The sequence below is a fragment of the Streptomyces huasconensis genome (assembly GCF_021028635.1).
Taxonomy (GTDB): domain Bacteria; phylum Actinomycetota; class Actinomycetes; order Streptomycetales; family Streptomycetaceae; genus Streptomyces; species Streptomyces huasconensis.
Genome location: NZ_CP086119.1, coordinates 4648138 through 4704648 on the forward strand (window position 1 = coordinate 4648138; position 56511 = coordinate 4704648).

At 70.9% G+C, this 56511-nt stretch carries 55 protein-coding genes and 1 pseudogene (2 of these 56 cut by a window edge); 31 read left to right on the top strand and 25 right to left on the bottom strand.

The features are described 5' to 3' along the window. The 6 genes from J2N69_RS21225 to J2N69_RS21250 all read left to right on the top strand — a co-directional run. A protein-coding gene (locus J2N69_RS21225; RefSeq protein WP_230902186.1) for a polysaccharide deacetylase family protein crosses the window boundary here: on the top strand, nt 1–822 show its 3' portion. 408 nt of this gene lie to the left of the window's left edge; only the last 822 of its 1230 coding nucleotides appear in the window; its start codon lies beyond the left edge, outside the window; the stop codon is at nt 820–822. Nucleotides 823–888: 66 nt separating this feature from the next. Further along, on the top strand, nt 889–1536 hold the full coding sequence (locus J2N69_RS21230) for a TlpA family protein disulfide reductase (RefSeq protein WP_230902187.1): 648 nt from the start codon (nt 889–891) through the stop codon (nt 1534–1536). After that, entirely contained in the window at nt 1533–2300 is a 768-nt protein-coding gene (locus J2N69_RS21235) for a cytochrome c biogenesis CcdA family protein (protein WP_230902188.1), read from the top strand. The genes J2N69_RS21230 and J2N69_RS21235 overlap by 4 nt, the downstream gene beginning before the upstream one ends. Before the next feature lie 3 nt (nt 2301–2303). Beyond that, entirely contained in the window at nt 2304–4028 is a 1725-nt protein-coding gene (gene resB / locus J2N69_RS21240; protein WP_230902189.1) for a cytochrome c biogenesis protein ResB, read from the top strand. Next, a complete protein-coding gene (gene ccsB, locus J2N69_RS21245; protein WP_230902190.1) occupies nt 4025–5116 on the top strand; it encodes a c-type cytochrome biogenesis protein CcsB in 1092 nt (363 codons plus the stop codon). Before resB ends, ccsB begins: the two co-directional genes overlap by 4 nt. A 58-nt stretch (nt 5117–5174) precedes the next feature. Then, on the top strand, nt 5175–5681 hold the full coding sequence (locus tag J2N69_RS21250) for an SRPBCC domain-containing protein (RefSeq protein ID WP_230902191.1): 507 nt from the start codon (nt 5175–5177) through the stop codon (nt 5679–5681). Between the two features lie 80 nt (nt 5682–5761). On the opposite strand, the gene J2N69_RS21255 is transcribed toward J2N69_RS21250, so the two are convergent. Then, on the bottom strand, nt 5762–6085 hold the full coding sequence (locus tag J2N69_RS21255; protein WP_230902192.1) for a PLDc N-terminal domain-containing protein: 324 nt from the start codon (nt 6083–6085) through the stop codon (nt 5762–5764). A 90-nt stretch (nt 6086–6175) separates the two neighbouring features. On the opposite strand from J2N69_RS21255, the gene J2N69_RS21260 reads away from it, so the two are divergent. From J2N69_RS21260 to J2N69_RS21270, 3 genes are read left to right on the top strand one after another with little or no spacing between them, the layout of a single operon-like run. Continuing rightward, nucleotides 6176–7627, top strand: a complete 1452-nt coding sequence (locus J2N69_RS21260; RefSeq protein WP_230902193.1) for a menaquinone biosynthesis decarboxylase — start codon at nt 6176–6178, stop codon at nt 7625–7627. After that, nucleotides 7624–8529, top strand: coding sequence for a menaquinone biosynthesis prenyltransferase MqnP (gene mqnP / locus J2N69_RS21265; RefSeq protein WP_230902194.1), 906 nt, complete (start codon nt 7624–7626; stop codon nt 8527–8529). The genes J2N69_RS21260 and mqnP overlap by 4 nt, the downstream gene beginning before the upstream one ends. Before the next feature lie 7 nt (nt 8530–8536). Then, the gene (locus J2N69_RS21270; protein WP_230902195.1) at nt 8537–9238 is read left to right on the top strand and encodes a UbiX family flavin prenyltransferase; all 702 of its coding nucleotides are present in this window, start codon (nt 8537–8539) and stop codon (nt 9236–9238) included. 82 nt (nt 9239–9320) lie between these two features. On the opposite strand, the gene J2N69_RS36410 is transcribed toward J2N69_RS21270, so the two are convergent. Next, on the bottom strand, nt 9321–9446 hold the full coding sequence (locus tag J2N69_RS36410; protein ID WP_269075620.1) for a hypothetical protein: 126 nt from the start codon (nt 9444–9446) through the stop codon (nt 9321–9323). Nucleotides 9447–9579: 133 nt separating this feature from the next. Between J2N69_RS36410 and J2N69_RS21275 the strand changes: the two genes are divergently transcribed. The 7 genes from J2N69_RS21275 to J2N69_RS21305 all read left to right on the top strand — a co-directional run bounded on the left by J2N69_RS21275 (nt 9580) and on the right by J2N69_RS21305 (nt 16836). After that, the gene (locus tag J2N69_RS21275; protein WP_127911923.1) at nt 9580–10035 is read left to right on the top strand and encodes an Lrp/AsnC family transcriptional regulator; all 456 of its coding nucleotides are present in this window, start codon (nt 9580–9582) and stop codon (nt 10033–10035) included. 69 nt (nt 10036–10104) lie between these two features. Next, nucleotides 10105–11268 carry an aminofutalosine synthase MqnE gene (mqnE, locus tag J2N69_RS21280; protein ID WP_127911924.1) on the top strand — a complete coding sequence of 388 codons (1164 nt, stop codon included), beginning with the start codon at nt 10105–10107 and terminating at the stop codon, nt 11266–11268. A gap of 110 nt (nt 11269–11378) precedes the next feature. Beyond that, nucleotides 11379–11903, top strand: coding sequence for a GNAT family N-acetyltransferase (locus tag J2N69_RS21285; RefSeq protein WP_230902196.1), 525 nt, complete (start codon nt 11379–11381; stop codon nt 11901–11903). A gap of 104 nt (nt 11904–12007) precedes the next feature. Continuing rightward, nucleotides 12008–12301, top strand: a complete 294-nt coding sequence (locus J2N69_RS21290; protein ID WP_127911926.1) for a DUF4229 domain-containing protein — start codon at nt 12008–12010, stop codon at nt 12299–12301. A gap of 393 nt (nt 12302–12694) precedes the next feature. Then, nucleotides 12695–14071: a dicarboxylate/amino acid:cation symporter gene (locus J2N69_RS21295; protein WP_230902197.1), complete on the top strand. Its 1377-nt coding sequence runs from the start codon at nt 12695–12697 to the stop codon at nt 14069–14071. 213 nt (nt 14072–14284) lie between these two features. Next, nucleotides 14285–14905: a TetR/AcrR family transcriptional regulator gene (locus J2N69_RS21300; RefSeq protein WP_230904807.1), complete on the top strand. Its 621-nt coding sequence runs from the start codon at nt 14285–14287 to the stop codon at nt 14903–14905. A gap of 398 nt (nt 14906–15303) precedes the next feature. Further along, on the top strand, nt 15304–16836 hold the full coding sequence (locus J2N69_RS21305) for an alpha/beta hydrolase (RefSeq protein ID WP_330166825.1): 1533 nt from the start codon (nt 15304–15306) through the stop codon (nt 16834–16836). On the opposite strand, the gene J2N69_RS21310 is transcribed toward J2N69_RS21305, so the two are convergent. After that, on the bottom strand, nt 16837–17736 hold the full coding sequence (locus J2N69_RS21310; protein WP_230902199.1) for a helix-turn-helix transcriptional regulator: 900 nt from the start codon (nt 17734–17736) through the stop codon (nt 16837–16839). A gap of 231 nt (nt 17737–17967) precedes the next feature. Here J2N69_RS21310 and J2N69_RS21315 point away from each other — a divergent pair, with 231 nt between their 5' ends. After that, the gene (locus J2N69_RS21315) at nt 17968–19377 is read left to right on the top strand and encodes an MFS transporter (RefSeq protein WP_230902200.1); all 1410 of its coding nucleotides are present in this window, start codon (nt 17968–17970) and stop codon (nt 19375–19377) included. Nucleotides 19378–19388: 11 nt separating this feature from the next. On the opposite strand, the gene J2N69_RS21320 is transcribed toward J2N69_RS21315, so the two are convergent. The 4 genes and pseudogenes from J2N69_RS21320 to J2N69_RS21335 all read right to left on the bottom strand — a co-directional run. Next, the gene (locus tag J2N69_RS21320) at nt 19389–20285 is read right to left on the bottom strand and encodes an aminoglycoside phosphotransferase family protein (protein WP_230902201.1); all 897 of its coding nucleotides are present in this window, start codon (nt 20283–20285) and stop codon (nt 19389–19391) included. A gap of 1 nt (nt 20286) precedes the next feature. Next, the gene (locus J2N69_RS21325; RefSeq protein WP_230902202.1) at nt 20287–20568 is read right to left on the bottom strand and encodes a DUF397 domain-containing protein; all 282 of its coding nucleotides are present in this window, start codon (nt 20566–20568) and stop codon (nt 20287–20289) included. A 19-nt stretch (nt 20569–20587) separates the two neighbouring features. Continuing rightward, the gene (locus tag J2N69_RS21330; protein ID WP_230902203.1) at nt 20588–20839 is read right to left on the bottom strand and encodes a DUF397 domain-containing protein; all 252 of its coding nucleotides are present in this window, start codon (nt 20837–20839) and stop codon (nt 20588–20590) included. Beyond that, nucleotides 20836–20988, bottom strand: a pseudogene (locus J2N69_RS21335) (transcriptional regulator); the annotation flags it as partial. The gene J2N69_RS21330 and the pseudogene J2N69_RS21335, both read right to left, overlap by 4 nt. A gap of 266 nt (nt 20989–21254) precedes the next feature. On the opposite strand from J2N69_RS21335, the gene J2N69_RS21340 reads away from it, so the two are divergent. Both J2N69_RS21340 and J2N69_RS21345 read left to right on the top strand, forming a co-directional pair. Beyond that, nucleotides 21255–21680, top strand: coding sequence for an ATP-binding protein (locus J2N69_RS21340; RefSeq protein WP_230902204.1), 426 nt, complete (start codon nt 21255–21257; stop codon nt 21678–21680). A 130-nt stretch (nt 21681–21810) separates the two neighbouring features. Beyond that, complete coding sequence (locus J2N69_RS21345) at nt 21811–22908, top strand: methyltransferase (RefSeq protein WP_230904808.1); 1098 nt, start codon at nt 21811–21813, stop codon at nt 22906–22908. On the opposite strand, the gene J2N69_RS21350 is transcribed toward J2N69_RS21345, so the two are convergent. From J2N69_RS21350 to J2N69_RS21365, 4 genes are all read right to left on the bottom strand, one after another. Then, nucleotides 22872–23342, bottom strand: coding sequence for an MSMEG_6728 family protein (locus J2N69_RS21350; protein ID WP_230902205.1), 471 nt, complete (start codon nt 23340–23342; stop codon nt 22872–22874). The two genes, J2N69_RS21345 and J2N69_RS21350, sit on opposite strands and share 37 nt — an antisense overlap. A gap of 53 nt (nt 23343–23395) precedes the next feature. Beyond that, a complete protein-coding gene (locus J2N69_RS21355) occupies nt 23396–24370 on the bottom strand; it encodes a molybdopterin-dependent oxidoreductase (RefSeq protein ID WP_230902206.1) in 975 nt (324 codons plus the stop codon). Nucleotides 24371–24619: 249 nt separating this feature from the next. Continuing rightward, on the bottom strand, nt 24620–25780 hold the full coding sequence (locus tag J2N69_RS21360; protein ID WP_230902207.1) for a lipase family protein: 1161 nt from the start codon (nt 25778–25780) through the stop codon (nt 24620–24622). A 96-nt stretch (nt 25781–25876) separates the two neighbouring features. Then, entirely contained in the window at nt 25877–26902 is a 1026-nt protein-coding gene (locus tag J2N69_RS21365) for an AraC family transcriptional regulator (RefSeq protein WP_230902208.1), read from the bottom strand. A gap of 99 nt (nt 26903–27001) precedes the next feature. On the opposite strand from J2N69_RS21365, the gene J2N69_RS21370 reads away from it, so the two are divergent. After that, a complete protein-coding gene (locus tag J2N69_RS21370) occupies nt 27002–28801 on the top strand; it encodes an AMP-dependent synthetase/ligase (protein WP_230902209.1) in 1800 nt (599 codons plus the stop codon). Here the strand turns inward: J2N69_RS21370 and J2N69_RS21375 are convergent. Together J2N69_RS21375 and J2N69_RS21380 are read right to left on the bottom strand one after the other, a co-directional pair. Next, entirely contained in the window at nt 28798–29112 is a 315-nt protein-coding gene (locus J2N69_RS21375; RefSeq protein ID WP_230902210.1) for an AzlD domain-containing protein, read from the bottom strand. The two genes, J2N69_RS21370 and J2N69_RS21375, sit on opposite strands and share 4 nt — an antisense overlap. Beyond that, nucleotides 29109–29879: an AzlC family ABC transporter permease gene (locus tag J2N69_RS21380; RefSeq protein ID WP_230902211.1), complete on the bottom strand. Its 771-nt coding sequence runs from the start codon at nt 29877–29879 to the stop codon at nt 29109–29111. The genes J2N69_RS21375 and J2N69_RS21380 overlap by 4 nt, the downstream gene beginning before the upstream one ends. A 148-nt stretch (nt 29880–30027) precedes the next feature. On the opposite strand from J2N69_RS21380, the gene J2N69_RS21385 reads away from it, so the two are divergent. Continuing rightward, nucleotides 30028–30591 carry a helix-turn-helix domain-containing protein gene (locus J2N69_RS21385; RefSeq protein WP_230902212.1) on the top strand — a complete coding sequence of 188 codons (564 nt, stop codon included), beginning with the start codon at nt 30028–30030 and terminating at the stop codon, nt 30589–30591. Between the two features lie 127 nt (nt 30592–30718). Here J2N69_RS21385 and J2N69_RS21390 read toward each other — a convergent pair whose 3' ends face one another. Next, entirely contained in the window at nt 30719–30922 is a 204-nt protein-coding gene (locus J2N69_RS21390) for a cold-shock protein (RefSeq protein WP_018528239.1), read from the bottom strand. A 289-nt stretch (nt 30923–31211) separates the two neighbouring features. Here J2N69_RS21390 and J2N69_RS21395 point away from each other — a divergent pair, with 289 nt between their 5' ends. Then, nucleotides 31212–32114, top strand: coding sequence for a menaquinone biosynthetic enzyme MqnA/MqnD family protein (locus tag J2N69_RS21395; RefSeq protein WP_408056764.1), 903 nt, complete (start codon nt 31212–31214; stop codon nt 32112–32114). 433 nt (nt 32115–32547) lie between these two features. Next, nucleotides 32548–34134: a serine/threonine-protein kinase gene (locus J2N69_RS21400; protein WP_230902213.1), complete on the top strand. Its 1587-nt coding sequence runs from the start codon at nt 32548–32550 to the stop codon at nt 34132–34134. A gap of 16 nt (nt 34135–34150) precedes the next feature. Here J2N69_RS21400 and J2N69_RS21405 read toward each other — a convergent pair whose 3' ends face one another. Beyond that, nucleotides 34151–38953 carry an FtsK/SpoIIIE domain-containing protein gene (locus J2N69_RS21405; RefSeq protein ID WP_230902214.1) on the bottom strand — a complete coding sequence of 1601 codons (4803 nt, stop codon included), beginning with the start codon at nt 38951–38953 and terminating at the stop codon, nt 34151–34153. Nucleotides 38954–39212: 259 nt separating this feature from the next. Here J2N69_RS21405 and J2N69_RS21410 point away from each other — a divergent pair, with 259 nt between their 5' ends. Next, nucleotides 39213–39512: a WXG100 family type VII secretion target gene (locus tag J2N69_RS21410; protein ID WP_127910200.1), complete on the top strand. Its 300-nt coding sequence runs from the start codon at nt 39213–39215 to the stop codon at nt 39510–39512. Between the two features lie 94 nt (nt 39513–39606). Here J2N69_RS21410 and J2N69_RS21415 read toward each other — a convergent pair whose 3' ends face one another. The 8 genes from J2N69_RS21415 to J2N69_RS21450 form a co-directional block, all read right to left on the bottom strand. Continuing rightward, nucleotides 39607–40209 carry a hypothetical protein gene (locus J2N69_RS21415; RefSeq protein WP_230902215.1) on the bottom strand — a complete coding sequence of 201 codons (603 nt, stop codon included), beginning with the start codon at nt 40207–40209 and terminating at the stop codon, nt 39607–39609. Continuing rightward, nucleotides 40206–40904, bottom strand: coding sequence for a hypothetical protein (locus J2N69_RS21420; protein WP_230902216.1), 699 nt, complete (start codon nt 40902–40904; stop codon nt 40206–40208). The genes J2N69_RS21415 and J2N69_RS21420 overlap by 4 nt, the downstream gene beginning before the upstream one ends. After that, nucleotides 40904–41482, bottom strand: a complete 579-nt coding sequence (locus J2N69_RS21425) for a hypothetical protein (protein ID WP_230902217.1) — start codon at nt 41480–41482, stop codon at nt 40904–40906. Before J2N69_RS21425 ends, J2N69_RS21420 begins: the two co-directional genes overlap by 1 nt. 35 nt (nt 41483–41517) lie before the next feature. Then, nucleotides 41518–42744 carry a hypothetical protein gene (locus J2N69_RS21430; RefSeq protein WP_408056765.1) on the bottom strand — a complete coding sequence of 409 codons (1227 nt, stop codon included), beginning with the start codon at nt 42742–42744 and terminating at the stop codon, nt 41518–41520. Continuing rightward, the gene (locus J2N69_RS21435; RefSeq protein WP_230902219.1) at nt 42741–43052 is read right to left on the bottom strand and encodes a type VII secretion target; all 312 of its coding nucleotides are present in this window, start codon (nt 43050–43052) and stop codon (nt 42741–42743) included. The genes J2N69_RS21430 and J2N69_RS21435 overlap by 4 nt, the downstream gene beginning before the upstream one ends. A gap of 166 nt (nt 43053–43218) precedes the next feature. Beyond that, nucleotides 43219–44307, bottom strand: coding sequence for a hypothetical protein (locus tag J2N69_RS21440; RefSeq protein ID WP_230902220.1), 1089 nt, complete (start codon nt 44305–44307; stop codon nt 43219–43221). Next, nucleotides 44304–44975, bottom strand: coding sequence for a hypothetical protein (locus J2N69_RS21445; protein WP_230902221.1), 672 nt, complete (start codon nt 44973–44975; stop codon nt 44304–44306). The genes J2N69_RS21440 and J2N69_RS21445 overlap by 4 nt, the downstream gene beginning before the upstream one ends. Nucleotides 44976–45322: 347 nt before the next feature. Beyond that, nucleotides 45323–46087, bottom strand: coding sequence for a hypothetical protein (locus tag J2N69_RS21450; RefSeq protein ID WP_230902222.1), 765 nt, complete (start codon nt 46085–46087; stop codon nt 45323–45325). Nucleotides 46088–46294: 207 nt separating this feature from the next. Here J2N69_RS21450 and J2N69_RS21455 point away from each other — a divergent pair, with 207 nt between their 5' ends. From J2N69_RS21455 to J2N69_RS21470, 4 genes are all read left to right on the top strand, one after another. Then, entirely contained in the window at nt 46295–46849 is a 555-nt protein-coding gene (locus J2N69_RS21455; RefSeq protein WP_230902223.1) for a DinB family protein, read from the top strand. A 96-nt stretch (nt 46850–46945) separates the two neighbouring features. Further along, complete coding sequence (locus J2N69_RS21460) at nt 46946–47587, top strand: hypothetical protein (RefSeq protein ID WP_230902224.1); 642 nt, start codon at nt 46946–46948, stop codon at nt 47585–47587. 155 nt (nt 47588–47742) lie between these two features. Continuing rightward, complete coding sequence (locus tag J2N69_RS21465) at nt 47743–52320, top strand: DUF6531 domain-containing protein (RefSeq protein WP_230902225.1); 4578 nt, start codon at nt 47743–47745, stop codon at nt 52318–52320. A gap of 2 nt (nt 52321–52322) precedes the next feature. Next, the gene (locus J2N69_RS21470) at nt 52323–52766 is read left to right on the top strand and encodes an SUKH-3 domain-containing protein (RefSeq protein ID WP_230902226.1); all 444 of its coding nucleotides are present in this window, start codon (nt 52323–52325) and stop codon (nt 52764–52766) included. Nucleotides 52767–52850: 84 nt separating this feature from the next. On the opposite strand, the gene J2N69_RS21475 is transcribed toward J2N69_RS21470, so the two are convergent. Both J2N69_RS21475 and J2N69_RS21480 read right to left on the bottom strand, forming a co-directional pair. After that, nucleotides 52851–53726: a S1 family peptidase gene (locus tag J2N69_RS21475; RefSeq protein ID WP_230902227.1), complete on the bottom strand. Its 876-nt coding sequence runs from the start codon at nt 53724–53726 to the stop codon at nt 52851–52853. A gap of 215 nt (nt 53727–53941) precedes the next feature. Further along, nucleotides 53942–54184 (bottom strand): hypothetical protein, encoded by a 243-nt coding sequence (locus tag J2N69_RS21480; protein ID WP_230902228.1) that lies wholly within the window; start codon nt 54182–54184, stop codon nt 53942–53944. Nucleotides 54185–54665: 481 nt separating this feature from the next. On the opposite strand from J2N69_RS21480, the gene J2N69_RS21485 reads away from it, so the two are divergent. The 3 genes in view from J2N69_RS21485 to J2N69_RS21495 are tightly spaced (at most 17 nt apart) and all read left to right on the top strand, a layout consistent with a single transcriptional unit that may run on beyond the window. Continuing rightward, the gene (locus J2N69_RS21485; RefSeq protein ID WP_230902229.1) at nt 54666–55394 is read left to right on the top strand and encodes a hypothetical protein; all 729 of its coding nucleotides are present in this window, start codon (nt 54666–54668) and stop codon (nt 55392–55394) included. 17 nt (nt 55395–55411) lie between these two features. Continuing rightward, nucleotides 55412–56269, top strand: a complete 858-nt coding sequence (locus tag J2N69_RS21490; protein WP_230902230.1) for a hypothetical protein — start codon at nt 55412–55414, stop codon at nt 56267–56269. After that, nucleotides 56266–56511 carry the beginning of a CpaF family protein gene (locus J2N69_RS21495; RefSeq protein ID WP_230902231.1) on the top strand. It continues 1065 nt past the right edge of the window, so the window shows 246 of its 1311 coding nt (coding positions 1–246); its start codon is at nt 56266–56268; the stop codon falls past the right edge of the window. The genes J2N69_RS21490 and J2N69_RS21495 overlap by 4 nt, the downstream gene beginning before the upstream one ends.

Genomic DNA, 56511 nt, shown 5'->3' on the forward strand with positions numbered 1-56511 from the left:
AACCCGGTCGGCGCCTCCGACATCGGTTATCTCACCGACGGTCACATCAAGGACACGCTGAAGTACGTGCGCCAGGCATGGCTTGAGGGCCATGAAATCGGCACCCACTTCAACGGGCACTTCTGCGGGGGTTCCGGTTCGGTCGCCAACTGGACGTCCGCGCAATGGCAGGACGAGATCGACCAGGCCAAGTCCTTCGTGAAGAAGTGGCGTACGAACACCGGCTGGAGCGATCTGCCGCCGCTGCCCTTCGACTACGACAAGGAACTCGTCGGCGGCCGCACGCCCTGTCTGCTCGGCCAGGACAACCTGCTGCCGACCGCCAAGAAGCTCGGCTGGCGCTACGACGCCTCCTCGCCCGGCGGCCGCCAGCGCTGGCCCCAGAAGAAGATGGGCGTCTGGGACCTGCCGCTCCAGGGAATCCCCTTCCCCGGCCACTCCTTCGAGGTCCTGTCGATGGACTACAACATCCTCGCCAACCAGTCGCAGAACTCCACGAAGGCTCCGCCCCACAACTACCCGGGCTGGCGCAAGCAGGCCACGGACGCCTACATAGCCGGCTTCAAGCGGGCCTATGAGACCAACCGCGCGCCGTTCTTCATCGGCAACCACTTCGAGGAGTGGAACGGCGGCATCTACATGGACGCCGTCGAAGAGGCCCTGAAGCACATCGCCGGCAAGAAGGACGTACGCCTCGTCTCCTTCCGGCAGTTCGTCGACTGGCTCGACGTGCAGGACCCGAAGGTCCTGGGGCAGCTCCAGGGCCTTGAGGTCGGCCAGGCGCCCGCAGGCGGTTGGAAGGGGCTCGGAAAGGCCGCCTGAAATGGGACTTTCCGCAACCGCGGGGGGTGCGGAAGATCCCCGAAACAGACATGCGAAACTTTTCACATGAGTGCCGCCTGCCGCGCCCCCCACAGCACGAACCGCAGCCGTAGCCGCCGCCGAGCCGGTCGAGGCCGAGCCGCCCTGCTGGCCGCGGGGGCCGCGGTCGGAGCGCTGACGCTCGCGGCGTGCGGCTCCGGCGGCACCTCGGGCGGCGGCGGCAACACCAACTTCGTCGCCGGGACCGACGGCATCGCCACCGCCGCGAAGGCGGACCGCAAGCCGCTCCCCGAGCTGGACGGCGAGACCCTCGACGGCAAGGACCTGAACCTCACCAAGGCGTACAAGGGCAAGGTCCTCGTCATCAACGTCTGGGGCTCCTGGTGCGCGCCGTGCCGGGCCGAGGCGCCGAACTTCGTGAAGGTCGCCAAGGAGACGAAGGCCAAGGGCGTCGAGTTCGTCGGCATCAACACCAGGGACCCCCAGCGCGGCCCGGCGATCGCCTTCGAGAAGGCGCACGAGGTGCCCTACCCGAGCGTGTACGACCCGACGGGCAAGCTGATGCTGCGCTTCCCCCAGGGCTCGCTCAACCCGAACGCCATCCCCTCCACTCTCGTCGTCGACCGCGACGGGAAGATCGCGGCCCGCACCCAGCAGCCCCTCAATGAGGCGCGGCTGCGGAAGATGATCGACCCCGTGGTGGCGGAGAAATGATGCTCACCCTCGCGGCCGTCACCGGCACGAACCAGACCGTCATGAGCGGGGCGCTGCTGCTCGCGATCCCGATCGCCGTGCTCGGCGGGCTCGTCTCCTTCTTCTCGCCGTGCGTCCTGCCGCTCGTCCCCGGTTATCTGTCGTACGTCACCGGCGTCAGCGGCCAGGATCTCGGCGAGGCGCGGCGCGGCCGGATGGCGGCCGGCGCCTCGCTCTTCGTGGCCGGCTTCACCGTGGTCTTCGTCTCCGTCACCGTCTTCTTCGGGGCGGTGGGACACACGCTCAAGACACACCAGAGCACCATCAACACCGTGCTCGGCGTGGTGATGATCGCGCTCGGGCTCTTCTTCATGGGACTCATGCCCTGGCTCACCCAGCGCGAGTTCCGCTTCCACAAGCGCCCGGCCGTCGGACTCGCCGGCGCCCCCATCGTCGGCGCGCTCTTCGCCGTCGGCTGGACGCCGTGCGTCGGCCCGACCCTCGCCTCCGTCATAACGCTCTCGGCCGACAGCGGCAACCCGCAGCGCGGCGCGCTCCTGGGCGTCGCGTACAGCCTCGGGCTCGGCATCCCGTTCATCCTCGCGGCCGTCGCCTTCCGCAAGGCACTCGGCGCCTTCGGCTGGGTGAAGCGGCACTACGCGTGGGTGATGCGCATCGGCGGCATCATGATGATCGCGACCGGCCTGCTGCTCGTCACCGGAGTGTGGGACAGCATGGTGCAGCAGATGCAGGTCTGGACAAGCAGTTACTCCGTGGGGATCTGATCCATGAGCAAGACCGAAGCCCCCGAGCAGCGAGACGACCTCGGTGCCGCGGGCGAGCAGCTTTCGACGGCCCCCCAGGAGGACGCGCCGAACCTCCCCTCCCTCGGCGTCATCGGCTGGCTGCGCTGGTTCTGGCGGCAGCTCACCTCGATGCGGGTCGCGCTGATCCTGCTCCTGCTGCTCTCGCTCGGCGCGATCCCGGGCTCGCTGATCCCGCAGAGCAATGTGGACGAGCTGAAGGTCCAGGACTTCATGGACCGGCACACCACGCTCGGGCCGCTCTACGACAAGCTCCAGCTCTTCGACGTCTACAGCTCGGTGTGGTTCTCCGCGATCTACATCCTGCTGTTCGTCTCCCTCATCGGCTGCATCGTGCCCCGCACCTGGCAGTTCGTCGGCCAGCTGCGCGGCCGCCCGCCGGGCGCCCCCAGGAAGCTGACGCGGCTGCCCGCCTACACGACGTGGCGCACCGCCGCCGAGCCCGAGCAGGTCCACGAGGCCGCGCTCGCGCTGCTCAAGCGGCGCCGCTTCCGCGCGCACACCGCCGCCGGTTCGGTCGCCGCCGAGAAGGGCTATCTGCGCGAGGCCGGGAACCTGATCTTCCACATCGCGCTGATCGTGATGCTGATCGCCTTCGCCGCCGGACAGCTCCTCAAGTCCGAGGGCGGCAAGCTGGTCATGGAGGGCGACGGCTTCTCCAACACGCTCTCCCAGTACGACGACTTCAAGTCCGGCAGCCTCTTCGACACCGACGACCTGGCGCCGTTCCACTTCACGCTCGACGACTTCAAGGGCACGTACGAGAAGAGCGGCCCCAACCGCGGCACGCCCCGCACCTACCGGGCGGACGTCACCTACACCGAGGGCGCCGACGGCCCCGAGAAGAAGAAGTCCATCGAGGTCAACAAGCCGCTGGAGGTCGACGGCTCGAAGGTCTACCTCATCGGCCACGGCTACGCCCCCAAGGTCACCGTCCGCGACCCCAGGGGCAAGGTGATCTACGAGGCCGCCGTGCCGCTGCTGCCCATCGACCAGAACGGCACCGCGACCGGCGCCATCAAGGTCCTGGACGGCTACAAGAACAAGAGCGGCGTGAAGGAGCAGCTGGGCTTCAACGCCTTCTTCGTGCCGACCTTCGCGGGCGAGGGCAAGGGGCAGATGTTCTCGCAGTTCCCCGCCCCCGACTTCCCGGTGCTCGCGCTCTCCGCGTACCACGGCAGCCTGGGCGTCGACTCCGGTGTCCCGCAGAACGTGTACCAGCTCGACACCCGGAAGATGAAGAAGTTCAAGGACTCCCAGGGCGAGCTGTTCAAGAAGCGGCTGCTGCCCGGTGAGACCATGAAGCTGCCGAACGGCGCGGGTTCGATCACCTTCGAGAAGGACCTCAAGGAGTGGGCGACCTTCCAGATCTCGCAGGAGCCCGGCTCCGTGTGGGCGCTGGCCGGGGCTCTCGCCGCGATCGCGGGCCTCGCCGGCTCGCTGTTCATCCAGCGCCGCCGCGTGTGGGTGCGGGCGGTCCGGGGCGCCGACGGCGTCACGGTCGTGGAGATGGCAGGGCTCGGCCGCAGCGAGTCCGCGAAGCTCCCCGAGGAACTGTCCGACCTCGCCGCCCACCTGCACGAGAAGGCGCCGAGTGCGCCCGACCCCGACCCGGACGCCCACGCCGTCTCCGCCTCCGCGTCCGACTCCGAGCCCGACGCCGTACCTGCCGAAGGGGCTGAGAAGTGAATCTCGCCACCACCCTGGCCGCCGAACCCAACGAGGACCTCGCGCACATCAGCAATGTGCTGATCTACTCCGCGATGGCCGTCTACCTCCTGGCCTTCTTCGCGCACATGGCGGAGTGGCTCTTCGGCAGCCGCAGCAAGGTCGCCCGCACCGCCGCCGCGCTCACCGCGGGCACGGCCGAGGCCGCTGCGCCCGCCGTGACCGCCCGGGCCAAGGGCGGCACCGCCACCCTGGAGCGCCCGAAGGTCGTCACGCGGTCCGTCACCGGCGCCCGGGACGTGCCCGACGGGCCCGGCGCGGCGGCCGGGGACGAGAAGGGCGACCTGTACGGCCGCATCGCGGTCTCCCTCACCGTGCTGGCGTTCCTGCTGGAGTTCGGCGGTGTCCTCACCCGCGCTCTGTCGGTGCAGCGGGCGCCGTGGGGCAACATGTACGAGTTCAGCATCACCTTCTCCACCGTCGCCGTCGGCGTGTACCTGGTGCTGATGGCGCTGAAGAAGAACATCGCCTGGCTCGGCCTGCCCCTGGTGACGACGATCCTGCTCGACCTCGGGCTCGCCGTCACCGTCCTGTACACCTCCAGCGACCAGCTGGTCCCGGCCCTGCACTCGTACTGGCTGTGGATCCACGTCTCCACGGCGATCTTCTGCGGCGCGGTCTTCTACGTCGGCTTCGTCGCGACGATGCTCTACCTCTTCCGCGACAGCTACGAGACGAAGCTCCAGAACGGCGGGAAGCCCGGCAGGTTCGCCACGTCCGTGATGGAGCGGCTGCCCGCCGCCGCCTCTCTGGACAAGTTCTCGTACCGCCTGAACGCCGCGATCTTCCCGCTGTGGACGTTCACGATCATCGCGGGCGCGATCTGGGCGGGCGACGCCTGGGGCCGCTACTGGGGCTGGGACCCCAAGGAGGTCTGGTCCTTCATCACCTGGGTCGCCTACGCCGGCTACCTCCACGCCCGCGCGACGGCCGGCTGGAAGGGCCGCAAGGCCGCCTACCTCGCGCTGATCGCCTTCGGCTGCTGGCTGTTCAACTACTACGGCGTCAACATCTTCGTCACCGGCAAGCACTCGTACGCCGGGGTCTGACCCCGCCGTACGCGCCGCCAAGGGTGCGGAACGACCCGTCGCGCGCCAGGCTGGTGTCATGACCGAGACGATCGGGCAGGGCACCAGCCGGACCGAGGGCACCACCCAGCACCTCCATTACGAGCTGCGCCTTCCCCACCCTGTGGACAACGTCTGGGCGGCGGTCGCCACCCCCGAGGGACTGCCGGGGTGGTTGGCCGCCGCCGACGTGTTCGAGCCCCGGCTCGGCGGAGCCGTCACGCTGCGCTGGCTCAACGGCGAGCCGGACGCCGTGCACTCCGGGCACATCACCGCCTGGGACCCGGACGTCGTCGCCGAGTACACCATCGACCTGCACGGCCGCTGCCGCTTCCACCTCGAACCGGGGGCCGGACACTCGGGCACCACGCTGCGCTTCACCAACGAGTTCGACGGCGACGACGCGCTGCGGCTCGACTGCCTCGCCGGGTGGCACCAGCACTTCGAGTTCCTGGTGGAGGCGCTCGCCGGCCGCCCCAAGGACTGGTCGACGTGGAACCTCGACCGCTGGCGGCAGTTGCGCGAGACCTACGCCGCCACGGACTGACTCCGGGGCTCACTCATCCCCGGCCCACACCGCGATCGCGTTCAGCCGGCGCCTCCCATCGTGCCCATCCGGGGCGGTGGTCAGGCCTTCCGCCGCCTGTCGTCGTCGGGGCCCTCGTCGGGGTCCTCGTCCCTGAGGGACTTCAGGAACTCCGGGTTGTCGTCGGGCGCCACCCAGTGCGTCCGGCCCCGGCCTCCGCCGCCGGAGGCCCCGGGCGCGCGGCGCACCTTGCCGGTGGCGAACCAGGCGATCGGGCCGAGCAGCACCTCGCCGAAGAGGAGCACGATGATGACCCACACCACCTTGGGCAGGTGCTTGACGTCCTTCTCCGGAGTGTTCAGGACATCGATGAAGGCGTAGATCCACACCGCCAGGACCAGCAGGAACGGCAGATACCTGAGCATGGTGGCGCGATCCCCCAAGAGGCGACGGCGAGAGGCGTGCGAGCCCCCCGGTGACGGGGCCAGGGTAACCGGTGCCGGATACTGGAACGCATGGCTTACGACGATCTTCGCTCCCTGCTCCGCGCACTGGAGCGCGAGGGCGATCTCAAGCGCATCAAGGCCGAGGTCGACCCGTACCTGGAGGTCGGTGAGATCGTCGACCGGGTGCAGAAGGCCGGCGGCCCCGCGCTCCTCTTCGAGAACGTCAAGGGCTCGGCGATGCCCCTGGCGATGAACGTTTACGGGACGGACCGCCGCCTGCTGAAGGCGCTCGGCCTGAAGTCGTACGGCGAGATCAGCGAGAAGATCGGCGGCCTCCTCAAGCCGGAGCTGCCGCACGGCTTCGTCGGGGTGCGCGAGGCGTTCGGCAAGCTCGGCGCGATGACGCACGTACCGCCGAAGAAGGTCAAGGAGGCCCCCGTCCAGGAGACCGTCCTCACCGGCGACGACGTGGACCTGGAGCGGCTGCCCGCGCTCTTCACCTGGCCCGAGGACGGCGGCTCGTTCTTCAACCTCGGCCTGACCCACACCAAGGACCCGGACACCGGGGTGCGCAACCTCGGCCTGTACCGCCTCCAGCGCCACGACAAGCGCACCATCGGCATGCACTGGCAGATCCACAAGGACAGCCGCAACCACTACCAGGTGGCCGCCCGCCGGGGCGAGAAGCTGCCCGTCGCGATCGCCTTCGGCTGCCCGCCGGCCGTCACGTACGCCTCGACGGCGCCGCTCCCCGGTGACATGGACGAGTACATGCTGGCCGGGTTCATCCAGGGCCGGCGCGTGGAGATGGTCGACTGCAAGACGGTCCCGCTCCAGGTGCCCGCGCACGCCGAGGTCGTCATCGAGGGCTGGCTGGAGCCCGGCGAGATGCTGCCCGAGGGCCCCTTCGGCGACCACACCGGCTTCTACACGCCGCAGGAACCGTTCCCCGCACTGACGATCGACTGCGTGACGATGCGCAGGCGTCCGCTGCTCCAGTCAATCGTGGTCGGCCGCCCGCCGACGGAGGACGGCCCGCTCGGCCGCGCCACCGAGCGCTTCTTCCTGCCGCTGCTCAAGGTGATCGTCCCGGACATCGTCGACTACCACCTGCCGGAGTCGGGCGGCTTCCACAACTGCGCGATCGTCTCGATCGACAAGAAGTACCCGAAGCACGCGCAGAAGGTCATGCACGCCATCTGGGGCGCGCACATGATGTCGCTGACGAAGCTGATCGTGGTCGTGGACAAGGACTGCGACGTCCACGATTTGCACGAGGTGTCCTGGCGGGCCCTCGGCAACACCGACTACGCCCGCGACCTCACCGTCGTCGAAGGCCCCGTCGACCACCTCGACCACGCGTCCTATCAGCAGTTCTGGGGCGGCAAGGCGGGCATCGACGCCACGCGCAAGCTGCCCGAGGAGGGGTACACGCGCGACGGCGGCTGGCCGGAGATGGTCGTCTCCGACCCGGAGACCGCCTCGAAGGTGGACCGTCGCTGGAAGGAGTACGGACTGTGACCTCGGCCTCCGCCGCGCTCCCGCGGCAGCCGGGCAGGACCAAGGCGTTCCTGCGGCTCGTCATGATCGAGCACTCGGTCTTCGCGCTGCCCTTCGCCTACATCGCCGCGCTGACCGCGATGTTCCAGGTCGACGAGAACATCCACTGGGTGCGGCTGCTCCTGGTCACCGTCTGCATGGTGGGCCTGCGGACCTTCGCCATGGCGGCGAACCGGATCATCGACCGCGAGATCGACGCCCGCAACCCGCGCACCGCCCACCGCGAACTGGTCACCGGCGTCGTGTCGGTGAAGTCCGCGTGGACGGGCGCGCTGATCGCGCTCGCCGTCTTCCTCGGCGCCGCCGCCCTGCTGAACCCGCTCTGTCTGGCGCTCGCGCCCGTCGCGGTGATCCCCATGGTGGTCTATCCCTACGGCAAGCGGTTCACGAACTTCCCGCAGGCCATCCTCGGCCTCGCCCAGGCGATGGGGCCGGTCGGCGCGTGGATCGCCGTCACCGGCGAGTGGTCCTGGCAGGCCGTCATCCTCGGGCTCGCGGTCGGCGTCTGGATCGGCGGCTTCGACCTGATCTACGCCTGCCAGGACGTGGAGACGGACCGCGAGGTCGGCGTGAAGTCGGTGCCCGCGCGGTTCGGCATCCCGGCCGCCATTTGGGGCGCGCGCGGCTGCCACCTGGTGACCACGGCGCTCCTGGTCTGGTACGCCGCCGACACCGGGGCGGGGATCTTCTTCTGGCTCGGCCTCGCGGTCGTGGCGGGCGCTTTCGTGTACGAGCACTCGATCGTGAGGCCGCGTGACCTGTCCCGCCTGAACCGGGCCTTCTTCCAGGTGAACGGCTTCATCGGGATCGCCCTGTTCGCGTGCGCGCTGCTCGATCTGCTGGTACGCGGGCTCACCGTGTGAAATCCCCATGGGTAGGCTTCGCAGCGTGAACCCAGGAGATACGGAGCGTAGGCCTTGGATCGTGGGGGTGTCGGGTGCCTCCGGGACCCCCTACGCCGCCGCCGTGCTGCGCGCGCTGCTCGCGGCCGGACAGAGCGTGGACCTCGTCGTCTCGCGGGCCTCGCGGCTGACGCTGCTCGACGAGACGGGCATCTCGTTCCGGGACGCGCACTGGCAGGAGGATCTGCGGCAGTGGCTCGCGCGGGGCGCGGACGGCAAGCCGGACACCTTCGACGTGCCGCCACAGGCCCTGGCCGACGTGCGGTACTGGGCGGCCGGTGATCTGGCGGCGGGCCCGTCCTCGGGGTCGTACGCGTCGCGGGGCATGCTGATCGTGCCGGCGTCGACGGCGTGTGTGGCGGGGGTGGCGCTCGGTCTCTCGAAGGACCTGCTCCAGCGGTCGGCGAGCGTGACGCTCAAGGAGGGCCGCCGGCTGGTGGTCTGCGTACGCGAGACGCCGCTGAACGGCCAGACGCTGAAGCACCTGGTGAGCCTGGACGAGGCGGGCGCGATCGTGCTGCCCGCCTCTCCGGCGTTCTACGCGGGGGCGACGCACATCCAGGATCTGGTGGACTTCGTCGCCGGGCGGGTGCTGGACGCGGCGGATGTGCCGCACAGCCTGTACCGCCGGTGGAAAGGGGAGCTGGGGGGCGCTTCCGGTGGCCGGTGAGCGCCCCGAAGGGGCGCGGGGAACGGCGCGAGCAACCAAGACGAACCCGCAGTCGGCACCGATCCCCACCCCCGCGGCGGGACTACCGCTTCTTGGCGCCCCGCAGCTTCCGGGTCACCTTCCGCGGCGCCGCGACATGCGCACGCGAGCGGTTGGCCAGGTCCTGAAGCTCGCGCATACGGGCGTAGGCCATCTCGATCGAGTACACGGGTGACTCACTCCTGAAGGATCGTCGTTGATCTGCTGAGATTGAGAAAGATTCGCAGGGTGTAAGCCCTGTTGCGCCTTAGATTCTACACATAGACTCGCGGTATCGCTGAATAATGAAAGGCATCGCACCTATGGACGCCGTGGACAGGCAGCTCATCCAGGCCCTGCGGGAGAACGGACGCGCCTCGTACGCCGAACTGGGGCGGCTCGTCGGCCTCTCCGGGCCCAGCGTCACGGACCGGATCAACCGCCTGGAGGCGGCCGGTGTCATCACGGGGTACCGCGCCACGGTCGACTCGGCCTCGCTCGGCCTCGGCGTCACCGCCCTCATCGGCATCTCGCTCTCCGACGCCGCCGACCACGAGGACGTGGCACGGCGCCTGAAGGACCTGCACGAGATCGAGGACTGCTGGTTCATCGCGGGCGACGACTCGTACATGCTCAAGGTCAGGGCGAGCGACGTGGACGGCCTGGAGAAGACGATCCGCAGGCTGAGCGGCACCCGGGGGGTCTCCCGGACGCGTACGACGATCGTGCTCTCCACCAAGTGGGAGAACCGGGTCGGGGAGCTGCCCGAGGAGGAGTGAGGTCCGGGGCGTACCGTTGGCGCAGGTTTGTCGTAGGTCGTAGGTCGCTGGAGAGGTAAGGGCGAGGGCATGGACGCAGGTCTCAAGCGCGAGCTGGAGCAGAAGGTCCGGGACGGCGAGCGGCTGTCCCGCGAGGACGGCATCGCGCTCTACGAGTCGGACGACCTCGCCTGGCTCGGCGGCCTGGCCCACGAGGTGCGCACCCGCAAGAACGGCGACGTCGTGCACTTCAACGTCAACCGCCACCTCAACATGACGAACGTGTGCACCGCCTCGTGCGCGTACTGCTCCTTCCAGCGCAAGCCGGGCGAGAAGGACGCGTACACGATGCGCATCGAGGAGGCCGTCCGCCTCGCCAAGGCGATGGAGGGCGAGAACCTCACCGAGCTGCACATCGTCAACGGCCTGCATCCGAACCTGCCGTGGCGCTACTACCCGCGTTCGCTGAGCGAGCTGAAGAAGGCGCTCCCGAACGTCTCCCTGAAGGCTTTCACCGCCACGGAGATCCACCACTTCGAGACGATCTCGGGTCTCTCGGCCTCGGAGATCCTCGACGAGCTGATCGAGGCCGGTCTGGAGTCGCTGACCGGCGGCGGCGCGGAGATCTTCGACTGGGAGGTGCGGCAGCACATCGTCGACCACCGCACCCACTGGGAGGACTGGTCGCGCATCCACCGCCTCGCGCACGAGAAGGGTCTGAAGACCCCGTGCACGATGCTGTACGGCCACATCGAGGAGCCGCGCCACCGCGTGGACCACGTGCTTCGCCTGCGCGAGCTGCAGGACGAGACGAACGGCTTCCAGGTCTTCATCCCGCTGCGCTACCAGCACGACTTCGTGGACATGAAGGACGGCAAGGTCAGGAACCGCCTCCAGGCGCGCACCACCATGGCGTCCGGCGCCGAGGCCCTGAAGACCTTCGCGGTCTCGCGCCTCCTCTTCGACAACGTCCCGCACGTCAAGGTCTTCTGGGTCATGCACGGCCTGCACACCACGCAGCTCGCGCTCCAGCACGGCGCCGACGACATGGACGGTTCCGTCGTCGAGTACAAGATCACGCACGACGCCGACAACTTCGGCACGCCGAACAAGCTGACCCGCGAGGACCTGCTCGAACTGATCCGCGAGGCCGGCTTCCGCCCGGTCGAGCGGAACACGCGCTACGAGGCGATCCGCGAGTACGAGGGCCCCGACCCGCTGCTGCGCGAGACGCCCCAGGCGATGCGGCTCTGACGACGCCCCGCCCGTCCTCCGTCGTGAGCGTCGAGCCCCGGCCCATCAGGGCCGGGGCTCGATCGCGTTCTCCCTGGCGGCGAGGGGTGCGTAATGGCTAACCTCGCCCAATGACTCTTACCTTCACGCTGGACCCGGAGATCGATCCCGCCCTGCGCGACGGGGTGCTCGCCCTGTGGGCCGACGTCACCAACGCCGGCGGAGCCGTCGGCTTCCTGCCGCCCGTGACCGCCGACGACATACGCCCCGAGTGGCTGGGGCGCCTGACCGAGCTGAGCGAGGGCCGCACCCGGCTCCTGGTCGGCCACGACGAGGACGGCGCCGTCGCCGCGACCGCCTTCCTCACCCACAACCGGCACCGCCTCATGAAGCACTGGATCTGGCTGTACGTGGTGATGGTCCACCCCCGCCACCAGGGCAAGGGGTACGGACGCGACCTGCTGGCCGCCGCCGAGGCCGCCGCCCGCACCTTCGAGGGCGTCGAGGCGATCCGGCTCACCTGCCGGGGCGGCACCGGCGTCGACCGCTTCTACGCCTCCTGCGGATACAAGGAGGTCGGGCGGGTCCCCGACGCGATCCGGGTCGCGCCCGGCGACGACCGGGAGGAGATCGTGATGCTGCTGCCGCTGCATTAACCCCCTCCGGAGCGGCACCCCCTTGCCGGTCACGGCCCCTTCCATGCTTCACTGGAGAGGCTCGTCCAGCTCGGGCCCATTTCGGAACGGAAGAGTGGATTGACATGCTCCGCTACACGCTGATGCGCCTCGGAATCTTCGTGGGCTGCTTCCTGGTCGTCTGGGGCCTCGTCTACTCCGGGATGCTGCCGCGCGGCCTCGGTGACTCCAACCTGCTGTGGGTCCTGCTGCTCGCGCTGGTCGTCTCGGCGCCCATCAGCTTCGTCGTGCTGCGCAAGGAGCGCGACCGCGCCTCGGCGGACGTCGTCGCGCGCGTGGACCGCGCCAAGGCCAGCCTGGACGCCAACCGCACCCAGGAGGACACCGCGGACGACCTGGCGCGTGCCCAGCGGTCGTAACCTCCGTCACACTCTCCTCGGACCCCGGTCCGGAGCGGCACGCTCCGGACCGGGGTTCCGTGCGTTCCGGGGGCTCGGACGGCGCCGCGGTCCGGCCCTTACCTCAAACAAGACCTTTGATGTTCTCAAAGCGCGAGTGTTAACGTGTTCGACATGAAGACAGCAGCAGCGCACCACCACGCCATGAGCGTCCCGCTCGTGGCGCGCCTGCATGTCGACCTCTGCCGCTGCATGTCCGCGGCCTGTCACGTCTGAACCGTGACCCCCGATGCAGTGGCGCCACCGGCGCAAGCACCGGCTCCACTGGAGCTGCGCACTCCTTGCTGTCGCGGTCGCCGCTCCCGTATGTCCCCTCCCTGACTTTCCCCTGCTTTTCCCCACCGGAGTGTGTCCGTGTCCGCGAATTCCGCGACGCCCGCCGAGAAGGCCGGCCAGACCGAGAAGCCCGATTCGGGCTCCCGGATACCCAATTTCCTCAAGATCCCCTTCTGGGCGCAGATCCTCATCGGTCTGGTCCTCGGTGTCGTACTCGGCTGGATCGCCCGCAGTTACGACGTCTCCTGGCTCGTCACCACCCTGGACAAGGTGGGCGGCACCTTCGTCGGGCTGCTGAAGCTGGCGGTGGCCCCGCTCGTCTTCTTCGCGATCCTGGTGTCGATCACCAACCTGCGGAAGGTCAACAACGCCGCCCGCCTGGCCACCCGCACCCTGATGTGGTTCATGATCACCTCGCTGATCGCGGTGGCCATCGGCCTCACCATCGGCCTGCTGACCAACCCGGGCTCCGGCACCGGCCTCACCCCCAAGGACGGCAAGGTCCCCGAGCACGCGGGCTCCTGGCTCGACTTCCTCACCGGGATCATCCCGACGGACGTCATCACGCCGTTCACCGATCTCAACGTCCTCCAGATCGTCTTCATGGCCGCCGTCGCCGGTGTCGCCGTACTGAAGATCGGTGACAAGGCCCAGCCGATCCTGGAGCTGAGCGAGTCCGTCCTCGCGCTCCTCCAGAAGGCCCTGTGGTGGGTCATCAAGCTCTCCCCGATCGGCACCGTCGGCCTCATCGGCTTCGCCATCGCGGACTACGGCTGGAACCTCATCAGCAAGTACGCGACGTTCACCGCGGACATCTACATCGGCTGCGCCCTGGTGCTGTTCGGCGTCTACCCGCTGCTGCTGGCCCTCGTCGCCAAGGTCAACCCCGTCCAGTTCTTCAAGGGCGCCTGGCCCGCGATCCAGCTGGCCTTCGTCTCCCGCTCCTCCGTCGGCACCATGCCGGTCACCCAGAAGGTCACCGAGCGGCTCGGCGTCCCGAAGGAGTACGCGTCCTTCGCGGTGCCCTTCGGCGCCACGACGAAGATGGACGGCTGCGCCGCGATCTACCCGGCGATCGCCGCGATCTTCGTCGCGCAGATCTTCGACGTGCAGCTCGGCGTCAAGGAGTACCTGCTCATCGCCTTCGTCTCGGTGGTGGGTTCGGCGGCGACGGCCGGTCTGACCGGCGCGACCGTCATGCTGACGCTGACCCTGTCGACGCTGGGGCTGCCGATGGAGGGTGTCGGCCTGCTGATGGCCATCGACCCCATCGTCGACATGATGCGCACCGCCACCAACGTGGCCGGGCAGGCGCTGGTGCCGGTGATCGTCGCCGCCCGCGAGAAGATCCTCGACCGGGAGGCGTACGAGAATGCCTCGGCGTCGCCGCTCGATGACTTCGACGCCGTCGAGGACACGGTGCCGGGGCGGTCCACGGTGCCCGCGGCCGCCTGAGCGGCGCGGGCGCGACCGCGCCGCCAACGAGAGATCCCTGACCCGGAGTTGATCCGGGGCAGGGATTTTCCGTGTCCGGGGTCCGGTGTCCTGGAGCGGCCGGTGGTCCGGTAATCGTGGGGTCCTCTCCGGTGACCGTACGCTGACCCGTGAACGGGCGGCGAGCGGGAGAAGGCGGGGGCCGGGGTGGGCGAGAAGCGGCGGCAGAAGCGGATGCCGCGGGCCGTGCGCGAGCAGCAGATGCTGGACGCGGCGGTGCGGATCTTCGGGCAGCGGGGGTACCGGGCCGCGTCCATGGACGACATCGCGGAGCTGGCGGGGGTCTCGAAGCCGCTGGTGTATTTGTATCTGAACTCCAAGGAGGAGTTGTTCGGCGCGTGCATCCGGCGGGAGGCCGCCGCGCTCGTCGACGCCGTGCGGGACGGGGTGGGCGCGGCCGGGGGAGACTCCGCCGACCGGCAGCTGTGGGCCGGGCTGCGGGCGTTCTTCGGGCACACCGCGGAGCGGCCCGACGGGTGGGCGGTGCTGCACGGGCAGGCGCGTACGCAGGGGGAGCCGTTCGCGGCGGAGGTCGCCGCGATGCGGGCGGAGGTCGTGGCCTTCGTGACGTCGCTGGTCGTGGCGGCGGCGCGGGAGGCCCATGGGGACCCTTCGCTGCCGGAGCGGGAGGTGGCGGGGCTCGCGCAGGCGTTGGTGGGGGCGGCGGAGTCGATGGCGGACTGGGCCAATGCCGATGCGTCGGTGTCCGCCAAGGAGGCGGCCGCCACGTTGATGAACTTCGCCTGGGTGGGGCTTGGGGGGATGCTGGAGGGGCGGGGGTGGGGCTCGGCTTAGGCCTGTCCCCCGGCCCGACCTGGCCTGGCCCGGTCCGTGCCCGCCGTTTCGTACGGGCGCCTCGGGTTCGCTGTGGGGCGGGGCCCCGGGGGTATGTCCGTGCTCGCCATCTTGGCCTTGGACCCTGGGTGCTCATCGGCTGGGGATGCACCACCACTGTGCTCCGCGCGCACATACCCCCGTGTCCCCTCGCGTGCCGGTGCGGCTGCGGGTGGGTGGGGCTTGTGTCCCCTCCTCGCGTGCGATTGCGGCTGCGGGTGGGGGGTGTGTCCTCTTGGGTGTGATTGCGGCTGTGGGGGGGCGTGAGAGGCGGAGGGGCGGGAGGGACCTTAGGGTGGGGCGAGGGGGAGACCCCTGGGAGGTTGGTTGCCGTGCGGGGAAAAGTCGCCGGTATAGCCGTGCTGGCCGTTGTGGGAGCGGGTGTGCCGGGCCTGGTGTCCGGTGCCGCCGGTGACCGGAGCGGGTCGCCCGACCTGTCGCGCTACTACACGCAGAAGATCAAATGGGCCGCCTGCGAGGGCGAGACCGAGGCCCTGGCGGAAGCCACCGGACACGCCAAGGACGTGCGGTGCGGGAAGGTGCGCGTACCCATCGACTACGCCGACCCCCGTGGCGGCGATGTCGAGGTCGCCATGATCCGGATGAAGTCCAGTGCGAGCGGTGAGCCGCGCGGGTCGTTGCTGTTGAACTTCGGCGGGCCCGGTGGGCCCGGTGTCTCCGCGCTCGCCGGGTCGCAGAAGGAGTTCGGATTCCTCAGCAAGGGCTACGACATCGTCTCCTTCGACCCGCGCGGGGTGGGCCAGTCCGACCCCGTCAGCTGCGGCGACCTGGGCACCGACCCCCTGGACAGCGGTCTCGGCGACCAGTCCCCGGGTGCCGTGCTCACCGAGCTGCGCAAGGCCGCCAAGGTCTGTGAGGACAAGTCCGGGCCCGTCCTGCCCCACATGGGGACCGTGAACGTCTCGCGCGACCTGGACGTCATGCGCCAGGCCCTCGGGGACAAGAAGCTCAACTACCTGGGGTTCTCGTACGGCACGCGCCTCGGCGCCGTCTACGCCGCCCAGTTCCCCAAGAAGGTCGGCCGGATGGTCTTCGACGGCGTCGACACGCTCACCGAGCCCGTCGCCGAGCAGTCCCTCGTGACCGCCGAAGGGCGTCAGACGGCCCTCGACAACTTCCTGGAGTGGTGCACGGGCAACCCCGGTTGTGTCTTCGGCACCGACGCGCGGGCCGCGCGGGACGGCATGGTGAAGCTCATCCACGACATGGACGAGATGCCGCTGAGGTCCATGGAGGGCGAGGAGTTCACCGGACAGGACGTCGTCGGCGTCCTCAGTCAGGCCCTCTACAGCAGGCAGGCCTGGCCCGCGCTGTCGCAGGCCCTCGGCGCGCTGCTCGCGGACGGGGACCCGCGGGCGCTGATCCGGATGAGCGGCGGGCTCATGGGGGGCGCGGACGGGCTGCGTGTGGATGTTCCCATGGACAACATGTCCGCCGCCCTCATGGCTGTGAACTGCGCCGATGACCCCGACCGGCCCGACGCCGCGCGCATAGAGAAGGAAGTGGGCAAGCTCCGCGAGGAGTTCGAGGAGGCGTCGCCCGTCTTCGGCAAGTCGATGCTGATGCCGGTGCTGCTGTGCTTCGGGCGTCCCGCGGGGACCGACTTCATCCGTGAGCGGGTACGGGACGTGAAGACGCCGAAGCTGCTGCTCGTCGGCACGCGCGGCGACCCCGCGACGCCTTACCGCTGGACGGAGGAGACCGCGCGGCGCCTCGGCTCCCAGGCCGTCGTCCTGGACAACAAGGGTGACGGGCACACCGGTTACCTGGGGTCCGTTTGTGTGCACGACAAGGTGAACGGTTTCCTGCTGTACGGGGAGACGCCGAAGAGCGGCAGTTCGTGTCCGGTCGACACGCGGGCCCAGGAGTGATCAGGCCGTGGCGGTTTCGTCGGCCGGCGTGAGCGCGAGCATGGCCTTCTCGTCCGGGGAGCCCGGCTTGGCCTGGTAGACCACCATGCGCTGGCCGCCCGTCCTCGCGAGCTTCATCACCTCGTACGTGAGGGTCATCGCGCCGACCCGCGGATGGGCGAAGGACTTGGTGCCGCCGCCGCGTTCGCGTACCTCGTAGCGCTCCCAGATGCGAGCGAACTCCGGGGATTTGAGGAGGAGTTCGCCGACCAGGTTCGTCAGGCGGGGCGAGTCCGGGTCCGTGCCGCCGACCGCGCGCAGGTGGGCGACCGACGTGGCGACCGTCTCCTCCCACGGCTGGTAGAGCGTGCGGCCCACCGGGTGCAGGAAGAGGTAGCGGGTGAGGTTGCGCTGTTCGGCGGGCCACTCCCACAGGCCGGGCAGCAGCGCCTTGGCGGGGGCGTTGGCGGCCAGCATGTAGCTGTGCCGGTTGGTGATGTACGCGGGCAGCGGGGCCAGGGCGTCCAGCATGCGGAGCGTGGACTCGTGGACCGTGTCGTCGGCCGTGGGGTGCGGTTCCGTCAGGCGGCCCGAGGCCAGCTCGGCCAGTTCGTGCAGGCGCTCGTGGGCGTCGTCCGTCAGCCGCAGGGCACGGGCCAGCGCGTCGATGACGGCGGGGGAGGGGTTCGTCTCCCGGCCGCGCTCCAGGCGCGTGTAGTAGTCGACGCTCACTCCGGCGAGGGTCGCCAGTTCCTCGCGGCGCAGGCCGGGCGTGCGGCGCAGCCCGGTGCCCGCCGGGAGGCCCGCTTCGGCGGGGGTGACGCGGGCGCGGCGCGCGCGGAGGTATCTGCCGAGTTCGGTGCCCGTGCCCGTGCCGGTGCCGGTGGCCGCGGCTGTGGCGTGCGGTGTGCTGTCCGTCATCCGTCCATTGTCCTCGGCGGGCCGCGGCCGTGGGGGGCCGTGTCAGGGCCAGGAACACGGCGGTCTGCCGCGTCGGCCGTGCCGGGCGCAGAGTGAGGGGTGTCGCGGGCGGCACGGCCACCGGGGCCCAGGGGGCGCGTCGTCGCCGGGCCGCGGTCCCGGTGGCCGTCCCCGCCCGCGCTCACGTCACCTCCCTGTCCGCCCCGCAGTGGGCCCCACCGTAGGAGCACGATGTCCGTCACGCTCACGCCCGTCCCGGGTCCGATACGTACGGAGGCCGGCCCCTCCGTCGCTTCTCGCCGCTCGGGGTCGCCCGCCGCCCTGCTCGCGTCCCTGCTCGGCTTCAGCGTCATCACCATCGACGTCACCGCCGTGAACATCGCGCTGCCCGACATCCGCGCCTCCCTGCACGGCGGCATGGCCGGCCTCCAGTGGGTCGTGGACGCGTACACGCTCATGTTCGCCGCGCTGATGCTCTCCGCGGGGGCGCTCGCCGACCGGGCCGGGGCGCGGCGGGCGTACGCCTGGGGTGTCGGGCTGTTCACCGCCGCCTCGCTGGCCTGCGCCCTCGCGCCCGGCATCGGCTCGCTCATCGCCGCCCGCGTCGCGCAGGGCGGGGCCGCCGCGATCGTGATGCCCGCCTCGCTCGCCCTGATCCGCCAGGCGTACGACGATCCGCGCCGCCGGGCCCGGGCCATCGCGCTGTGGACGGTGGGCGGCTCGGCGGCCGTCGCGGTCGGGCCGGTGCTCGGCGGCATCCTGACGGAGACCGCCGGGTGGCGCGCCGTCTTCCTCCTCAACCTGCCGGTCGGCGCGGTGATCCTGGCGCTCCTGGCCCGCACCGCCCGCTCGCCCCGCCGCCCGGCGCCGCTCGACCTCGCGGGGCAGGTGAGTGCCGTACTGGCCCTCGCCGGGCTCGCGTTCGCCGTCATCGAGGGCGGGCACCTGGGGTGGACGCACCCGTCCGTCCTCACCGCGGCCGCCGTGGCGGTCGGCTCCGCGTACGCCTTCCACGCCGCCGAGAAGCGGCACCGCGCGCCCATGGTTCCGCCGGGGCTGCTGCGGCAGCGGCAGGTGTCGGTGGCCCTCGCGGTCGGGTTCGCGGTCAACGCCGGGTTCTACGGCGTGACGTTCCTCCTCGGCCTCTACTACCAGCAGCTGCGCGGCATGTCGGGCGTCACGGCGGGCCTGATGTTCGTGCCGATGGCCGCCTTCGTCACCGGCACGAACCTCGTCTCGCCGCGCCTCGCCGAGCGCATCGGCCGCCGCCGGGTCGTCGTCATCGGCCAGGCGGTGCTGGCCGTGGCCATGTTCGCCCTGCTGCCGCTGACAGCGCACACTCCGCTGTGGCTCATCCTGGCGCTGCTCGTCCCGACCGGCATCGGCGGCGCGCTCGCCGTCCCCGCGCTCACCGCGCAGCTCATCGACAGCGTGCCCGGCGAGCGCGCGGGCACGGCCTCCGGGCTCCTCAACTCGTTGCGTCAGACGGGCGACGCGCTGTCCGTCGCCCTCTTCGGCGCCCTCCTCGCGGGCGCGGACGGCACGTTCTCCCTGCCGGGCATGCGGGTCGGGCTCCTGGTCGCGGGGCTCACCCTGTGCGCCACCACCGCCCTCGCCGCGTGGCTGCTGCCCAGGGACTGACCCGGCCTCCGTCAGCTGTCCGCGACCACCCGGCGCAGCGCCGCCCGGCCCGCATGACCCCACGTGGTCTTGCCGCCGGGCAGGCCGCGTTCGCCGGCGCGGCCGATGCCGATCAGGGCGAGGCTGTGCAGGATCGCCCGCCCCCGGGCACGGCGGATCGCCGCGTCGTCCGCGTACGCGTACGCCGCGAAGAAACGGGACGCCTGGCCGTCCGGCAGCAGCATCCACGCCGCCGCGAGGTCGACGGCCGGGTCGCCCGCGCACAGCTCGCCGAAGTCCAGCACCCCGGCGAGGGTGTCGTTCGTGACGACGACGTTGGCCGGGTGCAGGTCGCAGTGGAGCCACACGGGCGGCCCCTGCGGGCCCGGCGCCGCCACCGCGTCCGCCCACACGGCCCACACGCCGGGCGGTACGTCCTCGGCGACCTCCCGCGCCTGTTGCTCGAACGCCTCGGTGAGCGTGTCGAGCGGCGCGGTGCGGTACGGGTTCGACGGCGCGTCGGCGGGCGCCGGCTCGTGCAGCTCCCGCAGGAAGGCCGCGAGGGTGTCGGCCGCGTGGCCGCCGTACGCGGGGCTGAGCGGCGTACGGTCCGCCGGTACGCCCTTGAGCCACTTCACGATGGTCCACGGCTGCGGGAAGAGGACCGAGGGCTCACCGAGGCGCAGGGGCGTCGGCACGGGCAGCGGCAACCGCATGGCCAGCTCCGGCAGCCACCGGTGCTCTTTGCGGATGAGGGTGGGGGCACGTTCCGTACGGGGTAGCCGCAGCGCCAATTCACCACCGAGCCGCCAGAGTTCGTTGTCCCAGCCTCGGATGGGCGGGTGGATGTCCAGGTCCGCGAGGTCGGGGTGCTGGTCCTTGAGCAGGGCGTGGATCAGGGAGGCGTCGGGGGTGCGGTCGCTGTGCATGTCAGAGGGTGGGTGTGGTGGCGGTGGCGGCACTGGCGGTGGCGTAGGCGAGGAAGTGGGTCCAGGGGGTGGGGGTGACGGTGAGGAGGGGACCGTCGTCCTCGGGCTTGTGCTTGGAGTCGCGGATGTGGATGGCGTGAGGGCAGGGGGCTACCTCGACGCATTCGCCGCCGGCGCCGCCGCTGTGGCTCGACTTCCGCCAGGTGTAAGCGACTTGGAGACAGGTGCCGCCTTCGCCGCCGCTGTAGCTGCTCTTGAACCAGGTGGGCTCGGTGTCGTTCATCGTTCCCCCAGCATCGGTGTCATGCGGTGGTGGCGTAGGCGAGGAAGTGGGTCCAGGGGGTGGGCGTGACGGTGAGTATGGGGCCGGTGCCGTCGTGCTGTTTGGAGTCGCGGATGTGGATGGCGTGAGGGCAGGAGGCTACCTCCACGCATTCGCCGCCGCCTCCGCTGCTGTGGCTCGATGTCCGCCAGCTATAAGCGACTTCGAGGCACGAGCCGCCTTCCCCGCCGCTGTAGCTGCTCTTGAACCAGTCGAACTTGGCGTCGTTCACAGTTCCCCCAGCATCTTCTCAATCAGGGCCAAGGACTCTTGGGCGTTGAGTGCCTGCGAGCGAAGGATGCCATAACGAGCTGCGATCAGCCTGACCTCCTCCACGTCAGTGATCAGCCGGGGATAACCCTGAACCTCCGTATACGCGATGGACGCTCGCGCCCCGCTGGCTCATCCCCGTGTGCTCGCGCAGCACCTTGATCTGCTTGCCCAGGGCGCTGAAAAGGTGCGCCGTGCCGTCTGCCTGGGAAGGCCGCTCCGGGCGTACCTCGTGGTCCCTCATCGCCATGCCCCGTACCGCCTTCGCGTGGTCACGGTCGACGCCTCGTACAGCCAAGCCCTCGTGCTCATACACGTACCCGGCGTCGAGGTGTCGTACCTGGTCAGCGTAGAACCGACCCACCACGCTCAGTGACATGAATCAGCGAATCTCCACCCCCACGGGAGAGTTCACCGCGTTCCGGCAGCTGCTCAGCGCCACCCCCAGAGGCGCCCGCCTCGCCCGGCGGCTGGCCCTGCACCAGTTGGACGCCTGGGGGTTCCCCCACGGCGGCGACGTGTCCGACGCGGCCGCGCTCATCGTGGCCGAGCTGGCGGCGAACGCCATCACGCACGGCCGGGTCGCCGGGCGGGACTTCGAGCTGCGGCTGACCCGGCGGGAGCCGAACACGCTGCGTATCGAGGTCGCCGACGCGCGCGGGGACCGGCTGCCCCGCTGCCGGCCCGGCGAAGCGGAGGACGACGCGGGGCGCGGGCTGCGCCTCGTCGCCGCGCTGGCCACCGCCTGGGGTGTCACCGAGCGGAAGGTCGGCAAGGCGGTCTGGGCCGAGCTGACGGTGTGACCGGCTGCCGCGCGGAACTTTCGTCCAAGACACGGGCGCGGGAGTGGGCGATGGTGAGGGTGACCGTCCAACGCCCCAGCAGGCGACAAGACATGGAGGGCAGCTGCCCGTGGTGAACGTCGAGACAGACATGGCCGACCGTGACCTCATCGTCCGCATCGCGTTCGGAAGCATGGCCGCGCAGACCCTGCGCGCGGCGATCAGCCTGAGGGTCGTCGAGCTGATCGGCGACGGGCGGCGCGCGGCGGCCGACGTCGCCGCCGACGCGAGAGCCGAGCCGCAGTCCATGACGCGGCTGCTGCGGGCCCTGGCCGGCCTGGGCCTGGTGCGGGAGCACGCGCCCGGGACCTTCTCCGTGACGCGCGCGGGGACGCTGCTCGACCCCGGCCGGGCCGACTCGCTCACGTCGTTCGTACGGATGTTCACCGATCCGGCGCTGACACGGGCCTGGGAGCACCTGGACGGCAGCGTCCGTACCGGGAAGACCGCCTTCGACGGCGTCTTCGGCACGGACTTCTTCGGCCACCTGGCCCGGCACCCGGAGCTGTCGGCGGAGTTCAACGCGGCGATGAGCCAGGCCGCGGGGGAGGCCGCCGCCGCGCTGCCCCGCGCGTACGACTTCGGCCGGTTCACGGCGGTCGCCGACGTGGGCGGCGGTGACGGCACGCTGCTGGCGGGGGTGCTCGCCGCGTACCCGGCGCTGCGCGGTGTCCTGTACGACACGGAGGAGGGGCTCGCCCAGGCTCCGCAGACGCTGGCGCGGCATGGGCTGACCGGCCGCTGTTCCGTGGTCGCCGGGGACTTCTTCCGCTCGGTGCCGAAGGGCGTGGACGCCTACCTGGTGAAGAGCATCCTGCACGACTGGACCGACGACCAGGCGGTCACGATCCTCGGCCACTGCCGCGAGGCGCTGCCGCCCGGCGGCCGCGTCCTGATCCTGGAGCCCGTGCTCCCCGAGGTCGCGGACCCGGGGCCCGAACCCGGCCTGACCGAGGCCGCGCTCACCCACCTGAGCGACCTCAACATGCTGGTGAACGTCGGCGGCCGCGAACGCACCCGCCGCGACTTCGAGGACGTCTGCGCCCGCGCTGGCCTGCGCGTCACCTCCGTCACGCCACTGAGGGAGGCGGCGCCGTTCTCCGTCATAGAGACCGAGCCCGTGTCCCCCGTACCCGCTGAGGGCCGGGAACGCTACGAGGAGTCCCGGTCGGAGGCCGGCCAGAGGTAGGGCAGGTCGTCGGGGACTTCGGGGAAGAGCGGGGCGTAGATCTCCGGCGCCTTGCGTTTCAGCGCGGACTGGTGGCTGCGGTGGAAGGCGGGGTCTCCTAGCCAGGGAGGGAGTTCGCCGGCGTCGGCCAGTTCGCGCTGGGCGCGCACCGCGGCGCCCGGACGGTGCCGGGTGAAGTCGGTGACGAGCGTGGCGGCACATGTGTCGGCGCGCCCCTCCCGCACCCACACCGCGCACACGTCGAGGCCGTAGCGGACCAGGGCCTCCTCATACCCGGTCCACATGCGTACCGCGGGGTGGTGGCGCCATCCGTAGCCCGGCACGGTCAGGCCGCGCAGCACCTGGAGGGCCTCGACCCGCTGCTTGCCGAGGCGCCCCCGGTCCAGGACCGCGGCGGACCGCGTGAAGTCGGAGTAAGGGAGAAAGGTCTGCACGCTGAAGGCCTACCGCGGCAGGCCCGTCCCCATACCCCAGGCCCTCCGCCCCACTACCCCCTGATCGTGAACGCCACCTCATGGACGCAGTTCCGCGCCTCCGGCGGCGGCTGCACGCGCCCCGCCGCGTCCCGGGCCCGGGAGCGGACCGTGTGCGGGCCCGGCGCCAGCGAGCGGCGCAGGGAGAAGCCCTGCCAGGTCGGGTCGGCGCCCAGGGCGTCCAGGGTGGCGGGCTCCCAGGGGCCGCCGTCCACGGAAAGGTCGACGCGCACGACCTCCGTGGTGCTCCAGGCGCGGCCCCGGAAAGCCACCGACGGGTGCGGCAGGCGCGCGCCCGGTGCCGGTGTCAGCAGCTTGCTGTTGACGTCGACCTCGCGCACCGGCTGCGGCGTGTCGGTGCCGGGCGGCGTTCGGGTGTAGAAGGTCGTCGTGAACATGTGCTCCGGGCGTTCGTCCGTCAGGACGATCCGCGTCAGCCACTTCACGGAGTTCGTGCCGAACATGCGGGGCACCACGGCGCGCAACGGGAAGCCGTGCCGGGCGCGCAGCGGGTCGCCGTTCATGCGGTGGGCCAGGAACACCTGTCGGTGCGCGGTCTCCAGCGGGAGGTCCTTGACGTACGACAGGCCGTCCACCCCGTCGAAGGAGCCGGTGTCCGCGCCTTCGAAGACCACGTGCCGGGCGGCGGGCAGCGGGACCGCGCGGTCCAGGAGCGCGGAGAGAGGAAGGCCCGTCCACTCGATGTTCGCCACCGCGCGCGTCGGCACGTCGGGCCGCAGCGGGCTGCCGAAGCACTCGTGGACGGCCGTGAGCTGCCGGGCGGGCAGCGCCAGGACGGCGGGCAGGTCAAGGCGCAGGGGCCGTCCGACCAGGCCCTCGACGGTCAGCGTCCAGGCGGCGGCGTCGATCCGCGGGATGCCCAGGTGCTTGCGTACGAAGACGTGGTCGACCGGCGTGACGAAGTCGGGGCCGGGTGCGGGGTCGGCGTGCGAGGGGTCCTCGGGCGGGGGTGCCGGCGGCGCGGTCACCGGGCGGAGTCCTCCGCCAGGCGGCCCCCGTCGGACGCCTTCATCGCCAGGAGGAACAGGAGCGGCAGGGCCAGGGTCAGTGCGGTGGGTGCCAGGAGCACGATGAGAATTCCCCCCCCGGGTTCTCGTAGTCCTGCGGACGAACCTCCCGATCCTACGAGGGGCGGGGCGGAGCCGCCCACTTCTTTTTCGGTGCGGGTGCGGGGCGGCCCCCGGGGTTGCAGGGCCGCCCCAACTCGCCTGTGTCGGCTAGCAGTTGGCTCGTGACGGCCTTCCCTCGAAGCGGTCCGCCAGCCACCGTGTCGCCAGCGGCGACTGTGTGATGACGCCGCTGACGTGCTCGCCGAGGGGAATCGTGTGCCACTCCACGTCCGCGCCCCGCGCGCACCAGTCCTTGCGGACCTGCTTGCCCACGCCGTACGGGATCAGCTCGTCGGCGAGCGCGTGGTAGAGGTAGACGGGCGCGGCCGGCTTGTGCGCGCCGACCCGTGACTCCCGCAGCCGCTGCCGCCAGTCGGGCTCGTCCAGCGGGTTCTTCGTGGTCATCGAGTCGATCGTCTTGAAGGCGCCGAGCACCGCGCCGTCCGCCACGCAGCTGTTCCGCATGGCGCCGAGGAGCGCCTTGCCGGCCGGGTTCAGGTAGGAGTCGAGCCGTAGCTCGGGGAAGGCCGCGTTCTGGCCGATCGCCGCCATGAAGATCAGACCCGAGCCGTACGAACCGTCGTTGAACTCCGCCACCTCCATCAGGTCGCCGGGGACACCGCCGGTCGCCGTGCCCTTGACGTCGAGTTCCGGGGCGTACGAACCGTGCAGCTCGGCCGCCCACGAGGAGGCCTGGCCGCCCTGCGAGTAGCCCATGATGCCGACCGGGGTGTGCTCCCCGAGGCCCGCCTCCGGGAGGCGGATCGCGGCGCGGGCCGCGTCCAGCATCGCCTGACCGGCCGAGCGGCCCACCGTGTAGGTGTGGTCGCCGGGGGTGCCGAGACCCTCGTAATCCGTGACGGCCACCGCCCAGCCGCGCAGGGTGAGCTGCTGGATGAGGTTGGCCTCCAGTGCGGTCCCCTTCGGGAAGTTGGCGCTGGGCGCGCAGTGGTCGCCGACACCGACCGTCCCCACCGCGTACGTGATCAGGGGGCGCGGGCCCTGCCTGCCGTCCTGCGGCACGATGACCGTGCCGGACACGGTGGTGGGGGCGCCCGTGGCCGAGGTCGAGCGGTAGTGGACCTTCCAGGCCCTCGTGTTGGTCGGCTGCCCGGGCAGGGGGTGGAAGGCGCTCGGCTCGGAGCGCACGATGTCGCCGGGGGCGGCCGGGGCGCGCTCCTCGGCGTGGGCGGTGCCGAGCGGGACGACGGCCGACAGGCCGAGCGCGGCCACCACGGCCCACGCCCGGCAGCTGGTGCGTATGTGCATGCGGCTCTCCCAACGGTACGCGGAGATCGGGGATTTGGGGGTCTTGGGTGTACGACGGTAGTGACCGGTGAGTAAGGAGAGGGCTGACCGGGACGCTCAGCTTCGTTGACCCCGGCTCGCAGGCGCGGTTCCACCCCGGTACGCCCCCGGCGTCGTCCCCGTCCAGCGGCGGAATGCCCGGTGGAAGGCCGTGTCCTCGGAGAAGCCGAGCCGCGCCGCCAGTTCCGCGATCGGCTCGCCGCCCTCCGCGAGGCCCGCGATCGCCGCGTCCCGCCGCACCGCGTCCTTCAGCCGCTGGTACGACGTGGCCTCCTCGGCGAGGCGGCGGCGCAGCGTCGCCGGGCTCACCGCGAGCCGCGCCGCGATTTCACCGAGCGAGGGCAGGTGCGGCGAGGAACGCAGGGACCGCGCGAGGGCACGGCCCACCTGTTCGGCGACCGTCGTGCCGTACTCGCGGCGGCTGAGCAGCTCGAAGGGGGCGCGGCGCAGCATCTCGTCGAGCGCCGCCTCGTCCCTGACCAGCGGCGCGTCCAGCCAGTGCGCGGGGAACCCGGCGCCGGTGCGCTCCGCCCCGAACCGCACGGGGCAGCCGAACAGCACCTCGTACTCGTCCTGGTGCGGGGGCGGCGGATGCCGGAACTCCGCCCAGCGCAGCGGGATGCGGCGGCCGACGAGCCAGCTGCACAGGCGGTGCCAGATGATGACCAGGCACTCGGCGAGGAAGTAGTCCTCTTCGTGGTCGCTGCGGACACCGAACACGGCCTCCCCGTCCCGGCTCTCCAGGACGAGGTCGGGACCGCCGGGGAACAGCCCGTAGAACGTGACGCCGCGCCGCACCGCCGCCCCGAGGTCCCGGCAGCCCAGCGAGGCGTGGCACATCATGGCGAAGGTGCCGGGCCTGCTGACGGCGGAGCCGAGGCCGAGGAACTCGTCCTGCGTGGCGCGGTACAGCCCCCGGAAGAGCCGCGCGAACTGCGGGGCCGTGACGCGGGCCCGGTCGTCGCCGAGGAGCAGCGGCGGGATCTGGGCCTCCCGCAGCAGCGGCACGGTGTCCAGGCCGTGCCGTTCGGCGCCGCGCAGCACGGCCCGCACATGGTGCACGGTGATCGTCCGCCTGGCCATGTACACGACGGTAGCGCCCGCCGCGCTGAGCGCCCAGGCCAGCGCCGCTGACGTTTCGGGTCATCCCGCGCGCGGGCCGCGCTCCCTAGCGTCGTACGCATGGAGCGGACTCGGAACCACCCGCACAACCCCGTGACGCCGTCCGAACTGCCGTCGACACTGGCGCTGGTGGCGGAGTGGGCGGCCGAACGGTACGGCACGCTGCCCGCCCTGCGGTACCGGCGCGAGGGGGAGTGGACCACGCTCTCCTACACCGGTCTGCGGGACGCCGCGCGCCGCGTGGGCCGCGCCCTGATCGCACTCGGCGTCGGCCCCGGCGACCGCGTGGCGATCCTCTCGGAGACCCGCCAGGAGTGGACGTGCGCCCACTTCGGCGCGTTCGCGGCGGGCGCCGTCGTCGTGCCGGTCTATCCGACGGCGGGCGACGACGAGGCCGCGTGGGTCCTGGACGACTCGGGCGCGGCGGTGGTGCTCTGCGAGGACGAGGCGCAGACGGCGAAGGTCGAACGGCTGCGGGGCCAGGGGCGGCTGCCCGGCGTGCGGCGGGTGGTGCCGCTGACGGAACCGGGCCAGGAACTCGCCCCGCCCACGGCCCTGTCGGAGCGCGCCCGGGAGCGGTCGGCCGCGGACCCGGCCACCATCATCTACACCTCCGGCACCACCGGTCTCCCCAAGGGCTGCGTGCTCACGCACGGCAACCTGCTCGCCGTGCAGCGCGCCACCGTGCCGGTCGTCGACGGCGGCCCCGGCGACTCCACGTACCTCTATCTCCCGCTCGCCCACCTCCTCGCCCAGCTCATCGAGTTCACGACGCTCCTCCAGGGCGCCGAACTGACCTTCTTCGGCGGGCGCGTCGAGGACGTCGTGGCCGAACTCGCCGAGGCGCGGCCCACCCATCTGCCGTCCGTGCCCCGCCTCTTCGAGAAGGTGCGCTCGGTCGTGCTGACCCTCGCCGAGGCGCGCCAGGGCGGGCGCGAACGGTTCGAGGAGGCCGTCCGCATCGGGGTCCTGGCCGCCGAGGGCAGCTTGCCACCCGAGCTGCGGGACGCGTACGAGGAAGCCGACAAGGCCCTCTACAGCCTGGTCCGGCAGGCGCTCGGCGGCCGGGTCAGGCGGGCGCTGACCGGCGGCGCGCCCATCGCGCCGGACACCATCGCCTTCCTGCGGGCCTGCGGCGTCCCCGTCTTCGAGGGATACGGCATGACCGAGTCGGCCGGGGCCCTCACCCTCAACGTGCCGGGAGCCGTGCGGTACGGAACCGTCGGCCGGCCCGTGGACGGCGCCGAGATCCGCATCGCCGAGGACGGCGAGGTCCTGGCCCGCGGCCCCATGGTCTTCCCCGGCTACCACAACGACCCCGAGGCCACGCGCGCCGCCCTGGACGACGACGGCTGGCTGCACACCGGCGACCTGGGGGAGCTGGACGCGGACGGCTACCTCACGATCACCGGCCGCAAGAAGGACCTCATCATCACCTCGGCGGGCAAGAACCTCACGCCGTCGCTGAGCGAACTCGCCGTCCAGAACTCGCGGTTCGTCTCCCGCGCCGTGATGGTCGGCGACCGCCGCCCGCATCCGGTGGCGCTGATCACGCTGGACACGGAGGAGGTCACCGGCTGGGCCGCGCGCGAGGGCATCACCCTGACTGAGCCGCTCTCCCGCGACCCCCGGGTCCGCGCCCTCGTCCAGGAAGCCGTGGATGCCGCCAACGCCACGGTCTCGCGCCCGGCCCGGCTGCGCGCGTTCGCCGTCCTCGACGAGGACTTCACGGTGGAGGACGGCTTGCTCACGCCGAGCCTGAAGGTGCGCAGACGGGCGGTGACGGAGCGGTACGCGGAGGTGGTGGAGGGGCTGTACGGCGGCGCGGGCACCGACACCGGGGCGCCGGTTTCAAGCTAGGCCACCCCGGCCAGCCGCAGCAGGCCCGTCGCCGCCGCCGCGCCCACCACGACCACCGCGAAAGGCGCCCGGCGCCAGGCGAGGAGGCCGCCGACCACGACACCGGCGGGCCGCGCCCAGCCCGCGAACTCCTGGCCCTGCGTGAGCGCCCCCGTAACGAGCAGCGCGACGAGCAGGACCGTGGCGCCGACGGTCAGCAACTCCTGGACACGCGCGGGAAGTTCCACGCGGCCGTGCAGCACGGGACCGGCCAGCCGGAAGGCGTACGTCCCCGCGGCGAGCACGAGGACACAGGCGAGCGTGGCGTTCACGAGGTGCTCCCGGGGGTGGGCGTGCGGGGGCGGCGGGGTCCGCGCCGCGCCGCGAGGAGACCGAGCAGGGCGAGCAGCACCGGCACCCCGGCGGGCAGCAGCGGGGCCGCCGCCACGGCGATCACGGCGCCCGCGGCCGAGGCGCGCCGGGCCGCGCTGTCGCCGCGCAGCGCGGGCAGCACCAGGGCGAGCAGCACGGCGGGGAACGCGGCGTCGAGCCCGAAGCGGTCCGTGTCGCCGAGCGCGGTCCCGGCGAGGGCGCCCGCGAGGACGCTGAGGTTCCAGGCGACGAAGAGGCCGATGCCGGATATCCAGAAGGCGGCCCTGCGCTGCCGGCGGCCCCGCTGGGCAAGGACGAAGGCGGCCGTCTCGTCGGTGATGAGGTGCGCGCCGATCAGCCGCGCCGCCCAGGAGCGGCCGAGATCCTCGGCGAGGGCCAGACTGAACGCCGCCGTCCGGGAGTTGAGCAGCAGCCCGGTCGCCGCCGCGGCCACCGGCCCGCCGCCCGCGGTGAGCAGGCCGACCGCGCTGAACTGGGCGGAGCCCGCGTACACGAGCAGCGACATGAGGACCGGCACCCACAGCGGAAGGCCGCCCCCGACGGCGATCGCGCCGAAGGAGACGCCGACGACGGCGTCGGCGAGCCAGACGAGGGCGATGTCGCGCAGGACGCCCGGCGGGAGGTCGGAGAGACGGACGAGACCGGCGGCCTCCGAGCCGTCGTCCGTTCGGTCTGGCGATTGATCTGTTCGGTGTGGCGAACGCATACGTCGTAGGATGGAGGTGGCGGATGCCGTTCGTCAAGGCGAACGATCGGTCCGCTGTAGCGAACGATGGCGGGATCGAACGAATGATCGCGGGACTGAACGGTCGCGGGATCGAACGACCGGGCCGGGAGAGACAGGAGCCGATGACGTGACGACCGAAGGGGCGCGCCTGCCGCGCGAGTGGGTCGCCGCCGCCCTGCGCCGCGAGCGCGCGAAGGCGGGGATCTCCCTCTCCGAGCTGGCCAAGCGCGCCGGGATCGCGAAGTCCACGCTCTCCCAGCTGGAGGCGGCCACCGGCAACCCCGGCATCGAGACGCTCTGGGCGCTGGCCGTGGCGCTCGGCGTGCCGTTCAGCGTGCTCGTGGAGTCGCCCGCCCCGGCGGTGACCGTGATCCGCGCGGGCGAGGGGCCGTCCATGCGGGCCGAGGACGCGCCGTACGTGGGCACGCTGTTCTCGGCGGGACCGGCCGGCGTGCGGCGCGACATCTACCACGGGGCGATGGAGCCGGGGCCGGCGCGCGAGTCCGACCCGCACATCCCGGGCTCGGTGGAACACCTCGTCATCAGCACGGGCCGCCTGCTCGCGGGCCCGCGCGACGAGACGGTGGAGCTGGCCCCCGGGGACTACATGTCGTACCGGGGCGATGTGCCGCACCTCTACCGGGCGCTGGAGCCCGGCACGACGTTCGTGCTGATCATGCAGCACGTCTGACGGCGGGCAAAAGGCAGGAGCCCCGCTTCCTCCGCTCGCGCGGAGGAGCAGGGCTCCTTGGGTACTGCATCCATGTCCGGATCAAGTCACCGGAGCATCACACGCCTCACTCACGTGAGGCGTCCGATTACTGCGGGGTGACGTTCTCCGCCTGCGGGCCCTTCGGGCCCTGCGTCACGTCGAAGCTGACGGCCTGGTTCTCCTCGAGGGAGCGGAAGCCGTTCGCGTTGATCGCGGAGTAGTGGACGAAGACGTCCGGGCCGCCGCCTTCCTGGGCGATGAATCCAAAGCCCTTTTCAGCGTTGAACCACTTCACGGTTCCGGTAGCCATAAGCCCTCCTTGGGCCAAAGGGTTGCCCTGCTCCAGAACCAGCGATTGTTAAAACAACTGCATAAGTCTGAAAAAGACGAGAGCCTACGGGGTCACATGCTCCGCAGGCTCTGTACTGCAAGGGAAACCAAACTGCAACTTGCGGCGAGCTTAGCACGCAGCCAGGGGAATGCAATAGGGGGCAAAGATCACGTCACCCGGAGGTTTGAAGGGGCTCCCGAGGGGGTTGACAGGACGCGGGAGGGCCCCGGCGCCCGCACCGTACCGCATGGGGGCTAGCCTCCCCGATGTGGACAATTCTCCCCTGAGCGCCTTCGCGGGGGCAGGCGCCGAACAGCTGCCCGACTCCCGTCGCACTCCTCGGCCGCGCGTCGGCCACATCCAGTTCCTGAACTGCATGCCCCTGTACTGGGGGCTCGCGCGGACCGGGACGCTCCTCGACTTCGAGCTGACCAAGGACACCCCCGAGAAGCTCAGCGAGCAGCTCGTGCGGGGCGAGCTGGACATCGCCCCGGTCACCCTCGTCGAGTTCCTCAGGAACGCGGACGACCTTGTCGCCTTCCCCGACCTCGCGGTCGGCTGCGACGGTCCCGTGATGTCCTGCGTGATCGTCTCGCAGGTGCCGCTGGACCGGCTGGACGGGGCGCGCGTCGCGCTCGGCTCGACCTCGCGCACGTCCGTGCGGCTCGCCCAGCTGCTGCTCGCCGAGCGGTACGGCGTACGGCCCGAGTACTACTCCTGCCCGCCCGACCTGGGCCTGATGATGCGGGAGGCGGACGCCGCCGTTCTCATCGGCGACGCCGCGCTGCGCGCCAACCTGATCGACGCGCCCCGGCTCGGCCTCGACGTGTACGACCTGGGCCAGATGTGGAAGGAGTGGACGGGCCTGCCGTTCGTCTTCGCCGTCTGGGCCGCCCGGCGCGACTACGCGGCGTGCGAGCCGGAGGTGGTGCGCCAGGTGCACCAGGCCTTCCTCTCCTCCCGTGACCTCTCCCTGGAGGAGGTCACGAAGGTCGCCGAGCAGGCCGCCCGCTGGGAGTCCTTCGACGCCGAGGTGCTGGAGCGGTACTTCACGACACTGGACTTCCGCTTCGGCGCCGCGCAGCTGGAGGGCGTCGCGGAGTTCGCCCGCCGGGTCGGCCCGACGACGGGGTTCCCCGCGGACGTCGAGGTACGGCTGCTGGGGGCCTGATCCGGCGAACCGGTGGCTCGGTGGCCCGGGGGCCCGGCGGTCCGCTCCAGTGCCGTTCGGGTGGCCGGTGCCGGGGTCGCCGCGAGCGCGGGAAGCCGCCTTCCCGGAATCGGGGCGACCGTCCTTCGGCCATTGGCTGGATTCGTTCGCCGGTGATATCACCGGCGCCGCAGCCCTAATAGCCGGGGCCGACGATAGCTCTCGATAGTTCTCGATACTTCTCGAAACCTCCCGATAGTTCTGGGCGCCCGGGATAGTTCTCCGCGTCCGGATTGCGCGCCGCTATCGCTCCCGGGGAACCGCGGGCGGCAATTGCCGGCGGGCCCGGCGTCGCCCGGCCCGTGGTTATCGGCGGGAATGCGTGCGGGGGGCCGCTTCCCGTGCCGGTCCCGCACTACGCTGATCCGCAGTGGTAGAGGGGGAGGCCAACGCCATGCGTCCGCTCGAAGCCGGCGAACCCACCGTGATCGGTCCCTACCGGCTGCTCGGCCGGCTCGGTTCGGGCGGCATGGGCCGGGTCTATCTGGGCCGCAGCGGGGGCGGCCGCACCGTCGCGGTCAAGATCGTGCACCCGCACTTCGCCCTCGACGAGGAGTTCCGCGCCCGCTTCCGGCGCGAGGTCGAGGCCGCCCGGCGGGTCGGCGGCGCATGGACCGCCCCCGTCCTGGACGCCGACCCGGACGCCCCCGTGCCGTGGGTCGCCACGGGATACGCGGCCGGGCCCTCGCTCACCGAGGCGGTCCGCGAGGGCGCTCCGCTGCCCGCGCACTCCGTACGCGTCCTCGGCGCGGGCCTCGCCGAGGCGCTGGCCCACGTCCACGGCCTCGGGCTCGTGCACCGCGACGTGAAGCCCTCGAACGTCCTGCTCACCCTCGACGGGCCGCGCCTGATCGACTTCGGCATCGCCCGCGCCACCGACGGCACGGCCTCGCTCACCGCCACCGGCGCCTCCGTCGGCTCGCCCGGCTACATGGCGCCCGAGCAGATCCTCGGCAAGGCCGTCACGGGCGCCGCGGACGTCTTCTCCCTGGGGGCCGTCCTGGTCTACGCGGCGACGGGGCAGCCGCCCTTCCCCGGCGACTCGTCGGCCGCGCTGCTCTACAAGGTCGTCCACGAGGAACCGGAGCTGGGCGCGCTCGACGGTGACGTACGGGAACTCGCCGCCGCCTGCCTCGCCAAGGACCCGGCCGCACGCCCCGCCCCCGGTGACCTGGCCCGCCGCCTCGCCCCGGGCGGCGCCGCCCCGCTCGTGGCGGCCGGATGGCTGCCGGGGCCGGTGGTGGAGCGGGTGAGCCGCGGCGCGGTGCGGCTCCTGGACCTGGACACGGGGGCGGGGGAGGCCCCCTCGGGCCCCGTGGCGTTCGACTCCCCGTCCGGCCAGGGGGCGTTCGGGCCGCCGGACCCCTCGTACGCGCTGCCTCCCGCGCCCGCCGACGAAGCCACCGCCGCGCCCGGCCGGCTCTCCGTCTCCGTGGCCGCCACCTCCGTACCCGAAGGGCCGGACGGGCGTGGTCGGAGGGTGAGTTGCACGGTGGCGCTCGCCGTGGCCGGGGCGCTGGCCGCCGTCACGGTGGGCACGGTCTTCGTCCTCGGGGCGCTGCGGAACGACGACGACGCGATGAGCGGCGGGGACGGGGCGGCGCAGCCCCCGGCGGCGACGGACGCCGGCCGGGTCCCCGAGGCCTATCTCGGCAGGTGGAGCGGCAAGGCCGCGGCGAACGGCGGCACGATCCCCCTCGGCACCTTCGAGGTCACCTTGCGTCAGGCGAAGCCGGGGCAACGGGTCGGCACGGTCGTCCAGCACGACCTGATCGGCAACACCTGCACGGACGTCCTGACCCTGAAGTCCGCCACGAAGGAAGTCCTCGTGGCGACGGGCAAGGGAGCCGGGACCAACGGCGGTCAGTGCGCGCAGACGAGCCACACGGTCCGCCTGCGCCCCGACGGCAGGGCCCTCGGCTACACCTCGGACGATCCGGACGCGGGGGACCCGAGGGCCCGGCTGACCCGGAGGGAGTGAACGCGCGCCCCGGGGGTCACAGAGGGGTGGTCACCGTCTGCACCTCGCCGGTGCCCAGGTGCAGCATCCCCTTGCCGGGAGCGACCGGGCCGCCGACCATGCTGCGCGAGATCCGCAGGCCGATGAGGTCACCGCTGGAGCTGTCCTGCGGGGAGAGCAGGATGCCGCGGCGGCCCTTCTTCGCCTCGACCTGCCATCCACTGAAGCCGCTGCACACGTCATCCTCGTCCCCCGCGAGGACCATCGCGAGGCCCTGGTCGGTGCCGCGCTGGATGATCCGCTTGAACTGGCTCGCCGCGTCCGCGTCCTCCAGCATCTCGGCGTCGTCGATCAGGACGACCACCGGGTCCTCCCGGGACGCGTCCGCCTCCTCGATCAGCTCCTCGAACTCGTCCTCGTCGATGTCGTCCCCGGTGAAGACCTTCAGCACGCCCTCCGTGCCCTCCAGTTCCCGCAGCGGCGACTGGCGCGGTGCGGCGACGACAAGGCGTACGCCCTGGGTGCGGAAGGAGCGCGCCATGTTCATCAGGACCGTGGAGCGGCCCGACTTGGCCGGGCCCGCGATGACGAACGCGGGCACACCCTGCGACAGGTCGGGGCCCCACCCCATGACCTCGTCGCCGCCGATGCCCACCAGCGCCCACAGCTTGGAGCGCGAGGCCTCCGGGTCGCGCAGCTCCCACGCCTCCTCGAAGGAGATACGGCTCGGCAGCGTGTCGACGCGGAACGGGCGGCGGTGGCGCGGCACGTCGGCGTCGCGGGCCGCGGCCCGCTCACCGATCGCGGCGAGCGCGGCGGCCTGGCCCTGACCCGTGGAGTCCTCGGAGAGCAGCGCGAACTGCGTCTCCGTGCCGCTCTCGTTGCGGAAGGCGCGGCCCGGCGCGATCTCCTCGGGCACCTTGCGGGCCGGGATGCCGAGCATCGAGAAGTCGGAGCGGTCCGCGAGCCGCAGGCCGTACTTGTCCTCGGTGAGGGAGGAGATGCGGCCCACCAGGATCTGCCGGTCACCCGTCATCACCATGTGGATGCCGACGCTCGCGCCCTCGCGCATGATCGTCGTGATCTCGTCGGTGAGCGAGCCGTGGTCGATCTCGCCGAGCGTGGGCAGCCAGCCCTCCCACCGGTCGAGGAGGACGACGAGGTGCGGCAGGCGCTCGTCCCCGGCGGCGTCGGCCCGCTGCTCGCCGATGTCCGCGTACCCCTTGTCGGCGAGCAGGTCCTGGCGGCGGCTGAGTTCGCCCTTGAGGCGGTTGATGAGGCGGACGACCCGCTCGGTCTGGTTGCGGCCCACGACGGCGCCGCAGTGCGGCAGCCGGGTCAGCGCGTTGAGCGCGCCGTTGCCGCAGTCGATGCCGTACAGGTGGACGTCGGCGCTGGAGTGCGTACGCGCCAGCGAGCCCGCGATCGTACGGAGCACCTGCGAGCGGCCGGAGCGCGGGGCGCCGCCGATCATCAGGTGGCCGAAGGTCGCGAAGTCCACGACGACCGGGCGGCGCGCCTGGTCGGCGGGCAGGTCCTCGACGCCGTACGGGGCGGGCGTGAGCGCCCCGGGAGCCGTCCGCGGCGCGGGCGCGGGGATCTCGTCGAGCAGGATGGTCTCGCCGAGCGCGGGCAGCCACGGGCTGTGCTGGGCGGGGATGTTGAGGGTCCGGTTGGCCTCGATGATCTCGTCGACCAGGACCTTCAGGTCGGTGATCTCCTCCTCCTCGCGGGCCGCGGCCTTCGGTTTCACGAGCGAGGCGCGGCCGAGCGCCGACCAGTCCAGGGAGTCGGCCCAGGGCGCGAGTGCCGTCGGGTCGGCGGCGCCGGGCCTGCGGCCACCGACGCGGCCCGACTGGAAGGGCACGAGCGAGGCGTGCCCGAGCCGCACGTAGGCCCGGCCGGGGGTGTTCTTGCTGATGTGCCCGGCCTCGGGGGAGTCGATGACGTCGGTGGACTCGCCGCCGTCGGTGACGCGCAGCGCGATGCGGAGGTTGGTGTTGGCGCGGATCTCGGGGGAGACGACACCGGAGGGCCGCTGCGTGGCGAGGAGCAGGTGGATGCCGAGCGAACGGCCCCGCTGCGCGATGTTGACGAGGCCCGTCACGAAGTCCGGCAGGTCACGCACCATCGACGCGAACTCGTCGATGACGATGAGGAGTCGGGGGACGGGCGCGTGCGACGGATCGCGCCGCACGAGGTCCTGGTAGTCCTCGATGTCCTTCGCGTCGGCGTCGGCGAGGATGTGCTCGCGCCGCTTCAGCTCGGCGCCCAGCGATTCGAGGGCGCGCTCGACGAGGTGCGCGTCGAGGTCGGTGACCATGCCGACGGTGTGCGGCAGCTTCACACAGTCCTTGAACGCGGACCCGCCCTTGTAGTCGACGAGGACGAACGTCATGTTCTCGGGGGTGTTGGCCACGGCGAGCGCGGCGACGATCGTCTGGAGCAGCTCCGACTTACCGGAACCGGTCGTACCGGCGATCAGACCGTGCGGGCCGTCCTTGCGCATGTCGATGCCGAACGGCCCGTCGTACGACTCACCGATGACCGCCATCGTCGACTGGCCGCCCGCCTGCCAGCGGGCCGTGATCGCCCCCGCGGTCGGCGGCTCCAACTGCAGCACGTCGAGCAGCCGGCTGGCACCCGGCAGCGCGGAGTCCTCGGTCTCCCCGCTGATGTCGCGCAGCGGTGAGAGGGACCGCGCGAGGCGCAGACACCAGGAGGGGGAGACGAAGTCGGGGCGTACGTCCGTCAGGCGCTCGGCGCCCGCCATCTCCACGCGCAGCCGCAGCTCGCGCGGCGCGTCGGCCTGGCCCGGGTCGCCCTCGGCGCTGTGCCACGCCTGGAAGGACGGGAAGGACGGGAAGCCGCCACCGGCGGGCGGCCGGGGGACGCCGCCCTGCTGTGCCTGCTGCACCTGCTGACCTGGCGGCATCTGCGGTGGGGCGACGAGGGCGCGCCCCGGGGCGGCCGGGGCCCCGGTGAGCTCCCGGGGCTTCGGCTCGGCGACGACGAAGGCCAGACACTCACCCGGCAGAAACCGTTCCTCGGTGTCGAGGCAGAGCGCGTACATGCCCACGGAAGGGCCCTCGCGCAGCAACCGCACCACACCGGGCAGGGAGCGCAGCCGCCGCGCCCCGTCCCACACCACGACGATGTCGGGGTCGGCGAAGTTCGCGCCCTGGCCCTTGTTCTCCTCCAGGGCCTTCAGCCGCGCGTCGAGGATCTGCGTCAGCTCACCGACGCGGGCGCCGACGGTCTCGGCGTCCGTGCCGATGAGTACGTTGATGTCCTGCCCGCCCGACGGCCGCGCGTGCGGCAGCCAGCGCACCCAGTCCCAGCTCTCCCGGGCGGAGTTCTCCGTCAGGACGTAGAACTGCACGTCCATCGGGCTGTGCAGCGTCGCGGCCTGCGCGACCGCCCAGCGGCCGAGCGCCGGCGCCGCGTCGTCGGGGCCCGCGATGCCGATGACGCCGAGCCCCTTCAGCGGCAGCGCGACGGGCGCGTCGTCGATGTGCCACGTCACCTGGCGCCGGTGGTCGTCCTTCTCCGGGTCGTCGAGCACGACCTCGGAGGGCAGCCGGCCGGTCCCGAACCGCAGCAGCAGGTGATCGGCGTCGGTCCGCCGCCGCTCCCACAACCGGGTCCGGGGCCCGGTGCTCAGCGCGAGCACGGCGGCCGGATCGGGCACGGCGTGGCGCCGGTCGAGCCGCTCGGCGACCAGCGCGTCCCGGGCGTCCTTCTCGATCCGCGCCTTGGTCTCCTTGTACTCCTTGACCTGCTTCGCATGGGACTTGCGCCCGTGCTTCTTGTCCATGAAGTAGTTGCCGAAGAGCATGATCGGGCTGAGCCCCGCCATGATCAGGTAGTACCAGCGATCGAAGATCATCGCGGCGACGACGGCACCGACCAGCGGGAAGAGCGCCATCAGCCACGGCAGCGGCCGCGCCTCGAACTCACGGGGCGGCGACGGCAGCCGGAAGGTGGTCTGCCGCTCGGGCGGGCGCAGCCGGGGCGGCCGGTTGTAGTCGAGCCCGGCGCCGTCCTCGGACCACTTGAGGGCGGCGTTCGGAGGCGTGTACCGGACGAGTTCGAGGAGGGTGTTGCCGAGGGCTATCTGGGCGCCGAGGGGCCACGGAACCGTGTCGAGCCGCCCCTTCGCCCGAGCCTTCGCCCGGGCTTCCTTGCGCTCCTTCCACTCCTTGCGCTCCTGCTTCTCCCGCTTCTCCCGCGCCTTCCGGTCCTTCTTGGACTCCCCCTCGGGCGGGGTCGCCCCGGCCGGCTCGGGCTCTTCCTTCTCCACGCCGAAGGGCTCGCCGTCGAGGGTCACGCCCTCCTTGTCCTTCTCCTGTCCGTGCAGGGTGACGTGGCAGGTGCCATCGGTTGCAACTGACAACGTCAGGGCGCGCGGAGCCATCTCGGGGTCGTCGATCCGTACGTACGAGGCGGGCCCGCTCCCGATGTCGTACCGCCCGATGCCGAGCCGGTGCACGGAGCCGGCGCCGGGACCGCCGGCGACGCGCAGCTCGACCAGGCCGGCGGGCTCACCCGGCAGGCAGCCCGCCGGGTCGTCGAGACTGACGACGGCGCCCTCGCGCAGCGGCGAGGTGACGACGGTGGCCGTGGGATCGACGGCGTACCCGTCCACATAGATCATCGGGGCGCCGCCCGCGGGCGTCTGCCGGCCGTGCCCGATGGGGATGACCTGCGCGCCGCTGTGGCCGACCTGCCGGGCCAGCTCCACCGCGATGTCCCGCACGGTGGACTCGGGATCGGCGTCGAGGACCACGTCGGAGGAGCCCCCGCCGAACGGATCGACGACGGTCAGAGTCAGGCGCACGACGGTCCTCCCCGGAGCTGAGCGATCGCTGTGACGATAGCCGCTCCGCCCTTCCCACTGGCAACGCCCTGGGCACGGGCTCCCACCGGAACCGGGCACGCCGTCACAGCAGACCTGTGACGCAACCGGGCTGCGTTCGCATCCGCCCCACCCGTAAGCTGCTGGCGCGAGAACGGACGATCACATCATCCGTTCTCCCGTCCGTCTTACGGGAGCCACGGGGGTTGGCCCTGCGGCGAGTTGATTGGGAGAGAGCCTCATGGCCAAGGACCTTGATGTCACATATCAGGACATGCGCGACGCGGCCAAGCACGTGGTCAAGGAGAAGGACAAGCTCAACGAGAAGCTGGACGGCCTGAAGAAGTACATCAAGAACCTCGTCGAGACGGGCTTCGTCACGAAGAGCGCCTCGAAGGCGTTCGACGAGAACTTCGACGACTTCGTCGAGGGCGCGAAGAAAACCCTCGAGGGCCTGGACGGCATGGGCGACTACCTGACCAACGCGGCCGACAAGTACGAGCAGATCGACGACGAGCTGGGTCGGGCGGCGCGGAAGTAGCGGAAGCGGTCAGCCGTTCGAGAGGGGCGACGGAGGTCATTCCGTCGCCCCTCCACCGTGCCGACGTCAACCGAGCTGTCCGGACAGCCCCGGTTCACGTGGCGCCCTTCCGGGCAGGGCGCACCCACCGCAACGAGTGCGCGATGGCCTCGCACAGCTCACCCATGGGACTCTCGACGCCGCTCACGGGCACGGAGAACGCCAGCAGCAGGTACCCGGCTCCGCCGGGCATCTGGACATACAGGTCCAGCGTCGTCGTCGAACTGACACGGACCGTCTTCCCGGCGGGGAGATCCACCAGGGTGACCTCCGCGCCGCTGCCCTTGCGGGCGGCGAGTGAGTCCCCCAGCTCCGAAGGCTCGGTGTGCGGGGCTCCGGACAACGGGAGCAGGGAAACCAGGAGAGTGGCCGGTGTCGCCACGTCAGTGGTGGCCTCCGACCGGAGGAAGACCTCCAGCGCACCGTGAGCCGCACCGCTCTCCGCGGTGTTGCGCAGGGCGGTCCACAGGCCCTGCCTGGCCTCCTCGGACATGCGGCGGCGCGCGGCCTGCTGATCGACGAACTTCTTCAGCTGTGGGCGCCAGCGGTCGAGCGTGAGATCGATGCGGAACCAGTCCCGGGGGACGAGCAACTGGTAGTCCTCGGGAGGTTCTTCCAGGCACGCGGACTCATGGGGGGCGCGTGGCGAGCCAGTCACCCGCCGGCCTCCAGAGGAGTGCCCCTGGTGTCGATCAGCGTGCCGTCGGCGTCGAACAGGCGCAGGCTCTTCGCCACCCCCGCGAACATCGAGGAGAAGACGTCCCAGCCCTCCTGAGTGGGTGTGCTCATCTCCAGTACGACGGCTGTGCCGTTGCGGAGCGGTACTTGCAGGTTGATGAAGGAGCTCCAGAAGGGTTCCTGCTCCCCGGACGGGGTCAGCGCGGCGTCAATGGCCGCTTGCCGTGTACCGATCCACGAGACGGCCGGCCCGCAGGGGAGGGAGACCTCGGAGACGTCACCGTGCCCCAGCCCGCGCAGGGCCTCCGCCGTCCTGGAGACCGGACTGATCAGCGCCTCCTCCGCGATGTCGACGAGCGAGACGTTCACCGTGGCGGTGCAGCGTGCGCCGTCCACCTCGGTGATGACGAACCCGGAGTACTGGACCCCGGCGTCGACCAACTCGTCGTAGGTCGAGGCGCACAGGGCGGCCCACCGGTACTGCATGTCCGGGGTGCCCTTGGGCATGATCTTCTTTGCCAGCTCGATGAGCTGATCGGCGAGGTCGTCGTGGGACTCCGCCTCGGTCGGCAGCTCGAAGAAGCCTTCGGGCATGACCCACCGGACGTGGACCACTTCCCCGTTGGCCGCGGAGGTGACCGCGGGGGTCGCCGTGCCGGTCGTCACCGACGTCATCAGAACTTATTCCTCTCGGGCAGCTCCAGCTCGTCCGCGTCGGGGTGGAAGTTGGCCGCGAACGTATAGGGACCGTAATGCGGATAGAAGGCCGGGACCTCGGCCCCGCCTTCCGCGGCGATGTGCGCGATCTTCCGGTAGGCAGCCGCCCTGGCCCGGACCTTCTGACGTGCGCGGTTGCCCCATTGGCGGATCAGCGTCACGACGAAGTGCAGGACGAAGAGCCCGACGACGGCTCCTGCCCCCGCGTAGAAGAGCTTCTGGTTCTCAGTGGACTCCCAGTGCTGTACGTAGCCGCCCCAGTAGACGAAGAGGCCCATGAGCACGAGGGCCAAGGGGTAGCCGGCCTTCTTTCCCGCACTGGTCAGCTGCGCCTCGTCGATGTGGCGCAGGCGCAGCATCTTGAGGACGGCCTCGTCGTCCAGGAAGTCGAACCGCAGCCTGCGACCCTCGGCCTCGGCGGCCTGACGAGCCGCCGGGACCGCCACGAGGACCTCGCCGGGGATCATCTTCCTGACGATTCCCCCGCGCGCTCTGTACTCCCACGCCCCGGGTTCGTGTGCGGTCTCGTCAGCCATGTCAATCGTCTCCTTCGCTGGGGCGGTGGCGTGCGTCAGTGGGCCAGCGCGGTGTGGAACGGCGCCGGAGAAGGGGTCGGGGACGGTTGCGGAGAAGGCCGCGGAGTGGGAGGTGTGGTGCCCTTGGGGCGCGGTGCGGGGTCGCCGGGGTCACCGGTGCTGGCCCCATCCTTGCCGGTGAAGATCTTGTAGACCGCGCTGGCGAAACCACCGGTCTTGATGCCCGCGGTCAGACGCTCGCCCGCGATGACCGGTTTCCCCGCCTTCGTCAGAACTCCGTTCACCACCTTCACGGCGATTCCGTTGAAGAACTTGTCCGTGACGCCGCCCGCCGCGCCCGACCCGCTGAAGCGGATGCCCCGGAGCCTGGAAAGCCCCTTGAGCCCCTTCAGCGCACTGAACCCTCTGAGCGCACCCACTCCGGGCATGACGCCCAATACGTCGAGGCCCAGCTTCATCAGGTTCAGTTTGCCGCCGCGCGCTGTCATGTCGTACGCGTGTCCCGCCAGGGCGGCCGCGCTGGTGATCACCGCGAGGGCGGTGAACACGGGGAGGAGCACCTGCAGCGGTGGGACGAACGCGCAGATGACCGCGAGAATGGAGAAGACCGCCGAGAGATTGGCGAATCTGTCGGCCCAGTCCGCCAGGAAGTTCATGATTCCACCGGGGTCACGCACCCCGTCGTGATGGATGATGTTCTTGATGTGTTTCGCGGCGGCGTCGGCCGCGTCGTCGCGGATTTCCTTCGCGCGGTCGATCTCGCGTCGGCAGTCACCCAGAGTGCTCAACGCGGCGGAACGCTTCTTGGCGAGACGTTCGCGTTCCGTGTCAGACATGTCCGACGAGGGCTTGCCCCCGGACGGTTTGAGCGGGGTGTCCGTGTCCCCGAGGTCGCCCTCCACCGCCCGGAAGTCCTTCAGGGCCTTGTCGGCGATCTTCTGAGCCCGGTGGAGTTCGCTCGCGTACTCCTTCGACTCGCCGCCATCGACGACTTTGGTGCCCAGGGCCTTGGCGGCCTCGTCGTAGCGCTCGAACGAACGCTTCAGACGACCGGCGGTACCGTCAGCGATCTCGTGGAACCCACGGCCGGCGTCGCTGTCCCAACTCTCCACGGACGAAAGGGCCTTGATGTTGCGCGCCTGCTTGTCTATCTCCTCGGCCATGCCGCGCAGCTTCTTGCCGAGACGCGCCACTTCGTAGGGATCGCCGGGGACGGGGTCACCGTCGTGCAGCGGCTCCCAATCGGTCGGTCGCGTACTCACTTCTTCCCCTTGGCTTCCTTGCGGGCCTTGCGAAGGGCCTCGGCCAGTTCGTGATCCACCTTGTCGTAGGTGTCAGCCGCGGTATCAGTGAACTTGGCCAACTGTTCTATGTCCTTCATGAGCTTCTTGCGCGTCTTCTTCCACGTCTCCGAGAAGTCGTCGAAAATGTCCCGGAGCTTTTCGCTGCCGAGAGCATTGCCGTAATCGTCCGCAGGGTTGCTGTTGTCCTTGAATTCGCGGTGAATTCTGAACAGCGACTCCGAGCACTCCCTGATCATGTCAAGATCGGCTCTCGTGCGCTCGCTCATCTGAGCCCCCGTGTGCTGTATGGATCGATGTGCTTGACCTGGCAAGGTGCCGGCTCTGTACGGAGCGGTGCTCCGGTCAACTGCTCGTGACGCATCTGTTCCGGTGGTGGTGGTCTGCGAGTCGCGAAGGTGACGATCGCATGCCGCCTGTCGCGATTCGCGGGGTTCATCGGTTGATGGACTGCACTTCCTCGACCGCGATCTCCTGGATGACCTCGATCGTGCCGTCGGGCATGCCGACCGCAGTGTCCTGGCCCGTCCCCGTCCAGCTGATCTCCCACGTCAGGGCGGCCCTGAGGGGGAAGGTGGCGCCCTTGGACGAGCGGTTGTAGATGATGCCGCAGGGCGGGGTCTCCTTGGACTTGCCCTTCGCGTACGGCGCGCCGATCTTGCCCTCGTCGGTGATGGGGCACTCGCCGCCAGCGGGGATCAATGTGGCGTCGCCCGTGCCCGGGTCGAGCGTGAGCGACCTGGGCTTGGCGGTCGTCGTCGCCTGGATCTCGAAGCCGGGGACATCGATGGCCGCCCTGGCCTGGACCTCGTCGAAGGCGGCCTTGTCGAGCCAAGCCCAGGTCGGCAGGTTCACCTTCGTCGTGCCATCGGGGGCGAGGGAGACCTTCGTCTCGGGCAGCTGCATGCGCTGGTAGGCGAGAGCCGCCAGCATCTCCGGCTTGATGGCTTCCTCGTACCGGGGAGGCGGGGCCTCGCCGTTGTCGACCCAGAAGGGGATGTCGCTGCACGAGCTGCGCTTGAGGATGTCCGGCTCGTCGGGGTTCTCGACCGCGGCCCAGAACATTCCCTTGCCGTCCTTCTCGACGTTGTAGTCCTTGTAACCGGGGGTGTCGGTCCAGCCGTAGTCGTCCTCGTAATGGCGCTGCATCTGGTCGAGCGCCTGGCCGGCGTGGCCTGCCATGCCGGGGGCGGCCATGGCGTCCTTCAGCTCCTTGGACATCTTCTTCTTGAAGTCCTTGGCGCCGAGGTAGGGGGCGTACCAGCAGGGGGGCGGGGCCCAGGTCACGTCGGATGAAGTGACGTTTCCCTTGCCGCCGCCCTTGGCGACGGCGCCGGTGTAGCGGATCTGGGCTGCGGCGTAGATGCCGGTCGCGTCGCTGCCGCCCTCCGTTTTCTGGTCACCGCCCTTGCCGTAATCCACCGGCTCCGCGGCCGCGTTGGGCGCCGCAAGAGCCAGCAGACCCATGGCGGTGGCCAACGCGATGGTGCCGGTGCTGCGCGCCGTACGACGCGGTCTGTTCACTGGCACTTCTCCGCCCCCGTTTCGACGAACACCTTGGACGCCTGCCACAGGCCCTTGCCTGTAGGGAACTTGGACATGACGATCTTGTAGTAGCCGAAGTCCTTACGGCTGGGCTTGGTCTTGAGGACCTTCCCGGTCTTGACCTCTTTGCCGTAGAACTTCCCGGTGTCCGCGCAGAACGCGACCTCCACGGAGTTGCCGTTCGGGGCGGACCGGGTAGTGGCCTGAAAGTGGCGGCGCGTGCCGGTCGCCGTCCACCCGCCCTTGATCCACTCGTTGATCTGCACTTTCGCGTAGTGCAGCCCATCACCGGTGGAGTACGCCGTCACGGCCGCGTCCTTGGTGGTGCGCTCGGCCACGCCCCGATAGATCGCCCGCATGAAGTTCGCGGCGTCGTCCATCGCCGCCGCTTCATCCTTGTCGTTCGGCTTGGTCCAGTCGAAGATCAGCTGCACGTCCTTGGGCAGGGACAGGTCCACGCCGTCCGGCTTGTCCTCCGCGGGGCCCACCGGCTTCGTCGACTTCTTCGGCTTCGCCGTGCCCTGATCGGCGCCCGCGATCTTGTTCTCGTCCTTCGCGCTGTCGTCGCCCCCGCTGCCACAACCCGTCAGAAGCAGGGCGGCGGTCGCGGTGAGCGCGATGGCGGCAGGCGTGGTGCGGCAGTTCACGGTCGGCTCCCGGTGGGGCGAGGGGGATCTCGAATGGGCCGACGCTATCCAGGGGGCCTCCGGTTCGGCCAGGGTGGATAACGGGGCAAGCCGCCGCATCCCGGTGGACTGTCATCGGGTTGTGACGCGGACAGCGGCAAGCGGAGGAGGGCGGGATTGTTCGGTCCGACGGGTCTTCTCGATGAGCCATCGCGTGCCCCTCGGTGATTCTGTTCGCCCTTTTATGGCGGTGGCATTCCCGTAGCGGACGCAGGGCGGCAGATGAGGGAGTCCTCCGCTCTCCGGTGCCGGGGCGAGATGCCCGGCCCCGCATCACGCAGATGGGCCGTCCACGCGACCGCCGCCCCCTACCCCAGCTTCCCGTTCTGCGCGGCCATCACAGCCGTCGCGAGCTTCGCGTTGCCGGGCCGGGACTGGGTGAAGGCCATCGCGTCCACGGCGTAGTAGACGGCGACCTTGTCGCCGTAGCGAACCGCCTGGGTGCGCAAGGTGTGGGTGACGCCCTGATGCTTGATCGTCGTCCGGAACGCCACGGATTCGTCGGCGCCCTTCGGGGACGGGGCGGGCTCGGCGGTGACGGAGGAGTGCGGGGAGGAGGTCTTGCCCGACGTGGCCGTGAAGCCGTTGCCGCAGGAGGCGATCGCCTTGGAGAGTCCGGCCAGCGCGGTCTTCGCCTTGCCGTCCGCGTATGTGGCGAGCGTGATGTACGTGAAGGTGGCCGACCCTGCCACCTCGGCGGCGACGCGGGTCACGTGGGCCCGCGGGCTGCCGAGGGGGAGTTGGTTCGTCGCGTAGGAGATCGGGGCGCAGACGGGCTTGTCGAGCTTGACCTTGTCCTGGGACGCGGCGAACACGTACCCCTTCGCGGGCTCTCTGACCGTGAACCCCTTGACCTCACTCTTGGAGAGGACGAAGCGGTCGAGTTCGGCGGCCGCGTCCGCTGTCCTCTCCGGTGCGGCGGATGCCTTGGGCTTGTCCTTGGCGTCATCGGCGGTTTTCGAACCCGGGCTCGCGTCGCTCCCGGAGCCTCCGGAGCCTCCGCAGGCACTCAACGTCAGCGCGGTGGCGAGGGCAAGTATGGGCGCGGCCAGGACGGTGCGGGTCCGCTTCATGAGGGCTCCTGTCTGTGGGCCCTGCCTGCTCCCGGTCAGTGTGGGCCGGCAGGAGTGACTGCGGGACGGGTGGGGTTGATGTGTCCGCGGCACCCTACTGTGCCGAACAGACCACAGCAGAACAGGCCTGGCCTGGCCCGGTCGGCTCGCCCCCAGCCCGCCGAATTCCGCGTGCGCGCCCACCCGACTGATCGGCATGATGAGACGATGCCCGACCACACCCCCGCCACCGCGCCCCAGCCGTCACCCACGCCCCGCCCGCCCCACCGCACAGAACCCCCGCGAGCCGCGGCCGGCGAACGCGCGTCGCTCACCGCCTTCCTCCAGTACCAGCGCGAGACCCTCGCGATGAAGTGCGCCGGGCTGACCGCCGAGCAGCTCAAGGAGCGGGCCGTGCCGCCCTCGGACATGTCGCTGCTCGGCCTCGTCCGGCACCTCGCCGAGGTCGAGCGGAGCTGGTTCAGGAACGTACTCAACGGTGAGGCGCAGCAAGCGAACTGGTCGGGGCGCGTGCCCGGCGAGCATGCCGACTTCGACGTGGCGGACGCCGACCCGGACGAGGCCTTCGAGGTCTGGCACGCGGAGTGCGCCCGCTCCCGCGCCGTCGTGGACGCCCTGGACTCGCTCGACACCACCGTCGACTTCCGCGGCGACACGTACTCGCTCCGCTACGTCCTCACGCACATGATCGAGGAGTACGCGCGCCACAACGGCCACGCGGATCTGCTGAGGGAGCGGATCGACGGCGTCACGGGGGAGTAGCGGGCGGCGCCCCTCCGGCGCGCGGCGCCTCGTAGGCTGGCCCGGACCGGTCAGCAGCCGGCACGGCGCACGCCGACGAAGGGGACGAGAACAGCCATGGCCCGCTACACAGCTCCGCAGACCATCGCGCGCGGCGGATTCAGCATCAAGGTGCCGGAGACGTGGTGGGAGTTCGACGTACGCCCCGAGTCACGCGACGCCGCCATCCGCCAGATGATCAACGACCGGGTGCGTGCGCGCCCCGAGCTGGCCCCGCACCGCGAGACGTTCGAGGCGTTCCTGCGCAAGGCCTCGAAGGACGCCTGGCAGTCCGGCGCGCTGTACTGCGGTTGCATGGCGGAGAGCTTCGGCGGCGATACGCCGGTCACCGCCTCGGTCACGGTCTCCCTGGTCGGCGCCCGCACACCCAGCGGCGACATCCTGCCGACCGACCCGGAGCGCATCGTGGCCCAGCTCGGCGTACGCGAGGCCAAGCGGGAGGGCGACGCGTGGCGGAAGGTCACGACGGTCGACATCCCGGGCGTCGGCCTCGCGGCGCGGACGTACGGCCTCGAGGACATCTCCGTGCAGGGCGACGACCGCACGATCCGTGTCGTCCTGATGCAGACGTTCATTCCGGTGCCCGGGCAGGAGGGCAAGGTCGCCCTCGTCTCGGGAAGCAGCCAGATCCTGGAACTGGCGGACTCCTTCTTCGACATCTTCGACGCGGTGACTTCTACGTTCCGCTTCGCGGAGTAGGGGAGTAGGGGAGTAGGGGCGGCCGCCCCAAGGCGCCTTCCGCCACCGACACCTCGGCTAGTAAATTCGTACCTCTGTACGGTGGCTGCTGTAGCCGTAGCTGCAGGTGTGACGGGGGATGACGCATGGGGGGCCACCGGCCTAAGGACTGGCATGTGCTGGACCTGGAGAAGGACCCGACGCCGGGAGATCCCGACCGGGTGCGCAAGCTGGCCAAGGACTTGCACGACTTCTCCGACGACGTCGGCAGGGTCCTGCGCGACATCAAGGGGATGGCGGGCGAGGACGCGATCCTGCAATGGGCGGGCAAGACGGCCGACGCCTTCACGGAGAAGTTCGAGAAGGCGCCCGAGAAGCTGAAGAAGCTCAAGAAGTCCTACGGGATGGCCGGCGACGCCCTCGCCGCGTACTGGCCGGAGCTGGAGCGCGCCCAGGCCCTGGCCGACAAGGCCCTGGTCAAGGGCCGGGAGGCCCAGGCGGACCTGAGCAGCGCCAAGTCCCGTCTCTCCTCCGCCGATTCCTGGGTGGAGAAGGCGGGCAAGGAGGCCGACAAGTACAAGGACGGCGGCTCCAAGGGCAAGGACGTGCCCAAGCCGGACGAGGACAAGGTCCGCGCCGCCACCCGTAACGCCGCCTCCGCGGAGAAGGCCCAGAAGTCCGCGCAGGGTGATGTCGACGCCGCCAAGAGCGCGCTGGAGGCGGCCAAGAAGATGGCCGCCGATGCCCGCAAGATGCGGGAAGAGGCCGCGGGCACCGCGAAGCGTAAGATCGACGAGGCCTCGGACGCGGGCATCAGGAACCGCAAGTGGTGGGAGGAGATAGGCGACTGGGTCTCCGACAACTGGGACACCATCGTCGAGATCTGCAAGGTCGTCGTCGCCGTCGTCGGCATCATCGCGATGATCGTCGGCGGGCCCATCCTCGCCGCGATCGTCATCGTCGCCGGCGCCATCGTCCTCGCGGACACCTTGAGCAAATACGCGAAAGGCCAAGCCACGCTCATGGACGTGGCGTTCTCCGCCCTCGACTGCATACCCGGCGCCAAGGGCATCACCACCGCGGCCAAACTCGCCAAGGGAGCCAAGGGCGGCCTCAAGGCCATGGCCAAGGGGCTGGGCAAGGGCGGGCTGCGCAGGGGTGCCGACGACGCGGCGGGTGCGGGCAAGAAGGCCGCCTCGCGGTGCAAGAACGGTGACCCGATCGACATGGTCTCCGGCGAGATGCTCATGGAGCAGACCGACGTCGACCTCCCGGGGCTGATGCCCCTGGTCCTTCGGCGCACCCACCTGTCGACGTACGGATGGGGCCGGTGGTTCGGTCCGTCGTGGGCCTCGACGCTCGACGAGCGGCTCGAACTGGACGCCGAAGGAGTGGTGTTCGCCGCCGAGGACGGCATGATTCTCCTGTATCCGGTGCCCCGGCCCGGCGCCTCGGTCATGCCCCTCGAAGGTCCGCGCTGGCCGCTGGACTGGGACGGCTCGCCGGGCGCCCCCATCCGCATCTCCGATCCGCAGGCGGGCACGGTCCGGCACTTCGCGCCTATGAGTGCGCCCGGCCCGGACGACACCGCGTTCGTGATGCCTCTGGCGGCGATCTCGGACTCCACCGGAAGGCGCGTCGACTTCGACCGCGACGAGATCGGGACGCCGACGGCCGTACGGGACTCCGCCGGGCGGCACCTGCGCGTCGACACGGACGGAGGCCGCGTCACCCGGCTCCGCCTGGACGACGCGGAGGCGGGGCCCGAAGGCCTCACCCTGCTGTCCTACGGCTACAGCGACGACGGCCGGGGCAACCTCACCGAGGTCCGCGACTCCGGTGGCGCGCTGAAACTCACGTACGACGGCCGCAACCGCATCACGTCCTGGACCGACCGCAACGGCGGCTGGTACCGCTTCACGTACGACGACCTCGACCGCTGTGTCCGGGGTGAGGGAACCGACGGCCGGCTCTCCTGCACCGTCGCGTACGACACCGAGAACCGCGAGACGCGCTACACGGACTCCCTCGGCCGCACCACCACCTACCGGCACAACGAGCTGCGCCAGCTCGTGTCCGAGACGAACCCGCTCGGACAGACCACGTACTTGGAATGGGACCGCTACGACCGGTTGCTCTCGCGCACCGATCCGCTCGGCCGGACGACCCGATACCGCTACGACGAGCACGGCTTTCCGACGCATGTCCTGCGGCCGGACGGCGGGCAGAGCGTCGCCGAACTCGACGAGCGCGGCAAGCCCGTGACGGTGACCGAGCCGGACGGTGCCGTGTGGCGCATGGAGTACGACTCCGTAGGCCGTCTCACGGCGGAGACCGACCCGACCGGCGCCCGCCTCTCCTACGGGTACGACGAGGCCGGTGGGATATCCACGATCACCGACGCCACGGGGCGGTCGACCCGGGTGGAGACCGACGCGGCGGGGCTCCCCGTCGCGACGACCGACGCCGAAGGCGCGACGACGCGCTACGAACGGGACGCCTTCGGAAGGCTCGTCGCGCAGACCGGCCCGGACGGGTCGCGCACCGCCTACACCTGGACGCCGGAAGGCAGACTCGCCCTGCGCACCCTGCCCGACGGCAGCACGGAGCGGCGCGCCTACGACGGTGAGGGCAACCTCGTCGAATACGTGGACTCCCTCGGCCGCCTGACGCGTTTCGAGTACGGCGCGTTCGACCTGCTGGAGAAGCGGGTCGAGCCGGACGGGTCATGCCTGCGCTTCACCTACGACGGTGAGCTCAGGGTGACCTCGGTGACCAACCAGCTCGGCGCCACCTGGAGCTACACCTACGACGACGCCGGCCGGTTGATCCATGAGCGGGACTTCGAGGGTCGTACGCGCAGCTACCGCCACGACGCGGCCGGACAGCTCATCGAGCAGACGAACGGCGCCGGAGAGACCACCGAGTACGTGCGTGACCTGCTCGGCAAGGTCCTGGAACAGCGGACGCCCGAGGGGGTCACGAGCTACGAGTACGACCCGGTGGGCAACCTCCGCGTGGTGCGCAGCGAGCATGCGGAGGTCGCCTACGAACGCGACGCACTCGGCCGGATTCTGGCCGAGACCTGCAACGGCGCGACCGTGCGCTCCGCCTACGACGAGCTGGGCAGGCGCACACGCCGGGTGACGCCGTCGAACGCCGAGAGCCTCTGGGAGTACGACGGCCGTGACCGGCCCGTACTGCTCCGGACGGCGGGCCGTGCGGTCAGCTTCGGCTACGACGACGCCGGCCGCGAGATCGAGCGCCGCGCGGGAGCGGTGGTGCTCACCCAGGGCTGGGACTCGGACGGCAGGCTGAGTTCGCAGGCGGTGACTGCCGACGCCTCGCCGACCAGGCCCGAACCGCGCAGGGTGCAGGAGCGGACGTACCGCTACCGGTCGGACGGCACGGTCCACACGATCGACGACCTGGTCAACGGCCACCGCACCATCGACGTCGACCCCGCCGGACGGGTCACCGCGGTGCGGGCGGACACCTGGTCGGAGCGGTACGCCTACGACGCGGCCGGCAATGTGGCGTCGGCCGAGCGGCAGGGGGCCACGGCGGCCGCGGCCTCCGGAAGCGTCGGTGGCGGTTCGGGCAGGCCCGGGGGCGTGCGCTACTCCTTCGACGCCCAGGGCCGCGTGGTGCGGCGGCGCAGAAAGCGGCTCTCCCGGAAGGCCGACGTGTGGCACTACACGTGGGACAGCCAGGACCGCCTGGTCGGTGTGGTCACGCCCGACGGGACGAAGTGGGCGTATCTGTACGACTCGTTCGGGCGCCGCATCGCGAAACGGTGCTTGGCCGCGGACGGTGAAACCGTCGTGGAGGAGGTGCGGTTCGTCTGGGACGGCTTCGTGCTCGCGGAGCAGGTCAGACGGTCCGGCGACGAGCCGCTCAGGTGTACGACGTGGGACTGGGAGAGGGACCGCTTCAGTCCGGTCACGCAGGTGGAGCGCGTCGCCGGGTCCTGGGGCCACCAGGACGCGGAGCAGGAGTGGATCGACGAGGAGTTCTACTCGATCGTCACCGACGTGGTCGGCACCCCCACGGAGCTGTGCGACGCGGAGGGCGAGCTGGCATGGTGCTCCCGGACCACGGTCTGGGGCGCGCCGGTGGACGAGGAGGCGTCCGGTGACCGCGCGTACTGCCCTCTCCGGTTCCCCGGCCAGTACCACGACCCCGAGTCGGGGCTGCACTACAACTATCAGCGCCACTACGACCCGGAGACCGGCCAGTACGTCTCCCTGGACCCCCTCGATCTCGCCCCGGGCCCGAACCCCCGCGCCTACGCGGCGAACCCCTTCACCGGGGTCGACCCGCTAGGCCTGGCGCCGGACTGCGAGCGCGCCTTGCAGGCCGCACGCGACCGCGCCGATCTCGAACAGGCCCGGCCGGGCGCCAGCAAGCAGACCAGGCCGACGAGCGCGGCGGGTCTCACAGTGCCCGGGCATCCGCAGACGTACAGCGGCGCGAGCATCAAGGGCGGCGGCGACCACAACCTGCACCCGGATGTCCAGGCCGCCTACGACAGGGTCCCGATGGAGCTGCGTCCGACGGGGAACCAGCACGGACGGTGCGGCGAGGCGGAAGCACTCTCCAACGCCATGAACGCAGGACACGATCCGCGGGGCGGCGTGAGCGCCGCGGTGGACGTGCGGGCGGCGGGCAACCCCAAGCACGGTGTGCCCAAGGCTCCCTGTTCGTCATGTCAGCATGTGCTCGACCAATTCGGAATCACGGCGGTGACCTAGAGATGACTGAAGAATCCCCCGGGCGTTGGTCCGCGGAGTCCGACCGCGTACTGCGGGCGGCCGGCTGGCACCCCGGGCGAACCGTGCCCACGGCCGAGTGGGAGAGAGTCCTGCGCGAACACGGCGGCTTCGAGATCCACGAGGCGGCACGGCTCTTCCTCGCCGAATTCGGCGGCCTGGCGTGCGAGGAGCGGGGCCCGGGCAGGACGATGGCCCGCATGGGCTTCCGGCTCGACCCTCTCGCGGCCGAATGGGACGACGAGATCTTCGACGTGCTCAGCGAGGAGGCGGGCGCGTATCTGTATCCCGTCGGCGAAGCCGACCGCCGCAACAGCTACCTGGGAATCGCGCCGGACGGCAAGGTCTATATCGGCATGGACAGTGCCACGCTGCTCGCGGACACCGGTGACGAGGCACTGGAGAAACTCATCGAGGGCATCCGCTGATTCGGGCTCTCACCGGGCTTTCAGGGAAGGGCGGCCCGGGACTCGATTGTCCGCCCCGGGCCGCCCGCCCGCATCAACCGGCCGTCAGCGCCGGTTCATCGCCCGCTTGATCTTCTTCCCCGACGGCGACTCGTCCAGCGTCTTCCACAGCTTCGACGAGCTGAGTGACGTGTAGACACCGGGGGCGCCCTGCGCGCCGCAGCCGTCGCCGTAGGAGACGACGCCGATCAGGATGGGGGCCTGGCGGCCGGGGACCTTGCGGAAGATGGGGCCGCCGCTGTCGCCCTGGCAGGAGTCCTTGGTCTCGACGCCCGCGCAGAAGTTGACCTTGGCGTCGTACCCCTCGTAGCTCGTCCCGCACTCCGCGTGGGAGAGGATCGGGACCCGCACCTGGCGCAGGCGGTCGGGCGTGTGGGGAAGCTCCGTGTCCGTGTTGCCCCAGCCCGCGACCGTCGCCTTCTGGCCCGGGCGGATCAGCGCGTCCGTGCCCTGCGTGGGCAGCGCGACCGGGGAGATGCCCCGCACCGGCTTCTTCAGCTGGAGGAACGCCACGTCGTAGGCCTCCTGGCCCTTGAGGTAGCGCGGGTGCACGACGACGCCGCCCTTGGCGATGTCACGGACCTGGCCCTGCCGGGAGGACAGGACCGTGCGGCCCACCGCCACCTGGAGCGTCTTCGGCTTCACCGGCTTGCCCTCGTCGTCGACCAGGCAGTGCGCCGCCGTGACGACCGTGTCCGGCGTGACCAGGCTCGCGCCGCAGAACTGGCGGTCGAGCGCGCTGCCCGGGCCCTTGTCCAGGACGGCCGTCATGAAGGGGTAGGCGTCGTTGGGGACTTCGGTGCCGCCGATGATCGCGTGCGCGGCCGGGGCGGACGTGGCGACCATCGCCAGGGCGGCGCCGGTGGCGGCGAGGCCGGCGGCTATGGAGGTCTTGCGCGTGGGGATTCTCGTGGAATTCATGGGGGGTTGTTTCTCTTTCGTACGGCAGGAATAGCGGAATGCGGTGCGGTGTGCGGTCACCGGCGCCGCACTGCTCTGCGCGCGAAAGGTCCGGACCAGGCTGGCCTGGGCGGCTTTGCTCAACGCTTCAACAACCCCGCCGGACGCCGGACCTTCGCGCCGGAAAGAGAGAGGGAAATTCCCCGGGGCAGGTTCATTCCGGCGTCATGCCGTCTTCATTCCGCGGCTCGTTCGGTCTCCTCGACGGGTAACATCCGCAACACAGGCGACAATTCCGGCGCCCGTGCTCCCGTCGCCTGCGCCGCCGCGAGCGCCCGTACGTACGCCACCGCCTGCTCGCGCAGCCGCTGCCTCTCCCTGCCCCGGCGGGCGTCCGCCGGCCACGTCACGATCGCCAACGGGACCAGCGCGCCCGCCAGGTAGCCGGCCGGGACATCCTGCGTCACGCCGTAGGCCACGTCGATTCCTTCCCGTCGTATGTGGTGGGGCACGTGAGGCCGCGGTCGGGAACCGGTACGGCACCCGTCGGCGTCGTCCTTGGCGTCGTCCCCCGCGTCGACGGACCATGGCACGGCCGTGCCGCGCCCGGTCCGGGACGTGTGGGAACCGTGTGGAAGCCGCCGCCGGCCCGGTGCGAGCGCGTACGGAACGCCCGTTGGGCAAAGTTCACGCCTTCGCGTACGCACATGTCGGCCGCGTCCCACAAGCCAGGAACCGCATCGCGGGCAACCCGCCGGGATTGCGCGTGGATAACGATGAGAGGTGTGAGCTTCGCGATCTTTGGCGCGCCTTGAGGGGCTTATGTGCTGCTGATACGGTGCCATGACTTGACACTGAGCCTGGGGCTGAATAGCCCGCCCGAGGTGGGGCGAGAGAGACGCGAGTGTCACAAATGACGGAAATTGACCGAATCTTCTTGGGCGTGCGGGGAGCAGTTGCGTGAAGATCCAGGAGCGTATGGGGGCGGGCAACAGCCGTTCCTCCGCACCGGTTCAGCCGGCGGTCGGTGAGCGCCTTCCCGCGCCGCCTCGCGAGCGCAAACCGGCACTGGCCGCACTGGCCGTTCTGCTGATCCTGGTCGGTGCGCTCGGTGCCACGATCCTCGTGTTGCAGGCCGGCGACCGCGTCGAGGTCGTCAAAGTCACGGAGGAGATCCCGGCGGGCGAGGCGCCCGTCAAGAACAAGAACATCACCAGCGTGATGGTCGCCGAGGACAAGTCCATCAACTACGTCCCGTGGGCCCAGGTCGACGCCCTCGCCAAGCTGAAGGCGAAGAGCACCATCCCCCGCGGGGCCGTCGTCGTCGGTGAGATGTTCGGTGCCTCGGAGAGCGTGCCCGCCGGCAAGGCTTCCGTCGGCCTCGCCCTCAAGGAGGGCCAGTACCCCGCGGACCTGAAGTCCGGCGACACCGTCGCCGCCTACCCCGTGGTCTCCGGCACCTCCACCGGCAAGGGCTCCACGGGAAGCAGCGGCTCCGCCTCCGGCTCGGGCGGCCCGCTGGTCGCCGCCGCCAAGGTGAGCAAGGTCAGCAGCAAGAGCGACGCCACGGTGAGCACCGGCAACCAGAGCATCACCCTCCTCGTCCCGCAGGAAGAGGTCGCGGCGCTGGCGAGCGCCGCCTCCGAGGGCAAGGTCGTCGTCGTACGCGTCACCGGCAACAGCAACTAGAGGCGAGTAGAAGAGACATGGCGCTCATCGCTCTCGCCGCCGACAAAGGGTCGCCCGGCGTCACCACCGCCGCCGTCGCGCTCGCCGCGGTCTGGCCGCGCCGCGTGCTGGTCGCGGAGACCGACCCGGCCGGCGGCGACCTGGTCTACCGCAGCGCCGCCGCGCACGGCGGCCCGCTCAACCCCAACACCGGCATGCTGTCCATCGCGGCGACGGCGCGCCGGGGCCTCGTACCGGACCAACTGTGGGACCACGTGCAGCCGTTGAGCGGCGGCCTCGAAGTGCTCGTCGGGATCGGGGTCGCCGAGCAGGCGGCCGGCCTCGCCGGGCTCTGGCCGACCCTCGGCCGCGCCTTCTCCCAGCTCGCCGACTCGCCGCACGCGCCCGCCGACGTCATCGCGGACTGCGGGCGCGTCAGCGGCGACACCCCGGCCGTCGAGCTGTTCCCGCAGGCCGCCCTCGTCCTGCTCGTCTCGCGCACCGAGCCCGAGTCGCTGGCCCGCGTGCGCGACCGCGCCGCGGCCCTCGCCGCCAAGCTGCACGGCGGCTCGCGCGGCGCCGCCTCGCTGGCGACGCCGCTCATCGGCGTCCTGCTGATCACGGACCCGTCGGCCTCGGCCAAGCTCGTCCACCAGGTGAACGACATGCTGATGGCCGCGCAGACCGGCGCCCGCGTCGTCGGCACCCTCGCCGACGACCCCTCGGGAGCCGACCAGTTGGCCGGGCGCAAGCGCGGACGGCTCGACAAGTCGCTGCTCATCCGCTCCGCCCGCAAGGTGACCGCCGACCTGTACCAGCAGTACGGGGCTGCCTGGACCAACCCCGTCGCGCAGCAGCCAGGACACGTCGCGCGGCAGCCCGGAGCGGGCCGATGAGCGCGCCCGTCGACCATCAGCTGGTGAAGCGGTTCCGGCAGGAAGCCGGCGACCGCATCGCCGAGCAGCGCCGCCTGGACCAGATATCCGGCGTCACCCCGATGTCGGGCGAGGACGAGCGGCACTACGCGCGCGCCGTCATCGCCCAGATCCTGGAGGAGTACGCCCGCGCGGAGATCAACGCCGGGCGCACCCCGCTCGACGCGGAGACCGAGGAGCAGTACGCGGCCGCCGTGCACGCC

Coding starts and splice junctions, on each gene's coding strand:
- J2N69_RS21425 (WP_230902217.1), bottom strand. CDS start 41,482: ATGGCTGACGAGACCGCACACGAACCCGGGGCGTGGGAGTACAGAGCG.
- J2N69_RS21325 (WP_230902202.1), bottom strand. CDS start 20,568: ATGAACGACACCGAGCCCACCTGGTTCAAGAGCAGCTACAGCGGCGGC.
- J2N69_RS21470 (WP_230902226.1), top strand. CDS start 52,323: ATGACTGAAGAATCCCCCGGGCGTTGGTCCGCGGAGTCCGACCGCGTA.
- J2N69_RS21230 (WP_230902187.1), top strand. CDS start 889: ATGAGTGCCGCCTGCCGCGCCCCCCACAGCACGAACCGCAGCCGTAGC.
- mqnE (WP_127911924.1), top strand. CDS start 10,105: ATGGACGCAGGTCTCAAGCGCGAGCTGGAGCAGAAGGTCCGGGACGGC.
- J2N69_RS21455 (WP_230902223.1), top strand. CDS start 46,295: ATGCCCGACCACACCCCCGCCACCGCGCCCCAGCCGTCACCCACGCCC.
- J2N69_RS21275 (WP_127911923.1), top strand. CDS start 9,580: ATGGACGCCGTGGACAGGCAGCTCATCCAGGCCCTGCGGGAGAACGGA.
- J2N69_RS21255 (WP_230902192.1), bottom strand. CDS start 6,085: ATGCTCAGGTATCTGCCGTTCCTGCTGGTCCTGGCGGTGTGGATCTAC.
- J2N69_RS21380 (WP_230902211.1), bottom strand. CDS start 29,879: ATGCGTTCGCCACACCGAACAGATCAATCGCCAGACCGAACGGACGAC.
- J2N69_RS21235 (WP_230902188.1), top strand. CDS start 1,533: ATGATGCTCACCCTCGCGGCCGTCACCGGCACGAACCAGACCGTCATG.
- J2N69_RS21390 (WP_018528239.1), bottom strand. CDS start 30,922: ATGGCTACCGGAACCGTGAAGTGGTTCAACGCTGAAAAGGGCTTTGGA.
- J2N69_RS21270 (WP_230902195.1), top strand. CDS start 8,537: ATGGGTAGGCTTCGCAGCGTGAACCCAGGAGATACGGAGCGTAGGCCT.
- J2N69_RS21300 (WP_230904807.1), top strand. CDS start 14,285: ATGCCGCGGGCCGTGCGCGAGCAGCAGATGCTGGACGCGGCGGTGCGG.
- J2N69_RS21260 (WP_230902193.1), top strand. CDS start 6,176: ATGGCTTACGACGATCTTCGCTCCCTGCTCCGCGCACTGGAGCGCGAG.
- J2N69_RS21320 (WP_230902201.1), bottom strand. CDS start 20,285: ATGCACAGCGACCGCACCCCCGACGCCTCCCTGATCCACGCCCTGCTC.
- J2N69_RS21460 (WP_230902224.1), top strand. CDS start 46,946: ATGGCCCGCTACACAGCTCCGCAGACCATCGCGCGCGGCGGATTCAGC.
- J2N69_RS21285 (WP_230902196.1), top strand. CDS start 11,379: ATGACTCTTACCTTCACGCTGGACCCGGAGATCGATCCCGCCCTGCGC.
- J2N69_RS21370 (WP_230902209.1), top strand. CDS start 27,002: ATGGAGCGGACTCGGAACCACCCGCACAACCCCGTGACGCCGTCCGAA.
- J2N69_RS21400 (WP_230902213.1), top strand. CDS start 32,548: ATGCGTCCGCTCGAAGCCGGCGAACCCACCGTGATCGGTCCCTACCGG.
- J2N69_RS21360 (WP_230902207.1), bottom strand. CDS start 25,780: ATGCACATACGCACCAGCTGCCGGGCGTGGGCCGTGGTGGCCGCGCTC.
- J2N69_RS21250 (WP_230902191.1), top strand. CDS start 5,175: ATGACCGAGACGATCGGGCAGGGCACCAGCCGGACCGAGGGCACCACC.
- J2N69_RS21290 (WP_127911926.1), top strand. CDS start 12,008: ATGCTCCGCTACACGCTGATGCGCCTCGGAATCTTCGTGGGCTGCTTC.
- J2N69_RS21345 (WP_230904808.1), top strand. CDS start 21,811: ATGGCCGACCGTGACCTCATCGTCCGCATCGCGTTCGGAAGCATGGCC.
- J2N69_RS21435 (WP_230902219.1), bottom strand. CDS start 43,052: ATGAGCGAGCGCACGAGAGCCGATCTTGACATGATCAGGGAGTGCTCG.
- resB (WP_230902189.1), top strand. CDS start 2,304: ATGAGCAAGACCGAAGCCCCCGAGCAGCGAGACGACCTCGGTGCCGCG.
- J2N69_RS21365 (WP_230902208.1), bottom strand. CDS start 26,902: ATGGCCAGGCGGACGATCACCGTGCACCATGTGCGGGCCGTGCTGCGC.
- J2N69_RS21475 (WP_230902227.1), bottom strand. CDS start 53,726: ATGAATTCCACGAGAATCCCCACGCGCAAGACCTCCATAGCCGCCGGC.
- J2N69_RS21420 (WP_230902216.1), bottom strand. CDS start 40,904: ATGACGTCGGTGACGACCGGCACGGCGACCCCCGCGGTCACCTCCGCG.
- J2N69_RS21310 (WP_230902199.1), bottom strand. CDS start 17,736: ATGACGGACAGCACACCGCACGCCACAGCCGCGGCCACCGGCACCGGC.
- J2N69_RS21490 (WP_230902230.1), top strand. CDS start 55,412: ATGGCGCTCATCGCTCTCGCCGCCGACAAAGGGTCGCCCGGCGTCACC.
- J2N69_RS21315 (WP_230902200.1), top strand. CDS start 17,968: ATGTCCGTCACGCTCACGCCCGTCCCGGGTCCGATACGTACGGAGGCC.
- J2N69_RS21450 (WP_230902222.1), bottom strand. CDS start 46,087: ATGAAGCGGACCCGCACCGTCCTGGCCGCGCCCATACTTGCCCTCGCC.
- J2N69_RS21340 (WP_230902204.1), top strand. CDS start 21,255: ATGAATCAGCGAATCTCCACCCCCACGGGAGAGTTCACCGCGTTCCGG.
- J2N69_RS21410 (WP_127910200.1), top strand. CDS start 39,213: ATGGCCAAGGACCTTGATGTCACATATCAGGACATGCGCGACGCGGCC.